Annotated in this window: 43 protein-coding genes and 2 rRNA genes; 17 read left to right on the top strand and 28 right to left on the bottom strand. The window is 71.1% G+C overall.

Translation table 11 applies throughout. The features are described from left to right. Positions 1-90: ribosomal RNA gene (gene rrf, locus HF519_RS14195) — 5S ribosomal RNA — on the top strand; the annotation flags it as partial. Between the two features lie 325 nt (positions 91-415). Here rrf and HF519_RS14190 read toward each other — a convergent pair. The 5 genes from HF519_RS14190 to HF519_RS14170 all read right to left on the bottom strand — a co-directional run bounded on the left by HF519_RS14190 (position 416) and on the right by HF519_RS14170 (position 5,411). Further along, positions 416-1,228, bottom strand: coding sequence for a DUF2267 domain-containing protein (locus HF519_RS14190; RefSeq protein ID WP_169413405.1), 813 nt, complete (start codon positions 1,226-1,228; stop codon positions 416-418). A 254-nt stretch (positions 1,229-1,482) separates the two neighbouring features. Next, positions 1,483-1,806, bottom strand: a complete 324-nt coding sequence (locus tag HF519_RS14185; protein WP_169413404.1) for a hypothetical protein — start codon at positions 1,804-1,806, stop codon at positions 1,483-1,485. A gap of 125 nt (positions 1,807-1,931) precedes the next feature. Then, positions 1,932-2,126, bottom strand: a complete 195-nt coding sequence (locus HF519_RS14180) for a hypothetical protein (protein WP_169413403.1) — start codon at positions 2,124-2,126, stop codon at positions 1,932-1,934. Between the two features lie 637 nt (positions 2,127-2,763). Next, on the bottom strand, positions 2,764-4,050 hold the full coding sequence (locus HF519_RS14175) for an MFS transporter (RefSeq protein ID WP_169413402.1): 1,287 nt from the start codon (positions 4,048-4,050) through the stop codon (positions 2,764-2,766). After that, positions 4,047-5,411 carry an MBL fold metallo-hydrolase gene (locus HF519_RS14170; protein WP_211170011.1) on the bottom strand — a complete coding sequence of 455 codons (1,365 nt, stop codon included), beginning with the start codon at positions 5,409-5,411 and terminating at the stop codon, positions 4,047-4,049. Before HF519_RS14170 ends, HF519_RS14175 begins: the two co-directional genes overlap by 4 nt. Before the next feature lie 78 nt (positions 5,412-5,489). Between HF519_RS14170 and HF519_RS14165 the strand changes: the two genes are divergently transcribed. Then, a complete protein-coding gene (locus HF519_RS14165; protein WP_169413400.1) occupies positions 5,490-6,155 on the top strand; it encodes an ArsR/SmtB family transcription factor in 666 nt (221 codons plus the stop codon). 205 nt (positions 6,156-6,360) lie between these two features. Here the strand turns inward: HF519_RS14165 and HF519_RS14160 are convergent, their stop codons facing one another. Both HF519_RS14160 and HF519_RS14155 read right to left on the bottom strand, forming a co-directional pair. After that, positions 6,361-6,843 (bottom strand): SRPBCC family protein, encoded by a 483-nt coding sequence (locus HF519_RS14160; protein WP_169413399.1) that lies wholly within the window; start codon positions 6,841-6,843, stop codon positions 6,361-6,363. Further along, positions 6,840-7,169, bottom strand: a complete 330-nt coding sequence (locus HF519_RS14155) for an ArsR/SmtB family transcription factor (RefSeq protein WP_169413398.1) — start codon at positions 7,167-7,169, stop codon at positions 6,840-6,842. Before HF519_RS14155 ends, HF519_RS14160 begins: the two co-directional genes overlap by 4 nt. 735 nt (positions 7,170-7,904) lie before the next feature. Here HF519_RS14155 and HF519_RS14150 point away from each other — a divergent pair. Continuing rightward, entirely contained in the window at positions 7,905-8,060 is a 156-nt protein-coding gene (locus tag HF519_RS14150; RefSeq protein ID WP_169413397.1) for a DUF6131 family protein, read from the top strand. Positions 8,061-8,344: 284 nt separating this feature from the next. Here the strand turns inward: HF519_RS14150 and HF519_RS14145 are convergent, their stop codons facing one another. The 4 genes from HF519_RS14145 to HF519_RS32375 all read right to left on the bottom strand — a co-directional run bounded on the left by HF519_RS14145 (position 8,345) and on the right by HF519_RS32375 (position 11,325). Then, entirely contained in the window at positions 8,345-8,734 is a 390-nt protein-coding gene (locus HF519_RS14145) for an RNA polymerase sigma factor (protein ID WP_169413396.1), read from the bottom strand. Between the two features lie 192 nt (positions 8,735-8,926). After that, complete coding sequence (locus HF519_RS14140) at positions 8,927-9,223, bottom strand: hypothetical protein (RefSeq protein WP_169413395.1); 297 nt, start codon at positions 9,221-9,223, stop codon at positions 8,927-8,929. A 935-nt stretch (positions 9,224-10,158) separates the two neighbouring features. Continuing rightward, positions 10,159-10,710, bottom strand: a complete 552-nt coding sequence (locus tag HF519_RS14135; protein ID WP_312860105.1) for a TetR/AcrR family transcriptional regulator — start codon at positions 10,708-10,710, stop codon at positions 10,159-10,161. Positions 10,711-10,968: 258 nt separating this feature from the next. Next, positions 10,969-11,325: an MmoB/DmpM family protein gene (locus HF519_RS32375; protein ID WP_211170010.1), complete on the bottom strand. Its 357-nt coding sequence runs from the start codon at positions 11,323-11,325 to the stop codon at positions 10,969-10,971. 1,297 nt (positions 11,326-12,622) lie between these two features. Between HF519_RS32375 and HF519_RS14125 the strand changes: the two genes are divergently transcribed. The 6 genes from HF519_RS14125 to HF519_RS14100 all read left to right on the top strand — a co-directional run bounded on the left by HF519_RS14125 (position 12,623) and on the right by HF519_RS14100 (position 17,720). Beyond that, positions 12,623-15,172 (top strand): erythromycin esterase family protein, encoded by a 2,550-nt coding sequence (locus tag HF519_RS14125; RefSeq protein ID WP_312860104.1) that lies wholly within the window; start codon positions 12,623-12,625, stop codon positions 15,170-15,172. A gap of 67 nt (positions 15,173-15,239) precedes the next feature. Further along, positions 15,240-15,926, top strand: a complete 687-nt coding sequence (locus tag HF519_RS14120; RefSeq protein WP_169413392.1) for a dienelactone hydrolase family protein — start codon at positions 15,240-15,242, stop codon at positions 15,924-15,926. Continuing rightward, positions 15,923-16,282 carry a hypothetical protein gene (locus tag HF519_RS14115; RefSeq protein ID WP_169413391.1) on the top strand — a complete coding sequence of 120 codons (360 nt, stop codon included), beginning with the start codon at positions 15,923-15,925 and terminating at the stop codon, positions 16,280-16,282. The genes HF519_RS14120 and HF519_RS14115 overlap by 4 nt, the downstream gene beginning before the upstream one ends. Positions 16,283-16,484: 202 nt before the next feature. Next, the gene (locus tag HF519_RS14110) at positions 16,485-16,781 is read left to right on the top strand and encodes a hypothetical protein (protein WP_169413390.1); all 297 of its coding nucleotides are present in this window, start codon (positions 16,485-16,487) and stop codon (positions 16,779-16,781) included. Positions 16,782-17,036: 255 nt separating this feature from the next. Next, positions 17,037-17,261, top strand: a complete 225-nt coding sequence (locus tag HF519_RS14105; protein ID WP_169413389.1) for a DUF2905 domain-containing protein — start codon at positions 17,037-17,039, stop codon at positions 17,259-17,261. A 300-nt stretch (positions 17,262-17,561) separates the two neighbouring features. Continuing rightward, positions 17,562-17,720 (top strand): hypothetical protein, encoded by a 159-nt coding sequence (locus HF519_RS14100; RefSeq protein ID WP_169413388.1) that lies wholly within the window; start codon positions 17,562-17,564, stop codon positions 17,718-17,720. Between the two features lie 92 nt (positions 17,721-17,812). Here HF519_RS14100 and HF519_RS32865 read toward each other — a convergent pair whose 3' ends face one another. Beyond that, positions 17,813-18,751: a LysR family transcriptional regulator gene (locus tag HF519_RS32865; protein ID WP_169413387.1), complete on the bottom strand. Its 939-nt coding sequence runs from the start codon at positions 18,749-18,751 to the stop codon at positions 17,813-17,815. 412 nt (positions 18,752-19,163) lie between these two features. On the opposite strand from HF519_RS32865, the gene HF519_RS32860 reads away from it, so the two are divergent. Beyond that, positions 19,164-19,457, top strand: a complete 294-nt coding sequence (locus HF519_RS32860) for a hypothetical protein (protein ID WP_169413386.1) — start codon at positions 19,164-19,166, stop codon at positions 19,455-19,457. A gap of 635 nt (positions 19,458-20,092) precedes the next feature. Here the strand turns inward: HF519_RS32860 and HF519_RS14085 are convergent. From HF519_RS14085 to HF519_RS14070, 5 genes are all read right to left on the bottom strand, one after another. After that, a complete protein-coding gene (locus HF519_RS14085) occupies positions 20,093-20,680 on the bottom strand; it encodes a TetR/AcrR family transcriptional regulator (RefSeq protein WP_169413385.1) in 588 nt (195 codons plus the stop codon). 360 nt (positions 20,681-21,040) lie between these two features. Continuing rightward, positions 21,041-21,163, bottom strand: a complete 123-nt coding sequence (locus HF519_RS32370) for a hypothetical protein (RefSeq protein ID WP_281358524.1) — start codon at positions 21,161-21,163, stop codon at positions 21,041-21,043. Positions 21,164-21,505: 342 nt separating this feature from the next. Beyond that, positions 21,506-22,813 (bottom strand): alpha/beta fold hydrolase, encoded by a 1,308-nt coding sequence (locus HF519_RS14080; RefSeq protein WP_169413384.1) that lies wholly within the window; start codon positions 22,811-22,813, stop codon positions 21,506-21,508. Next, a complete protein-coding gene (locus HF519_RS14075) occupies positions 22,810-23,952 on the bottom strand; it encodes a homogentisate 1,2-dioxygenase (protein ID WP_169413383.1) in 1,143 nt (380 codons plus the stop codon). The genes HF519_RS14080 and HF519_RS14075 overlap by 4 nt, the downstream gene beginning before the upstream one ends. Before the next feature lie 154 nt (positions 23,953-24,106). Next, positions 24,107-25,078 carry an LLM class flavin-dependent oxidoreductase gene (locus HF519_RS14070; RefSeq protein ID WP_211170008.1) on the bottom strand — a complete coding sequence of 324 codons (972 nt, stop codon included), beginning with the start codon at positions 25,076-25,078 and terminating at the stop codon, positions 24,107-24,109. A gap of 571 nt (positions 25,079-25,649) precedes the next feature. Here HF519_RS14070 and HF519_RS14065 point away from each other — a divergent pair. Next, entirely contained in the window at positions 25,650-26,159 is a 510-nt protein-coding gene (locus tag HF519_RS14065) for a mycothiol transferase (protein WP_169413382.1), read from the top strand. Between the two features lie 96 nt (positions 26,160-26,255). Here HF519_RS14065 and HF519_RS14060 read toward each other — a convergent pair whose 3' ends face one another. Next, positions 26,256-26,714, bottom strand: coding sequence for an RDD family protein (locus HF519_RS14060; RefSeq protein ID WP_169413381.1), 459 nt, complete (start codon positions 26,712-26,714; stop codon positions 26,256-26,258). Between the two features lie 495 nt (positions 26,715-27,209). Here HF519_RS14060 and HF519_RS14055 point away from each other — a divergent pair, with 495 nt between their 5' ends. Both HF519_RS14055 and HF519_RS14050 read left to right on the top strand, forming a co-directional pair. Then, positions 27,210-27,461: a helix-turn-helix domain-containing protein gene (locus HF519_RS14055; RefSeq protein WP_211170006.1), complete on the top strand. Its 252-nt coding sequence runs from the start codon at positions 27,210-27,212 to the stop codon at positions 27,459-27,461. A gap of 132 nt (positions 27,462-27,593) precedes the next feature. Beyond that, positions 27,594-28,694 (top strand): VIT1/CCC1 transporter family protein, encoded by a 1,101-nt coding sequence (locus tag HF519_RS14050; protein ID WP_169413379.1) that lies wholly within the window; start codon positions 27,594-27,596, stop codon positions 28,692-28,694. Positions 28,695-28,797: 103 nt separating this feature from the next. Here the strand turns inward: HF519_RS14050 and HF519_RS14045 are convergent, their stop codons facing one another. From HF519_RS14045 to HF519_RS14030, 5 genes are all read right to left on the bottom strand, one after another. After that, positions 28,798-29,016, bottom strand: coding sequence for a hypothetical protein (locus HF519_RS14045; protein ID WP_169413378.1), 219 nt, complete (start codon positions 29,014-29,016; stop codon positions 28,798-28,800). Between the two features lie 416 nt (positions 29,017-29,432). Next, a complete protein-coding gene (locus HF519_RS14040) occupies positions 29,433-29,933 on the bottom strand; it encodes a Dps family protein (RefSeq protein ID WP_169413377.1) in 501 nt (166 codons plus the stop codon). Positions 29,934-30,056: 123 nt separating this feature from the next. Continuing rightward, positions 30,057-30,569: a serine hydrolase gene (locus HF519_RS14035; RefSeq protein ID WP_246243537.1), complete on the bottom strand. Its 513-nt coding sequence runs from the start codon at positions 30,567-30,569 to the stop codon at positions 30,057-30,059. After that, entirely contained in the window at positions 30,569-30,745 is a 177-nt protein-coding gene (locus HF519_RS31320; RefSeq protein ID WP_246243534.1) for a serine hydrolase, read from the bottom strand. The genes HF519_RS14035 and HF519_RS31320 overlap by 1 nt, the downstream gene beginning before the upstream one ends. 231 nt (positions 30,746-30,976) lie before the next feature. Continuing rightward, a complete protein-coding gene (locus HF519_RS14030; protein ID WP_169413376.1) occupies positions 30,977-31,231 on the bottom strand; it encodes a hypothetical protein in 255 nt (84 codons plus the stop codon). A gap of 511 nt (positions 31,232-31,742) precedes the next feature. Between HF519_RS14030 and HF519_RS14025 the strand changes: the two genes are divergently transcribed. Further along, positions 31,743-33,020, top strand: a complete 1,278-nt coding sequence (locus HF519_RS14025; protein WP_169413375.1) for an MFS transporter — start codon at positions 31,743-31,745, stop codon at positions 33,018-33,020. Continuing rightward, complete coding sequence (locus tag HF519_RS14020) at positions 33,017-34,150, top strand: M20 family metallopeptidase (RefSeq protein WP_312860103.1); 1,134 nt, start codon at positions 33,017-33,019, stop codon at positions 34,148-34,150. Before HF519_RS14025 ends, HF519_RS14020 begins: the two co-directional genes overlap by 4 nt. 13 nt (positions 34,151-34,163) lie before the next feature. Here the strand turns inward: HF519_RS14020 and HF519_RS14015 are convergent, their stop codons facing one another. The 5 genes from HF519_RS14015 to HF519_RS13995 form a co-directional block, all read right to left on the bottom strand. Then, the gene (locus HF519_RS14015; RefSeq protein WP_169413374.1) at positions 34,164-34,388 is read right to left on the bottom strand and encodes a hypothetical protein; all 225 of its coding nucleotides are present in this window, start codon (positions 34,386-34,388) and stop codon (positions 34,164-34,166) included. 27 nt (positions 34,389-34,415) lie between these two features. Further along, a complete protein-coding gene (locus tag HF519_RS14010) occupies positions 34,416-34,841 on the bottom strand; it encodes an SseB family protein (RefSeq protein ID WP_169413373.1) in 426 nt (141 codons plus the stop codon). Positions 34,842-34,927: 86 nt separating this feature from the next. Continuing rightward, positions 34,928-36,481 carry a GMC family oxidoreductase gene (locus tag HF519_RS14005; RefSeq protein ID WP_169413372.1) on the bottom strand — a complete coding sequence of 518 codons (1,554 nt, stop codon included), beginning with the start codon at positions 36,479-36,481 and terminating at the stop codon, positions 34,928-34,930. Further along, the gene (locus HF519_RS14000; protein WP_169413371.1) at positions 36,478-38,004 is read right to left on the bottom strand and encodes an APC family permease; all 1,527 of its coding nucleotides are present in this window, start codon (positions 38,002-38,004) and stop codon (positions 36,478-36,480) included. Before HF519_RS14000 ends, HF519_RS14005 begins: the two co-directional genes overlap by 4 nt. A 34-nt stretch (positions 38,005-38,038) precedes the next feature. Beyond that, positions 38,039-39,511: an aldehyde dehydrogenase family protein gene (locus HF519_RS13995; protein ID WP_169413370.1), complete on the bottom strand. Its 1,473-nt coding sequence runs from the start codon at positions 39,509-39,511 to the stop codon at positions 38,039-38,041. A 589-nt stretch (positions 39,512-40,100) separates the two neighbouring features. On the opposite strand from HF519_RS13995, the gene HF519_RS13990 reads away from it, so the two are divergent. Continuing rightward, positions 40,101-40,703 (top strand): MDR/zinc-dependent alcohol dehydrogenase-like family protein, encoded by a 603-nt coding sequence (locus HF519_RS13990; protein WP_169413369.1) that lies wholly within the window; start codon positions 40,101-40,103, stop codon positions 40,701-40,703. Positions 40,704-41,397: 694 nt separating this feature from the next. Next, a 16S ribosomal RNA gene (locus tag HF519_RS13985) occupies positions 41,398-41,718 on the top strand; the annotation flags it as partial.

Here is a 41,718-nt window from a genome sequence, read left to right as displayed (position 1 = left end):
CCCGGTCCCATCCCGAACCCGGAAGCTAAGCCCGCCCGCGCCGATGGTACTGCACTCGCCAGGGTGTGGGAGAGTAGGTCACCGCCGACATTCAACGGTGAAAAGAAATGGGTGTGGCCCTCCGCGGGATCCCGCGGAGGGCCACACCCATTTTTTGTTGTATGTCGACAAGACGTGCGGCATCAGCGGGGTCTAGGACCCGGTCGCCGGGTCGGACGGGCCGTGCCCGAAGGCCGGCCGGGAGCTGGCTGAGGCTGCCCGCCGAGTGCGTCGTCCGAGTTGGCGACACGGTGAACGGTCCTACGCCGCCGCGGGCCTCCCGTCGCCCGTCGCAGCGGGGAGAAGCCCCGCCTCAGCACCGCTCATCACCTGCGACAGTCATCGGAGGCTGCGCTCCAGGTGGAAGGCAGGACTACTAGGCGTACTCCGGGATCAGCGCGTCGCGGTACGCGGCCGGCAGTTGCGCCACCATGTCGGAGAACTCCTTGTCGCCGACCGCGTCGTGGAGCGCTGCGACCACGGCCTGGGCGTACCGGTGCGCCAAGTCCATGTCGCCGTCGGTCCGCTCGGCGATCTCGGACAGGAAGTCCTCCAGCGGCATCCGCATGCCTGCGCCCCGGCTGCGGTCGATGCCGCGTCGCAGCGCCGGGCGCAGTTCGCGAGGCACAAGCGGAATCAGGTCCATCACCTGTCCGCCGGTGATCCGTGCGGCGAGGATCTCCAGCACCGCTTCGGCGACCGGCAACGCGAGGTCGCGATCGACGCCGCGTTCGGCGATGCGGTCGAGGAACTCCTCGAGCGACAACCTCGCGGGCGGGTGCTCGTCCGCCACCGGCGGCGCCGGCGCGGCGGCCACCGCCTCGTCCAGCCACCGGCGGAACTCCTTCGGCAGCTGCGACCGCATGTCGTTGAACTCCTTGCTGCCCACCGCCCGCCACAGCGTGGCGAACACGGCCCGGGCCACCCGCTGAGTGGTCGGCCGGTCAACGCCGACCTGCTGTGCGATGCGCCGAAGGAACTCGTCGAGGCCGAACTTCTCCACCGGCCCCTCGTGCTCCAGGCACGGGCGCAACCGGCCCGGAAGGCGCGCGACGAGGTCCTCGGCCTCACCCCGCGAGATGCGCCGCGCCAGCATCTGCAGCGTGGCACAGGTCATGCGCTCGGCGTCCTGAGGTGAGACGTCCCCCAGCTGCTGAACCGACTCGATGAAGTCCGGGTAATACAGCATGACCGTTCCTCGGCAGTCGCTCTTCTGAACGCAGAGGGGTTCCCGCGTAGGGGCGAGTGATGCCGCGATCCGGATTCGCAAGCGCAGCCGAGAGCGTCTTTGGGTCTCGGGCGCGCAGGCGCCGCTTCCGGCTCCTCCCGGGCGAGGCCAGGGCGCACGACGACGCCCGAGATGCGCGGAACAGCCCGACAGGCAGTCGGCACAACCGGCACGGACCGACTAGCTGAGAGCGCCCACCGCCGGACCCGCTCCGCTCAGCGCGCACTCTCGGCCACGGACACCGTCGGGGCCGGCTCCGTGGCTGAGCCGGGGTCGCCGACAAGGTCCACGACAAGGTAGTGACCGCATTGCACGGCCCGTGCTGCGGTGGGCAGGTCCTGCTCCACCACCCGCCCACCGGTGACCTTCCCGAGGCGTTCGGCCAATGCGGTTTCGATCACCGGTTGGCTCTGTCTGATGTAGCCGGCGCGGAGCCGGGACAGCTCCGCGGTAGCAACGGCCTGCAACCGCTTCCGGACCTCCTGCTCGGCTTTGACGAGGTTCGGGCGATGTACACGCAGCGTGACCACGGGGGACATACCCGAGCATGGTAGCTCGGATCACCGACACCGCGGATGCGTCCGACCAGGCAGAACCGGCCCCGCACTTTCTGTCCTGCCAGGTTGACGACATCTGCGGTCCGGCGAGGACCGGAGGACGCCCGTCACCGAGAGTTGCCGAGCGGACGCGCAGCGCGGTGCGCTCGCGAGCCGCCGAGCCGGGCCCCGAGGAACTGGCAGGGCACCGCTGTAGTGGCGACGAGCTCGATGGTCGAGTCCAGCCCGAACCCGATCGACGCGGTCCCGGCCAGCAACGTGGCCGGTCGAAGTGCGATCTGTCCGTGTCCTCCCGCGATCACGACTCGTACGTCGTCGAGGAGCCGATAGGCCCGGCTGCAGACGCGATCAGTGACGCCCTCGGCCCCATCTCGGTGTCTCCGTGACCGGGCGGTTGGCGGGCTCGGGGTGCTCACGGCCCCTCTTCCACCGTGGCACGGCCTGGGGTTGGACAGGGTGTGACGGCGCTTCCGGTCGCGGCGAGCACGTCGATGAGGTCGGGCTGCTCGAGGGTGGACAGCCGGGCGCCCCCGGTGGGGTGGAGGACTCGGGCCGCAGCCGAGTAAGGCCAGGTGCTCGGAGACGGGCTGGGCCAGGCTCTCGACCAGGTCCCCACACGCTCCGGGCCGTCGCCCGAGATCCGGCGCAGGATGGCCGAGCAGGTGGGATCCCGAGGGACGGAACAGCGCGGCCGCGGGCGCGAGCTCGACCCGCACGAGTTCCGTTTCCGGTGATACCGCCATTCGGCGACGTCATTGCCTCCAGGGAGGAGCACCGACCCGGCCGATCTGATCGCCGCCGCCGGGTTCGAGATCATCACGTTCCGGCGGCTGCGCTCCCCGGAGAACCGCGAGCCCCAGCCCTCCGGCCCGATGTGCCGGGTTCGGCCTGCGTACCCGAGTCGGGTGGTGGCGTCGGCGCGGACGACCCTGGACTCGATCAGCCGGCTCGAGCCCGAGGGTGGGTCTCATACATCCGCACCGCCACGACCAGCCCGGAGGCGGCGGTGAGCGCAGCGACGACCCAGACCGCGGCCCGGATGCCGAACCCGTCGGCGAGCAGCCCGGCCGCCAGTGCGCCGACCGCGAACCCGCCGTCGCGCCAGAGCCGGTAGACCCCGACCGAGCGGGCCCGCCACGCCGGATGGGCGACGTCGCCGATCGCGGCGAGCAGGGTGGGATAGACCATCGCGGTGCCGGCACCGAGCAGCACCGCAGCCACCGCCCAGACCGCGAAGGAGTCGCCGAGCGCGACCAGGGCGAGCGCGCCGGCCTGCAGGAGCATCCCGCCGGTGATCAACGGTTTGCGCCCGGCCCGGTCCGACAGCGCCCCGGTGACCAGCTGGCCGGCGCCCCACACCGCGGGGTAGAGCGCGGCCAGCACCCCGATCTGCGCGACCGGCAGGCCGGCGGCGGCGAACAGCACCGGGAACAGTCCCCAGGCCAGCCCGTCGTTGAGGTTGTTGACCATGCCGGCCTGGCTGGCCGCCGACAGGGCGGGTTCGCGGAAGCTGGTCTGGACCAGTACCTGCCGATCGGTCAGCCGGGCGTGCAGGTGGTCGTGGCGCCCGTCCGGGCGGGCGGTGTGGGCGGCGGCTTCGACCCGGGCGTACTCGCGGGTCTCGCGCACGACGAGGGTGGACAGCCCGAGCCCGAGGGCGGCGTAGGCGACGCCGAGGTAGAACGGTTCGGGTCGTAGCCCGTACCGGGCGGCGATGTAGCCGGTGGCCAGCGCGGTGGCGGCGACGGCCAGGTAGCCGGCGGCCTCGTTGAGCCCCATGGCCAGCCCGCGCCGGTCCGGGCCGACGAGGTCGATCTTCATGATGACGGTGGTGGACCAGGTCAGGCCCTGGCTGATCCCGAGCAGCACGTTGGCCGCGACCACCCACCCCCAGCCAGGCGCCCAGATGAGCAGCAGCGGCACCGGCAGCGCGATCAGCCAGCCGAGGACGAGGACGGGCTTGCGGCCGAACCGGTCCGACCAGGCGCCGGCGACGTAGTTGGTGGCGGCCTTGGTGGCGCCGAAGGCGAGGATGAAGGTCAGCGCGCTGGTGTAGGCGGTCAGCCCGAACTCCCGCTCGGCCAGCAGCGGCAGCACAGTGCGCTCCTGCCCGAGCATCCCGCCGACCAGCGCGTTGACCGCGACGAGCAGGCAGAACTGGGCCAGGTTGGCCCGCAGCCCCAGCCGCGGCACCTTGGTGGGCCGGTTGGCGGCGGGAGGGGTCATGGGCCGGTCGCCAGATCGCGGCCGGTGGCCTGCGCCCAGTCGTCCGGGCCGCCGACGAGCACCGCGAGGTCGCGGTGTCCGGCGCGTTCGAGCAGGCTGGCCGCGCCGGCGGCGCGTTCCCCGTGCCCGCACATCACCACCGTCGGGGTGGGCGGTTGCCGGTGGGCGGCCGCGGCGACCGCGCCGAGTTCGATGTGCCGGGCGCCGGGCAGGTGCCCGCCGGTGAACTCCGGGCGCTGGCGGACGTCGAGCACGTGGCGCTCCCCGATCCGGTCGGGGGTGACCAGCTCGGTACTCGCCGTCGGCTGCCCGGCCGCGGTCCAGGCGTTCATGCCGTCGGCCAGTTCACCGGCGAGCCGCTCATAGCCGATCTTGGCGGCTTGCCAGACGATCTCCTCGGCGTCCTGGTCGCCGTTGCGGACCACGACCAGCGACGCATCGGCGGGCACGAGCCACCCCAGCCACGTTGCGAACTGGGACCGCAGCGGGATCGACACCGCCGCGGGTATGTGCGCGCGGGTGTAGTCGACGACGGGGCGCACGTCGACCACGATCGCCCCGCGTTCGCGGAGCCGGCGAACCGCGGACACCGGCAGCGGGGCGAGTCCTCCGGTGGCCGGAGTGCCGAGGATGGCCGGACCGTGGCGGTTGATCTCCCCGAGCCGCAGGAAGTACGGCGGGTAGCTGCCCAGCGAGCCCAGCAGCTCCCCGACGAACCGGTGCTCGTCCTCGATGCCCAGCAGCGGGTTGGTGGCCTTCTCCCGGCCGATGGTGGAGGTGCGCTGCGCACCGGATGGGGCCGAGCAGAACGATCCGGCGCCATGGGTCGGCCAGAGCGCGGTGTCGTCGGGCAGCGCGGCCAGCCGTCGCAGCGAGGCGTACTGCGCGCGGGCCAACTCCTCGGCCCGGTCCTCGCCGAGTAGGTCGGTACGTGCGGCCGACCCGACGATCAGCGAGCCGCCGGTGAACACCCCGAGCGGGGTGCCGCCGTCGGTCAGCAGGAACGACAGGTGCTCCTCGGTGTGCCCCGGGGTCGCCAGCGCCCGCAGCGACAGCCCCCCAAGATCGACCTCCTCGCCATCGACCAGGCCGCGGTGGGCGAACTCGCGCCGCCCGGCCGCCGACGCCAGGACCATCGCCCCGTCGTCGTGGGCGAGCTGGGCGGCACCGGAGAGGAAGTCGGCGTGCAGATGGGTCTCCGCGGCGAACCCGATCCGCAATCGGAGACGCCCGGCCTCCGCACGGACCGAGCGCAGGTCCCGGGGCGGATCCACCACCAGCGCCCGCCCATCGCCGAGGTCGAGCAGGTAACAGGAGTTGCCCAGACCCTCGTCGACCACCGCTACGAGCTCGATCCCCATGACCGCCTCCTGGGTTCTGCGAGCGTGACAGCCCTCACACACCCTCATACAATGTTCCACAGATTATTGGAGGAATCCATGGGGGATCCGGGCCGCAAGGCTGCTCTGTTCGACCACCTGGCCAGGGTGGGCAAGGCTCTGGGCAGCGGCAAACGCCTGCAGTTGCTCGATCTGCTGGCCCAGGGGGAGCGCACCGTCGATGCGCTCGCGCAGACGTGCGGGCTGGGCACGACGACCACTTCGGCCCACCTGCAGACCCTCAAGCGTGCCGGGCTCGTCGCCACTCGCCGGGAGGGAACCCGGATTCACTACCGGCTCGCGGGCATGGACGTGGCCGAGGCCTGTGTCCGGCTCCGGGATCTCGCAGCGGCTCACCTGCCCGACGTCGCCGCCGCGCGGGATGCCTACCTGGGCCCGGACGGCGCCGAGGCGGTCACCCGCGACGAACTGCTGCGCCGAGTCGCTTCCGGCGCGGTCACGGTGGTCGATGTCCGGCCCGCTGAGGAGTACGCCGCAGGCCATATCCCGGCCGCGATCTCCATCCCCCTCGCCGAGCTGGCCGACCGGCTCGGCGAGCTGTCCGCCGACGTCGAGGTGGTCGCCTACTGCCGCGGCGCCTACTGCGTGTTCTCCCACGACGCGGTCCGGCTGCTCGCCGCCCATGGCCGGCGCGCCCGACGCCTGGCCGATGGGATGCTCGAGTGGCGCCTCGCCGACCTGCCCGTGGAGACCGTGGCCGGATAGCCGCCCGCCGGCCGGAGACGTCCCGGTACGAGGAAGGGATCCGACGGCGCACGATCGCCGCCGACCCGGATCTGCTCCGGAAACAGGTGCGGGAACATCGCGGGGCCGGCGCGAACCGGACCGGGACCGTAGCGTCCACACCGGGCGGTCGTCCGCGCGCCGCCTGGGCCGTCCCGAGGCTGTCGTGACGCGGACAGGCCGAGACTCAGGTCGCCGTGCGGGCCTGCGCGGCGAAGCTCACCAGGATGCCGCCCCAGCCGCCCTCGGAGCCGACCACCGCGCGCATCTGCTCGCCGCCGTCGCCGTGCCGCTCGAAATGCCGGTGCTCCAACTCCACCCGCGTGTGGGAGTCGCCGACCGCGGTGAAGCGCACCTCGACCTCGCTGGCCCGGGCCGGGTCGGGCTCCGCCTCGAACTGCGGGCTGATCGCCCACGACAGCACCAGACGATGCGGCGGCTCCCAGGCCAGCACCCGGCCCCAGTCGCACTCCCGGCCCTCGGCGTCGCGCTCGTACCAGCGGCCCCCGGCCCGCGGCTCGATCACCGCGTCGACGTAGGGCTGAGGAGCGATGTGGTGCGAGGTCGGCCACCACGACGCGAATCTCGCGGTGAACACCTCGAACGCGACCGGCAGGGGCGCGGCGACCTCGACGCTGTGACGGACAGGGGCAACGGTCTGAATGCTCACGTGCTCTCCTCTTCCTCCGTGGATGCCGCCTCCGCGACATCGGCGTACGAGCTCAGGGCGGTCGTCCACAACCGCTCGACGTAGCGGCGCAACGCCTCCACCCCCTCGGGCGCCACCGCGTAGTAGCGGCGCGTGCCGCGGGCCTCGTCGCGGACCAGCCCTGCGTCCTTGAGCACCCGCAGGTGCTGCGACACCGCCGGGCGACTGATCGGCATCGCTGCGGCCAGCTCGCCGACCGCACACGGCGAGACGGCGAGCCGTTCCAGCATCAACCGCCGAGTCGGATCGCCGAGCGCCTCCAGCACCGCAGAAGCGTTAGTGGCCACGAACGGTAAGTTCTCACTTACCAATGTTGGCGTCAAGGGGTTGCAGGGGCCCGGCCGCCCTCGCGGCGCTCGACGATGACGGGTCCTGTCCGGTGCGGTGGCCGGTCTGGCGGCGGCGTCCGGAGCGGCAGGAGGCGACGACACGGTCGGCGGCCCAGGAGATGTCGGAAGTCCGAGATCGGGCGGCCGCTGAAACCCGGCGTCGACATGCAATCGGTCCCGGAGCTATCGATCCTGGCCGGTGCGCACAATGCAGAAAGCCATCGACCCGTTTCATGCGGAGGCACGGCGTGCGGCCGGCGCGGCGGCAGGCCGTGGTAGGGGGCGGGCTCGACAGCGCGGATCCGGTAAGTGAAGGCCGCCGTCCCGAACGGGTCTCGATCGCATAACGGAGCCGAGGTGATGGTTGGCACACGAGAGCTTTCGCCGAGCACGTTTGGCGAGATTGAAACATGGCGTTCGTCACCGACCGATCGGAACTGCATTCCGGTCGGCTGGGGTCGTCCGACTCGATATCGTCGCAGGTCAGTTCCTGTATCTGGGCTCGGCGAGTCCGCCGGTCCCCGCGATCCGAGGCGGTCGTATCGCGACCGGTGATCGGCCTGGCGAACCGATTCTTCTGAATCGTTCGGATCCGACCCGGGACGGTGTGCGTACGGGCGCACGTTCTCCATCCGGCGCTCGGCAGATCGAGCATTTACTGTGTGCTCGACGTTCTCGCAGAAAGGGTTTCTGATGATCATTCTTGGGATTGTTCTGCTGGTTCTCGGATTTCTGCTGAAGATCTCTCTGCTGTCGACGTTGGGCATCATTCTGCTCGTTGTCGGTGCTGTCCTCGCCATCGCCGGCGGGATCGGCCGCGCGATCGGTCCTCGACGCCACTACTGGTGAATCTCGGGTGGGGCCCACGGCGGCGCTGTGGGCCCCCGCACCGCCCGTCGTGGGCCGGCGTGGCGCCTGTCTGCGGCCCGGATCGCCGCCGGCGTCGGACCGTTGCTCCGGCTCACCGGTGTGGAGCACAGCGGCGTCGGGCCGCGGCGACCTTCGGGCCACCGTTCCGGGCGATGGACCGGGGCGAGGCGGAGGACGCGGTGTCGATCGGGGCGCCGACCGACACCCCGGGTGCGCCGTTGTCCGTGTCGAGTCTGCGGTGGGGAGCGCGACGGCTGTCCGCGCTACTCTTCGCCCAGCCAGCCGTACACGGTCTGCGGAGAGACCCCGAGTGCCCGCGCCATCGCCCGGATCTCCACCCCTCGTGCCTTCCCGGCCCGCGCCAGCTCGCGCTGTCGCCCCCGCAGCTCGTCGATCCGAGCGGCGACCTCGGCCATCTCCTCGAGCAGCACCACGGCGTCGGGGCCGGCACCGGTCCGGGCCTTCCCTGCGCCAGGTCGTGGGAAGGCGCGAACCGCCTCGGCGTCCCACCGGCGTCGGCGCTTCTCGTCGTAGCCGGGCAACGGCTGGGGCGCCTGCCCGCGGGCCACGTACCCGAGCCACGTGGGCGTCTTCACCCCCCAGGCCTCGGCGCATTCGTGACTGGTCCAGGTCTCGCTACCGGTGATGGCCATCGGCCTTCCTCGAACGTGACACCCGGGCCGTCCGCGCGGTCGCGCAGGCGGTGTGCGGTGTCGAGCCCGGGGAACATTCTGGCGCTCGGCATGAGCCGTCGCCCCGTCGCCCGGCAAGCCTCACGGACAACTTCACCGTGAGGACCCCACGATCGCCGAGCCGATCCGCGCTCCGGCGCGTTGACGACCTGCTCAGACCCCGGGTGGCGGTCCGGCTCCTCGGCCACGCCGCTGCCGCGCATCCCGCCGGGGCCGGACCCCGGCCCTGCAGCGGGGACACACCCGCCGGACCTCGTCGGCGTGCCGGCCGGACTCCGGCAGGATGTCGTCCCAGTCCACGTGCGGGTACCGCCCGAGCCGGGACCGGCTGAGCGCGAGTCCGCACAGGGTCTGGTTGGTACCGGGTGTCCAAGCGTGCACCTCACCGCCGGGGCGGCGCACCCCGTCCGGGTCGACCCACTCGCTGGACGCCGCGACCGCGTACTTCATCCCGCCACTATCCGCCGCTCCGCCCGCTGCGGCGCCCCCTGCGCGTCGTCGTGGAGCGGCCCCCTGGCGGGGGTTCGACGGTGAACTACCGGCCATTTCGCCCGCACTCGCCGGGAGAGCGGGCCGAGCGATGACACGATGGGGTGGCTCGCTCTGCGAGAACCCGAGACGATTCGTACCGTGCTCCCCGATGCCGTTCCGTCGTGCCTACAGCAACCTCAGGGGGCCGTGTACATGGTGTGGGCAGCCGTGAGTCGTCCGCGGGAGTGCTCGCAGTCCGGGACACGGAGAACGCTTCGGCCGGTGGCCGAGGGCCGCATGCCGACGGCCGCAGGTGCGGTGGCTAGGAGTGTGACCTGAACCCGTCGTCACGACGAGAGTGGGCACCTGGAGTCAGGCCATCCGGAGCGCAATGGCGTGGGCGTCGAGTAGCCGGGGATCCGTCCCGATCGGGATCGGGCCGGTTTCCGGGCATCCGTGGAAATGACGGCACATCTCTCGTGGGATAACGCGAGATCGTTGTTCGGAGGAGGGCCTACTCGTCCAATCGGCGAGCCGAGGACATGTCCAGATTGACGGGTATGTGAGCGTGTACCGTCCGTAGCGGGTTCGGCACTCCCACGAGGGATTGCCTCGGCCTCGTATCTTCGATACGGTTCGTATCGAAAGATCACGTTGCCGCCGACGACGACGGACCCGTCCACAACTAATCCATGCCGCTGCATTGTGGGCGACTGCGTGACCTGTCGGACGGAACGTAATGCAGATCCGAACGAAATCGTTGATCAACCAATGCGAACCCTCCCTGCATTTACTCCTGGATGCAGGATCACTGCCTCGGGGTCGCTGGACGCGAGACCGGGGACCCTTGGTCCAGCGGCCCCGAGGCCTTCTATTCCGGCCGGGCCTTGCTTCCGACGAGCGCCCGAAGGTCGTCAGACCTTCTGCTGGTTCTCCGGCACGGTGCGCGGCACCTGCCCGTCGAGAAACAGGTCGACGAGCTTCTCGACGACGCCGTCGGTCGGTCTACGGCTCACGAGCAGGCGATAGAGGAGTGTGCCGACGAGGATGTCCTGCAGGAGGAGGGCATCGGTGTCGGGGGGCAGGTCGCCGCGGTTCGCTGCCTCCTCGAGGATCGCGCCCAAGGAGCCGCGGCGGGGTTGCAGCAGGGCTTCGAACGACTCCGCGCCATCAGGATCACACATCAGGTCGACGGCGAGGCCCGGAACGGCTGCCCCGAGCGGGGAACGGCCGTAGCCGTCCAGGGCGGCCTGGACGATCCCGTGGATGTCTGCTCGAGAATCCCCTGTCAACTCGATCGGCGAGTCATCCCACTGGGTGCCGAGGGCTTCGATGACCAGGGCGCTCTTGGATGGCCACCAGCGGTAGACGGTCGACTTCCCCACGCCGGCTCGAGCTGCGACGCCTTCGACGGTCAGCCTCGTGTAGCCGACCTCCGCGAGGAGGTGGAGGGTGGCATCGAGGATCGCAGCGTGTGACTGCCGGCTGCGGGGACGGCCGCCGCCACGGTGGTCGTCGGCGTGGGTGGGAATAGTGCTCCCCTGTCGTCAAGCCGCGCGGTTCACGGTGCCCGCGATGCCGCCGCACTGTCTAGCACGAGTGCAGTCCAAGATCAACCTGTGCTGCGGGCGGATCGGTCGATGACCCAAAATCCGTAATGAGGACGCTCCGCGGCGACGAGATCGGCCAGCGCGGGTCGGGACGTGGATGGGCAACGATGCGGCTCACGGTGCCAGCCCGTTACCGGATGTCGGCGCCGTCAGTTCCGCCCTCGATGACGACCCCGCCTCCCAGGTGATCTCCTCGGATGTCCTGCGCATACAGCCCGCGGACGTCACGATCATCGATTCGAGTGAGTCCAGTTCGAACCTGGGCCCGAGGTGCCATTGCAGGCTCATTCTGGTGACCCGGAGAAAATAGGGGGCCAGCACACGTACCTGGCGATCGCCCTCGACCACCTGAAGTGCAATCTCCGGATTATCGTCACGAATCGCGGAAACGACGAGATCTACCCGGCCGCCGCAGATCATGAGCACCGGGCCGACCGCGTTCTCCACGTCTTTCCTCTCTTGCTCCCGCACGGTGGACTCGTCCGGGCCGGGCCCAGAGCTGCCGCCGCTTCTCGTGGTCGGAGTGGCTACTCCCGGACGGTGTATGCACCGCCGTAGAGATGAACAGGATCGCACGGGGCGCTCCCCGGCTCCGTTCGCACGCCTGCGTTTCACTCGATCGGGTATGCCTTCCGGCTCTGTTCGACCAATATGCGACATCACGTGCGGCGTATCGCCGAAAACCTGTCGACTCAGCATCGGTCGGAAAAGGTCTCACCGTTCGGGCCTCCTCGTGCATTCATTCGTGACAGCTGCGACGATGTGGGTCGCAATCGCCTCGGGATCCGGCTGCATCGTGGCGGCGCGGAGGCTGAACCGGGCGAGTTGCGCGATACGGGACCCCGGGCATCTGCTCTGGGAGGTCGACGATGCGCAGGATTCTGGCACTGGGAGGTTGAGGCCGGCGCCCCGGTGGTCCGGCACAGTCGCGGCAGTGCCCCGTTCGGAGACAGGGGCAGGGTATACGTCCAGGGTGATCGCCCGGCGCATGAGGACGACCGCACGCGCCGGGTGCCACCCGGGCCCGGTGCGCCGGCGGTCGGCGACAGACGTCGCCGCGATCCGCGTTCACCTGCAGTCGACAGTGAAGGGGGCCGACCCGACGGGTGCGTTCGTCGATCCGCTCTGCGTGGCTGTGGCCGGCGGAAACGGTGTGGTGCCGAGCTTCCTGCCCGCTCGATGGCCGGACGACGGCGTCCCTGGGTGGCACCCGCCGTGCCCGCGCCGGCGGGGAAGCTCCCCGCGGCGGCGGCCGGGGTGTCGCTGGATGGTCCTGACCGGCAGGAGCCCGTGACCGGAGAGTGAACCATGGTTGCTGGCAGAACACCGGTGGAGGCCGCAGCGGGGCGTCCGCGGGTGGTGGGCGTGGGAACGGGATTCGCCGAGGCGGTCTTCCTGCGCGACCACATCCTGCGTCAACAGGAGCTGGCCGAGCAGGCCGACGACCGCGCCGGCCGCGCCGCCCGGACGACGTTCGTCGTGGTCGGAGCCGGCTGCACCGGCACCGAGGTCGTAGGGCAGGGCGAACCGTTCACCCGCGACGCGCTGCGCCATTCTCCCGGGCTCCGGCCCGATGAGCTGCACTGGCCGCTGCTCGATCTGGCCTTCAGGGTGCTGCCCGGGCTCAACCCCCGCCTGTCCGCGCGGCGCTGCGCGTCCTGCGCCGGCGCGGGGTCGACGTCCGGCTGCAGACCACGGGCAGCGAGGTGCGCGCCACCTGCGCCCGCCTCAGCGGCGGCACCGAGATCCCCACCCGCACCGTCGTCTGGTGCTGGGGGTCCGCCCCGACCCGCTCGTGGACGCCCTCGTCCTCCCGACCCGGGACGGCCGCCTGGTCATGGACGACCATCTCGCGGTACCAGGCCAGGCCGGCGTGTTCGCCGCAGGCGGCGCGTCGGTGGTGCCGGATCCGGGCCGCCCCGGGGACATCGTCCCGATGACAGCGCAGCACGCCCGGCGTCAGGGCCGGCCGGCGGGCATCAATGTCGCCGCTTCGCCGGGGCACAGCCGGCGTCGGCGTTACCGGCACAAGGACCTGGGCCTCGCGGTCGACCTGGGCGGCGCCGCAGCGGTCGCCGACCCGCTGCAGGTTCCCGTGACCGGTCCGCTCGCCAAGGCCATCACCCGCGGCCACCACCTGCTGGCGCTGTCGGCCGGGCGGCCACGGGTGGCACTCGACGGGCTGGCCGACGCGCTGGCCGGTCGCCCCATCGTGCAGTTCGGGCTGGTCTTGCGAAACCGCGGTCCGCCTCGCCGAGGCCGATCGCATCGCCTGAACCCCGATGACCCAACCACCTCAGGAGGAACGATGTCGGAACGACTTTTCCGTGACCGCAGGGACGCCGGGCACGTCCTGGCCGGGCTGCTCGACCACTACCGAGGTCGGGAGGACGTGGTGGTCCTGGGGTTACCGCGGGGCGGGGTGCCGGTGGCCTACGAGGTCGCCCGCGCACTGGACGCCCCGTTGGACGTCTTCGTGGTCCGCAAGCTGGGCGTGCCCGGCCGCGAGGAGCTGGCCATGGGCGCGATCGCCAGCGGCGGAGTAGTGATCATCAACGACGACGTCGTGCGCGGCCTGGGCATCGCCCCGGAGGTGATCCAGCGGGTGGCCGAGCAGGAGGGGCGCGAGCTTCTCCGCCGGGAGCAGGCCTACCGGGACGGCCGGCCGATGCCCGAGCTCGAGGGGAGGACCGTCATCCTCGTCGACGACGGGCTGGCCACGGGCTCGAGCATGCGAGCTGCCGTCGCTGCGCTGCGCCGGCATCGGCCGGCCCGGATCGTCGTCGCGGTACCGGCGGCCCCGAAGTCGACCTGCGAGGAGCTCTCCACCGTGGTCGACGAGGTCGTCTGCGCGACGACCCCGTCGCCGTTCCTCGCCGTCGGCGCCTCGTACTGGGACTTCACCCAGACCACCGACGAGGAGGTCCGTGACCTGCTGCGCGCCGCCGCGACCTCGGCCCCGGCGGGAGCCGGGGAGCGCGCACCCACCGAGACCGACGTGATCCGTTCGGCCGCGATCCCGACCGAGGACGGCGTGCCGCCTGCCGAGGTGCTGTTCGACCTGGTCGGCAACGCGTCCCTGGTGCTGATCGGTGAGGCCTCGCACGGCACCCACGACTTCTACGCCGCCCGGGCCGCGATGACCCGCCAGCTCATCGAGGAGATGGGGTTCTGCGCGGTCGCGGTCGAGGCGGACTGGCCGGACGCCTACCGGGTGAACCGGTACGTCCGCGGTCGCAGCGTCGACACCACCGCCGAGGAGTCGTTGCGCGGTTTCGAACGCTTCCCGACCTGGATGTGGCGCAACGCCGACGTGCTGGACTTCGTCGGCTGGTTGCGTGAGCGCAACGACCGGATCGACGACGAGCGCAACCGAGCCGGGTTCTACGGCCTGGACCTCTACAGCCTCCGCCGTTCCATGCGAGAGGTCATCGCCTACCTGGCCCAGGTCGATCCGGAAGCGGCCGAGCGGGCCCGCGAACGCTATTCCTGCTTCGACCACTACGGCACCGACGACGGCCAGACCTACGGCCTGGCCGCGGCCCTCGGAGCCGGTGACACCTGCGAACAGCAGGTGGTCGAGCAGCTCACCGAACTGCAACGCCGTGGGTCGGAGTACGCCCGGCGCGACGGTCTGCTCGCCGAGGACGAGCAGTTCTACGCCGAGATGAACGCCCGAACGGTCAAGAACTCGGCTGAGTACTACCGCTCGATGTTCAGCGGACGGGCCTCGTCGTGGAACCTGCGCGACCGCCACATGGTCGAGACCCTCGAAGCCGTGCAGAGCCATCTGACCGGTCTGCGCGGGGAACCGGCGAAGATCGTGGTGTGGGAGCACAACTCCCACCTCGGCGATGCGCGGGCGACCGAGATGGCCGCGCGCGGGGAGCTGAACGTCGGCCAGCTCGTGCGGGAGCGCCACGGCGACGACTCGCGGAACATCGGTTTCACCACCTACACCGGAACGGTGACGGCCGCCGACGACTGGGGCGGTGCGGCGGAGCGCAAGTGGGTCCGCCCGGGGCTGTCCGGCAGCGTCGAGGAGCTGTTCCACCAGGTCGGCCAGAAGGAGTTCATGCTCTCCTTCGCGACAGCCACGCGAGCGGCCGAGATCCTCCGTACGGCCCGCCTGGAGCGGGCCATCGGGGTCATCTACCGCCCCGACACCGAGCGGGCGAGCCACTACTTCCGCTCCAGGGTGGCCGACCAGTTCAATGCCGTGATCCACATCGATGACACCCGGGCCCTCGAGCCACTGGAGCGGACCGCCCAGTGGGAGAAGGGCGAGGTGCCCGAGACCTACCCGTTCGCGGTCTGATGCAGCCGCGAACAGATCGGTCTTCACACATCCCGGCGGGCTTCGCCGCCCGCTGGAGGAGGGCCCCATGAGCACGATCCACCAAAGCCTGCAGATCCCCGTCGACGGCGTCGTACTCGAGGCCGACCTCGGGATGCCCGAGACCGCGCGGGGAGCGGTGCTGTTCGCCCACGGCAGTGGCAGCGGGCGGCACAGTCCGCGTAACCGCTACGTCGCCGATGAGCTCAACCGCACCGGCCTGGTCACCGTGCTGGCCGACCTGCTCACCCAGGAGGAGGAGCAGGTCGACCTGCGGACCGCGGCTCTGCGGTTCGACATCGAGTTGCTCGCCGTGCGGGTCACCGCCGTGACCGACTGGGTCGCCCACAACCCGTCCACCGCGGGCCTCGGTGTCGGCCTGTTCGGGGCCAGCACCGGCGCCGCGGCCGCGCTCATCGCCGCGGCGAGCCGGCCGACCATCGTGCAGGCCGTCGTCTCCCGCGGCGGACGACCCGACCTCGCCGACGCGCACCTGCACAGGGTGCACCAGCCCACGCTGCTGATCGTCGGAGAACGCGACCCGGTCGTCATCGAACTCAATCGCCAGGCGATGCGGAAGCTGGGCGGTGAGACCCGTCTCGAGATCGTTCCGGGCGCGACGCACCTGTTCGAGGAACCCGGGACCTTGGAACAGGTGGCCCGCCTGGCACGGGACTGGTTCCTCAGCCATCTCCAGCCGATCCGCACCGCCGCCACAACGGACGGACGATCATGACGGTCAAACTGAACCAGAGGGCGTTCAACCACGCACAGGACCTGATCGTGGCGGGCAAGTACGTCATCGACGACCGCGACGCATGGAGCGAGCACCAGCCCTCGGCGCAGCAGGAGAACGACTTCATCGAACAGCACGGAATCGGCGAGTACGCCAAGTGGCACCTCGGGATCGACGATCAGGAGGACGAGGAGAGGAAGGGTCGCTACAAGTTCCCGTACGGCGACTTCGAGAAGGTTCACCGCTGCGGGCTGCTGGCCGCCGAGTCACGTGCCGGGCAGCGCAAGTACTTCGACATCGAACTGGCGGTGGCCCACCTGCACGGCATGTTGGAGGCGTTCCGGCGCACCGCGTAGCCGGCAGGGGCCGGGGACGCGCTCGGTGAGCTGGTTCGCGCGGACGGGTTTTCCACAGGTTCCGTGGGGTACGTGGGCGCGACCGGCGAGACCGCACCCGACAGGAAGGGGATCTCGGACCTCCTCCGGCACGCCACGGGCTGACGCCTTCCCAGAGACACCGATCCACGCGCACGATGCGCCCCGCATCCGGGAGTACCCGATGACCACCGCTCAGCAGACCCATGCCGACCACGGACACGACCACGGCGACGGCTGTGGACACGTCTCGTTCCAGCACGGCGACCACGTCGACTACGCCCATGACGGTCACGTGCACCACCAGGAGGAGGGGCAGTGGCGCGAGTGCGAGGTCTCCACGCACACGCCTGTGGAGAGCCACGAACACCAGCACGGTCACGGCTGCGAACACACCTCGGTGCCGCACGGCGACCACGTCGACTACCTGCACGACGGGCAGCGGCACGCCGCCCACGAGGGCCACTACGACCAGCACTGAGCCGCGGCCGCCCGCGCCGCTCTCTCCGGCCGGGGCCCCTCCGGCTGCCGACCAGGACGTCGGCTGACCGGTGGTGGGTGCGAGCCCGCGCACACGCTCCGGGTCTACGTGGTCGCGCGGGATCTGCGGACCTGCCGCCGGAGGTACCCGCCCGCCGCGCCGCCTCACGCCGGCCACCGCCGTGCCGTGAGCCGGTCCGGTTCGGTCCGCCCGGCTCGGCCAGGTCATGACGTGGCCGGAGAGGATACTGGTGGGATGGCCAAGGAGCTGGGACCGTGGCTGGTCGGCGGTGGGATCGTGCTGCTCCTCGCGGGGCTCCTCGCCTGGTCCGGAGTGCTGTCCTGGTTGGGGAACCTCCCCGGCGACATCCGGATCACCACCGAGAACGCCAGGATCTACATCCCGATCACGTCGATGCTGCTCATCTCGCTCGGCCTGAACGTGTTGATCTGGCTCCTGCTCTGGCTCTTCCACCGCTGAGCGGTGGCCAACGGGGGCCGGTGTCGTGCGGGGCCGGTGTCGTGGTCCCGCCGCGTGGACAGCCGGCATCGTCGCGACACAGGCGGCCGACGTCCCTGGTCACGCGCGCCTTCCGCGTCCCCGGGCGCGGCCGCGAGCAGCGCCGGACAGGTCCCGTTTAGGGTTGACACCACCTCGGGCACGGTGGAGTTCCCGTCTCCTCGGGGGAGCACCCCATCGTCCCGGAGATGCCAGCGAGGGCATCGTGTGCACACAGGCACAGCATCGTCTCAAAGTCGGAATCTCCGGGTGGGATCAGCAGTGAAGACACACGCACAGAGCCGTAGCAACGAGGAACTCCGTGAGCAGCTCTACGCCGAGCGCATCGCCATCGGTCGCGAGCAGTACCGGCAGGCGCTGCGCCTCAAGGAGATCCGGCTGTTGTTGCAGGAGCTCGAGGAGACGGCCCGGAACGGGTGATGCGCCCGACCTCGTGATCGGCTCCCACACCGCCCGCGGCCGGGCCCCGGCGTCCACCGGGCTGCACCGGCCGCGGGCCGTGTGGAGGGGTGTCAGTGCTCGAGCCATCCGTGCCGGGCGCCGGTGCGGGCGACGAGTTGGGCGAAGGACCGGACAGCACTGCTGTCGGCGGTGGACGACCACATCGAGGCGAGCCGGAACGGCGGCAGCCCGGTGAGGGGGACGAGGGTCAGCTCCGGATGCGGGATCGCGGACGCCGAGAAGTGGGAGATCGTGATGTGGGCGAGACCGGCGTCGAGGACCACCCGTATCGCCTCCTCCATGTAGGTGCCCGTCAGGGCGTGGATCCGGCGGAGGGGGCGCCCGGCCGGGGTGGCCGGCGGGGTCCACGCGTCGGCGAACTGCTGGGTGAGTGCCGGCGGGTGGAGGAGGTCGTGATCGGCGAGCTCCTCGATGTCGACGTGGTCCCGGTCCGCCAGTGGGTGGTCGCGACCGACGAGTACCGACCGCGGCTCGTACGCGATGGGCGGTCCGAAGCGGACCCGTTCCAGTCCCAGCGTGCGCGGTTCGGCGGGGAACCAGGAGACGTAGACGTCGTCGCGCTGCTGGTCGCACCAGCGGCGGTGCTGCATGCCCGGATACACGTAGCGCACCAGCGTGACGCCCGGGAGCTCGGCCATGCACGCGGCGATCAGCGGGAAGACGGTCGACTCGGGTAGGGAGTTGGCGAAGGCGACCCGCAGCATCACCTGCGGCTGTTCACCGGCCGCGCGCTGCGCATCCACCAGCACCTCGTGAAGGCGTTGGTAGGCCGGCTGCAGTTCGACGAGAAGCTGGTCGCCGAGGGGGGTCAGGCGCACCCGCCGGCTGGACCGCTCGAACAGCGGCGCCCCGATCCGGCGTTCCAGCGCCCGCACCGTCTGGCTGAGCCGGGTGGGCGACAGGTGCAGCCGCGCGGCGGCCCGTCCGAAGTGCAGCTCGTCGGCCACCGCGAGGAAGGCCTCGATCTCCCGGGCCTCGATCGTCGCCACTCCGCCCACTTCCTCACCGTGAAGTGTGCCAACACGATAGTGCCGTTTCGGGCCGTTGATGCCGGATGCGGCCTCGACGACAGTTTCACACGGTGATCGGATCCGGGGGGAGGGGACCGTGATCGGATCGCCGGGCCGGGCCCGGCCGGTCAGCTCCGGGGGGCCCGGCCACGCAACTGGAGTTCCGCCGCCTGCAGATCGCAGCGTCGCGCTCCTGGCCGAGGAGGACCTGATGAGATGCACCGGCAACGGACGCCCACCGGCGCCACCACCACCGCCACCACCACCGCGGCCCGACGAGGCTCGCTGACCCGCCGGGTCCGGTAGGCGCGCTGGCCCCGTGCGGTACGGATGAGTCCGGGCGGGTGCCAGGGGCCCCGGAACCCGAAGCGGCGCGACCGGCCCACAGGCCGTGGCGGGATGGCCCAACCTCGACGAGGCGGGGCGGCTCCCGCAGACCGAGCGGGACGGCGCTGCTCCGCCCGGCGACGTCGTGGCGGCGGCCGACCGGGTGCGCCCGACGGTGCCGCAGGTGCAGCACGCGCACGGCCTCATGGCACTGGCCCGTTCGGAACTGTCCCGCCGGCTGCCGGACGTGCTCGACGTACTGCTGGCTCACGGGGCCACGGAGCTCCCGCTCCGGAACCGGTTCCCCCGACCGCGGCGGGCGCTGCCGCGATCGACCCGGCCCGCACCGACGAGCTGATCGCGCTGGAGCGCTGGACGGCCGAGACCGGAGCCGGATACAGGCGCTGGGACGAGGGCTGCGGCCTGGCCGCCTACACCCGTTCTACCGGGTCCTCGACCCGAGCGTGATGCCCCGCGCATGCCGCGCGGCAACGCCACCGTCCTGGCGCTCGACGGGTGCGGTGCCTACGCCTTCCTGGCCGACAACGACACGGTCGCGGTCGTGCTCGCCCGCCTCCCGCAGGATTTCGACCTGGCCGATCTCCGGTGCCCCGCAGCCTTCGAGGCGGCCGCCACCGCGGTGCCGCCGCCGGCCCCGTGGGTCGACCCGGCACGGACCGAACCGATCTCGCCGGTGGCGGTGATGGGCGGGCTGCGGGCCACGATGCGGTTCCCGCTGCATCAGGGGCCCCGTGCCTGCTCGGCATGCACGCCATCGGCGACGCGCTCGCCACCACGAACCCGGCCTACGGTCGCGGGGCCTCGCTCGCCATGGGTGCCGGGCGGCCATCCTCGCCGCGATCGGTGCCCGGCCGGCTCTCCGAACCGCCTGAGCGGCTCGTGCGAGTCCGGTGTCGGTGAACGCAAGCGGAACCGGCCGGCTCCGGGCCGTGCGTGCGCAGCGGTCATGCCGCACGGACGCAGCGGACGTCGTCATCGAGGGTCGGACCGGATACCGTCGAGCAGCGCGTCCATGAACTCGTCGGCCAGTTCGTCGGAACTGAGCTCACCGTCGGGCTCGAACCACAGGTAGGTGTAGTTGAGCATGCCCAGGATGCCCTTGACGAGCAGCCGCGGCGTCGGGCGCAGCACCTCGGCCTCCACGCCCCGATCCAGGGCCTGGCGCCAATAACCCTCGTACCGCTCCCTCGCGGCGATCACCTTGTCCCGCCGCTCGCCGGTGAGGGCGGAGTAGTCACGGAAGAACACCGCCCACTCGGCCTGATGGGTGGCGATGTTGTGCAGCAGTCTGCGGGCCATCTCGCGCAGGAGGGCCTCGGGTGGCAATCCGGATCGCAACGCCTGTTCGGCCTGCGCATTCATGGAGTCGACCTGCGTCTTGCTGATGTAGTAGAGCAGCGCCTCCTTGCTCTCGATGTAGTGGTACAGCGCTCCCCGGCCGAGCCCGACGGCCTTACCCAGCTCCGCGATTCCGGTTCCGTGGTACCCGTTGCGGGCAAACAGATCGGCGGCGACGGCGATGACCCGTTCCCGGTTCCTCGAATACGTGCTGGAGTTCATGAAACCGCTTCCGCCGGGGGGTGTGCCAATGGCCGTCCGACAGATTATCGACCCGGCGGGCGGCCCGTGCCCCGTCCGGGCGGCCCGCGGGGGTGTGGCCCGTCCCGCCGGACGCCGGCCCGTCACCTCGTCCCGGGAGTGAGATCTGCGCCGTAGCGGGGTCGAGTCCGCACATGACCCGCCCGTACAGTTCCAGGGCCGTTCCTGGATGACCCATGGCGTGCACGCTCAGGATGTCCACCGCCTCCGCGGACAGCGTGGTGATGTACCCGCCGACCCCGCGGATCCGCGCCCGTTCCTCCATGGTCAGTGGTTCGCGGGCGGCGGCCCTGTTGTCGACCGTCTCGGTGAGCTCGACGGTCAGCAGTTCGGCACCGCGATCTTCAACTCGACCTCGGCGAGCTGCAGATGGGTGGCCGCCGGTGCGCCCCTTCTGGACGCGTACGACGTATCGGTGATGGGCTTGTCCAGGAGCTGTTCCATGAATTAGCTCAGCGCGGCCTTGACCAGTCCGAGGGCTGCCGGAAAGATGCTGGTGTTCCTGAAATGAATGGGGCTGAGCCGGGAAATCGGATCGGTTCGGGTGTTGATGTCGTCCGGAATCGACCCGCCCAGGATCGAGCTCGTTCGCAGGACCTTGTTCGATGGGACGAAGACGTCGACGCCGCGTCGTGTTGCTCTCGCTGCCGCGGAGTCCGGACGTGTGCCGGTCGTCCTCGGTGATGCAGGACGAGCAACGCCGTGCGTGAGGGGTCGAGCTGGACGGACATGGTGAGTGCCCTTCTCGGGTCACGGGATCGTCGGCCGGTCGTCACCGAGCGGCCGTCACACCGGGAACCGCTCCCGCATCCACTTCTGCACGTGGTCGGCCGACTCGGCGCGGGTGTCCTTCCCGGTGCCGCGCCTGCCCGAGGGCAGCAGGTAGTGATCGGCCCCCTCGACCAGGATCAAGGTCTTGTCGGCGTGCGGTACGGCGTCGTGGACCGCCTGACAGTCGGAGGGGTAGATGTCGCGGTCGGCGGTGCCGGCGGTGACCAGGCACGGGATGTCCAGCGCCGCCGCGTTGTCGACCAGGCTGGCTCGCGAGGAGATCGCCGACCACGTGCTCAGCCAGGCCCGCGGCGTGACGAGGCGGGCCAGCCCCCACTCGCCGAAGTTGTCGACCTCGGGCCGGGTGGACCAGATGCCGCCCTGCACCCGGTCGCTGGCGTCGATGCGCAGGTCCAGGTAGGCCGGGTTGGCGGTCGTGCGGTAGACGACCATGTACTTCGCGGCCACCGCGCGGCGCGTGATCTCCGCGCGGGCCCGCCCGCTCAGCCGCTCGACCCCGGGCTCGGTGAGCATGGCCTGGTAGCGGCGCTGTTCCGCGACGGCCGCCCGGGCGAGCACGTCGAGCCGGCGCACCCGCTCGTGCTGGGCGGCCCGGTAGGCCTGGAGGAACTCCGCGGGGTAGCGGCTCTCCTCCGGGCGTTCGCGGAAGCCGTTGGCCGGGTCGAACATATCCAGCGCCGGGTCCACGGTGATCGGGTCGCCCTCGTCGACCACCGACGGGTCGATGATCCGGCCCAGGAGCTTGCCCTGCCCGGTGTGCGCCGCGGACAGGATGATCCCGTCGGCTCCGGGCATGTCCTCCCCGGGCAGGTCGATCGACTCGCCGGAGGGCAGGTCGCGCAGCCGCTGCTCGGGGGGTGTGGCGGCCTGCGCCTGGTAGAAGCCGTAGAGCGAGCCGCCGCCGCTGGTGCCCAGGAGCACCACGTGGTCGAAGCCCCGCTCGTCGCGCAGGTGCCGCATCGCTGCGGCGATGTCGAGCAGCAGGTGCTCGTGCGTCGTGGCGACGTCGTTGCCCAGCCACCGGCTGTTGTGCGCGAACACCGCGTAGCCGGCGTCGAGGAAGTGGCGGATCTGGAAATGCCGTTGCACGTCGACCCGGGGGTGGGAGAAGCAGACCACGGTCCGCGAGGCGCCCGCCGGGATGTAGAGCATGCCCCGGGTCTCCGCACCGTCGGAGGCGAACAGGCTGACCATCTCCGCCGAACAGTCCGACGGCAGCGACGAGAACGTCGTGTACCGGGTGCGCTTGAGATACGTGTCGGTCTGGTTGTCCTCGGGTCTGGCCCCGCCCACCACGCTCATGCCTGCCCGCCGTCGACGCGCACCGGCTGGTCGGAGAACGTCGCCCAGTAGCCGGGATCCTCCGCGTCGGTGAACGCCTGCGTCCAGGCCAGCGGCTGCTCCGAGTCGATGTTGACCAGGTAGGCCTCCATCCGGTCCAGCTTCTTGGCGGCCTCGAACGCCCGCGGGTTCGGGCCGTGGTGGATGCCGGCCGGGTGCAGTGTGAGCGTGGCGGCGCCCTGGTCCGCAGCGCGCGACATCAGCCGGCCGGAGTGGGTGAATACGACCTCGTCGTAGTCGACGTTGCGGTGGTAGCTGGGCACCCGCACCGCGTCCGGAGCGGTCTCGAACGGCTTGGGCTGGAACGTGACCACCCAGAACCCGGGACACTGGAACGTCGCGTAGCTGATGGGCGGCAGGTGGGTGCGCTCCGAGGACGGACCGCGCAGGTCGCGCACGTTGAGCTTGTAGACGGACAGGTTGCCGGTCCAGCCGACGACGTCGAGCGGGCAGAAGTCGTGGTACACGCGCGTCCACCGGTCGGCGCGCTTGATCCGCAGTTCGTACTCACGGGGCTCGGTCTCATCCGGAGCCGGCTGCGGGTCCGGGGTCTGCAAGAGCGCGAAGTCGAACGGCAGGTGCTGGCCGAACAGGCCCCGGTCAGGGAACGTGACCGGGCCCTTGCGGGACTCGACGATGAGGAAGAAGTTGTCCGGCACGTCGGGGACGATCCGGTAGTTCGTGCCCTTGGGGACGACGACGTAGTCGCCGGTCTCGTAGGGGAGCGGTCCGTAGTCGCTCTCCACGGTGCCGCGGCCGGTGTGCACGAAGTAGATCTCGTCGCCGTCGGCGTTGCGCATGTAGTACGACATGGCCTCGCGACGCCGGGAGACGTACACGTGCACGTCGGAGTTGTGCAGGATCCGCTCCGGGATCCCGGCGGGGTCCAGCTGGTCGGTGGGCTGCACCGCGAGGCTGTCGATGGCCCGCGGCTTGAGGTCGCCCTCGATGCGGGTCCAGCGGGTCGGCGGGTGCGCCCGGTAGAGCATGGACACCTCACCGGAGAAGCCATTGCGCCCGTGCTCGTCCTCGTAGGTGCCCTCCGGCCACCCGGTGCGGGCCTGCCGCGACGTCACTCCCTTGGCGTGTCTGATCTCCATCGCCGTGCAGTCCTTCCATGCCGGGATCGGTCATGTCTGCGGCAGCGTGCGAAAGCCGATGCCGTAGGTCCTCAGTGCGCACTCGCGCCGCGGCGTGGGCGATGCCGGAGTCCGACAGCGCCCGCAACGGTTGTCGCGGAACGAGATCCCCCGCTCAGCCCTGCGCCGCCTTGGCGAAGGCCTCCAGCTCGCGGGGAACGTCCGGACCCGAGGCCTGATGGGCGATCTCGGTGACGCCCGCGCTCTCCAACTGTGCGAGCTTCTCCCGGAGCTGGGCCGGAGTCATCGCCATGCCGGTCGTCGTCAACACGTCCCCGTCGATGAACGGCCGGTCCATCTCGGTCACCGCGATCAGGTGCCGGTCGTGCATGGCCAGGTGCCTCGTGTCCGGATCGAGTGCGTCGTAGGCGGCAGCCCAGGCTTCGCCACCCGGCATGCGGTCGAGCAGGCCGTGCTCGTACATGAAGTGGAAGACCATCGTCGCGCCGGAGCCGGCGGCGGCGATCACCCGCTCGGAGTTCGGATCCTCACCCTCGTCCAGCACGGTTCCGTGGTGGGACAGGATCGTCCAGTCGAACCCCGCGACGGGCGCCGGCGCGCAGATCACCCCGTCGGCCACCCCGCGCGCCATCTCGGCGCCCTTGGGACCACCGACGGCGAGCAGGATGGGCACCTCGATGGGCCGCGGTGCGCCGAAGCCCTGAGGGTGGAGCATCTGAATCGTGCGGCCTTCCCACTCCGTCTGTTCCCCGCGCAGCAGCACCCGGACCGTCCGCACGTACTCCCGGACGTCGGCCCACTTCATCGGACGTTGGCCCAACAGCAGCCGTCCGCTGAAGCCGGACCCGAAGGCGACGCACACCCGGTCGGCGCCCGCGATGGAGACCAGCGTCGCGATCGAGGCGGCGTTGACGGCCGGGTGCCGCAGGGACGGGACGAGAGCGCCCGGCCCGAGAACGATGCGCTCGGTGAGGTCCGCGGCCCGGCAGGCCTGGACCCACGGATCGGAGTAGAGCGCCGGGGAGTCGTACAAGAACGCGCGGGCGTAACCGAGTCCCTCGGCGATACGTACGTGCTCGTGGGTCTCATCCGACGTGGCAAAGGCACAGGAAAGCGTGATGGGCATGCTCGGCCTCCGGCTCTGCGCGCTGAACTCCTGGTATGCGAATCGTTGTCGCGGTCTTTTCGGCTGCTCGCTGCGTGGGCTGAAACGGGGACGAGTGGCCGAGGACCGCCGCCGGACCGGCAGGCGAGAACAGCCTTCCGGAAATGCTTGTCCCGCTCTGCGAAAGAGCGACGCAGGGCGGTGTGGCCGCTGCTTTCCTCTCCTGCTCCGGCACGGTCCGGCCCCGATGCGCCCAACTCCTCTCGCGTGGCGCGCTCGCCGGTCCGACGTGTCCACCGTGGCTGGCACCAATACCTAGCCACGACCGACGGCGCTCGTCAAGATGCAATGGACTGACCGGTCTACTCATGCGGAGAATGCTGTGGTGCGCGATGGCGTCGGGCGGGGGACGGAAGCCGGTCTTGCTCCCGCAGCTTCAGCCAGTTTATGGTTCAACTGCTGATCTTCCCGGCAGAGTCGTCGGCCCCGTCGTCGCTCGGGAGTGTCGAGGGTGGCGGTGCGTGTGGCGGTGCGTGTGGCCGGGCGTGCGTAGTGTTCCGGGGGTATGGCTCTCGACGCTCCGGAGGCATCCGTGACCCCCGCCGAACTCCTCGCCGATGCGTTCACCCGGATCCGCGACGGCGTGCACGGCGCCGTCGAGGGCCTGACCCCCGATCAGCTCGTCCAACGCATCGACGATCGGGCGAACACGATCGCCTGGCTCGTATGGCACCTGACCCGGGTGCAGGACGACCACATCGCGGCTGTGGCCGGCACCGAGCAGGTGTGGACCTCGCAGGGTTGGGCGCGGCGCTTCGGGCTGCCTTTCGACGACAGCGCCACCGGCTACGGGCAGAGTCCCGACGAGGTGGCGGCGGTCCGTGTGGAGCGGCCGGACCTGCTGACCGGCTATCACGACGCGGTCGCCGAGCAGACCCTGCGTTACGTGCGCGGGCTCGCCGACGCCGACCTCGACCGCGTCGTCGACGAGGCGTGGGACCCGCCGGTCACCCTCGGGGTGCGCCTGGTCAGCGTGGTGTCCGACGACCTGCAGCACGTGGGCCAGGCCGGGTTCGTGCGCGGGATCGTGCATCGGCGCTGAGCGGCGAAGGCGCCGCTCCACCGTGGTGGGCGCCCGCGCCCTGCCTCGCGACGCTCGTCCGATTCACCCGCTCCGCAGCCCAGCGCGTGGAGGTCCTCAGGTGCGCACGACGAGCGTGTGGGCCGCCATGTCGCCGAGCCGCTGCCGGCGGGGTGAGGCCAGCACCACGATGAAGGCCACCAGGTAGCCGAAGAGGCCGTCCACGACCCGGAACACGGTGCGTACGGTGGCCGCGGCCGCCCCGGGTGGCCTGCCACTCCGCTCTCCGACGACCCTGATCCCGGCCAGCATCTTTCCGCCGGTCTGTCCCAGGTAGCCCTCCATGAGGATGTAGTAGAGGGCGGAGACGGCGACGAGGATCACCGTCATCTCCGTCGTCAGCGTGGGGATGGCCCAGCGCGGGGTGCCCCCGAGTTCGATGATCGAGCCGAAGGCCAGGGCGATGAGCACGTAGAGCCCGCCCAGCAGTGCATTGTCGATCAATGTCGCGACGACCCTCCGGCCGGTGACGTGAACGTCGGCGGTCCTCTCCACGGGCGTCTGCGTCGAGCTCATACCGCACTTCCCTCCTTCCATCCGGGGCGTCCGCCCGCAGGCCCTCGTCCTCGAGGCCGGTCTCGCCGCTCCCCGGGGCCAGAAGGACCTGGCATGGCGAGCGGGGCGCGACACCCGATCCCGGTAGCGGTGACGGATTCCACCCAGAAGCGCAGGTAACCCTCCGCACGCTCCTCGGGCCCTGGCCGGACGAAGGCGCGGGCGGGGCCCCGCTCGGCCTGCACCGGCTGCTCGGCCGGCGGTTCCCCCGCGGTCCCTCCGAGCAGCCGGTGCTGCGGTCCGGCACCGTCGACGTCGATGTGACCGACCTCGACAAGCGGACCGGCCTCACCGATCGACGCCGCGCCCGACATGGAGGTGGTCGCGACCGCTGCCGACGATGCGAGGGAGTGGAGGTGACCGTGCGCGAGCAGCCCGACGTCGTGCTGATGGACATGTCGATGCCGGGCATGTCCGCGCGCTGTGGTTCGCGGGGAGTCGCCGCTGGACGGGAAGGTGGCGCGCACGTTGTTGTCCTCGCCGGACCTCCGGACGCCGCTGGTCGATCTGACCGATCGTGAGCACCAGGTGCTGGACCTGGTCGCGCGGGGGCTGTCCGACAGAGAGATCGGGCGCAGACTCGGCATCGCCGAGCGGACCGTGAAGAGCCACCTCACGAGCGCGTACCAGCGCCTGGGCGTGATCGACCGGGTGCAGGCGGCCCTGACCTACAGCGGGATGCACTACCCGGGGCGGGCCGGTACCTGATCGGCTGCCGGTCGGCGACCTACCGGTGGAAGCACCCCGCGCCGTCGACGAGCATGGGGATGTGCGAGTTCCGGCAGCGCAGCAGCGGACGGATGGATGCCAGGCGGGCTCTCCCGGCCCCGGGGTGGCGACATGAGCGGCAACGGCTCTCCCGCCGGCCGGCGCGGCGGCGCCGGGACGGCGGTTCGCCGTAGGCGACGGCGGCTGGCCGACGAACGGGAGGAGGCCAGGGTCTACCGCGATCTCGCGGCTCGCCGCAGCGGGGAGGATCGCGAGATCCTGCTGGCCCTGGCGGAGGCCGAGGAGCGGCACGCGGCGCACTGGGAGCGCCTGCTCGGTGACGACGCCGGCCCACCGCGCCGTGGGGACATCCGGAGCCGCCTGCTGGCGTTCCTGGCGCGGCGGTTCGGATCGGTGTTCGTGCTCGCCCTCGCGCAGCGTGCGGAGCGGCGGTCGCCCTATGACACCGACTACGAGGCCACCCGGGCGATGGCGGCTGACGAGCGTGTCCACGAGGAGGTGGTACGTGGGCTCGCAGCCCGGGGACGGGCCCGGGTCTCCGGCACCTTCCGGGCGGCGGTCTTCGGCGCCAACGACGGCCTCGTGAGCAACCTCGCCCTCGTACTGGGTGTCGCCGGGGGTGGCGCGGGGACCTCCACGGTGCTTCTCACGGGGCTGGCCGGGCTGCTGTCCGGTGCCTTGTCCATGGGCGCGGGGGAGTACATCTCGGTGCGCTCACAGCGGGAACTTCTCGCTGCGTCCGCCCCCGACACGGCGGACGCACCGCACGTCATCCCGCACCTCGACGTCGACAGCAACGAGCTCGCGCTGGTCTACCGGGCCAGGGGGATTCCCGCCGAGGAGGCGCAACGCCGGGCGGACGAGCTGTTGGAGGGCTATGCCCGGGGGCGCCCGGTGCCCATCGGTGGCGCCGAGCAGAGCGGCGATGAGGTCGTGGGCACCGGGTGGGGCGCGGCGATCTCGAGCTTCGTGTTCTTCGCCAGCGGGGCCGCGGTGCCCGTGCTGCCGTTCCTGTTCGGCCTCGAGGGCCCGACGACGTTGGTGGCGGCCGCCGTGCTCGTCGGTCTGGCGCTCCTGCTCACCGGTGCCACCGTCGGGGTGCTGTCGGGTGGGCCGCCGCTTCGCCGAGCCCTGCGCCAGCTCGCCATCGGCGCGGGTGCCGCCGCCACGACGTACGCGCTGGGGTCGGTCTTCGGAGCGGTCGTGAGCTGACGCGGCGGTTCCTGCGCCGGGGCGCCGCTGCAGCCGCCGGAACGGGCGTCCCGCTCACCAGCGCGGCGTCAGGGCGACGTCCGGTCGTAGGTCGAGTTCCCGATCACCGGGCCCCGTCGAGGGCGACGACCGTGTGCGGCGCGGCGCCGGCCGCGAGGGCGCACCCCGGGACGGCCGCGATCGCGGCGAGCGGGGCGGATCGCGGCTCCGGCCACGGGCCGGCGATCCGCACCTGTGTGATGTCGCGGGGGCCGGCAGGGTGGTGGACGGGTTGCGCGCGGTCCGGCCGCGCGGCGTCGGGGCGTCCACCGAAGGAGATCACCGCAGGGAACGGCTCGTGGGCGCCGTACCAGCCAGGGCGATGTCCATCCCGGCCGGCAGGTACGGCGGGCGGAACGGCCGGGTCGGGACCGGCGGCATCGTCCCCGGCCGGACGGGACGCAGCACCACACCGAGGGGCAGGCACCCGCGAACCGCGCCGGCAGACCGGTGCCGGTGATCACCGGGGAGGCGAGGTCGTCGCGGTCGACGGGGGAACAGGAACTCCAGGAAGGCACCGGCGAGGAACACGCTGCGGTTGGCCGTTCCCTGACCGGGATGGGTATTGCGTGACCCTTCCCGGAACGGGCGGTGCGCCCCGAGCGGGACGCTCCCCCGGAACGGATCGTGGCGATGGCCTGCCGCTCGGGTGCGGCGGACCGCGCCGTCGGACCGGTCGGGTCCGGGCGCCGGTGAAGATCAGCCGGCGGAGCCGTCCGACGCGTAGCCGGCGGCCTGGGCCTGCCACATCCAGCGGGCCTCCTCGAGCTGCCCGGTGATCTCGATGAACAGATCCTGCGTCACCAGATCGCTCTTCTCGGTCTCCTGGATCCGCGGGCGGATGCGCCGCACGGCCACGTCGAGCGATTCGGCGATCTGCCCGATGACGTCGCGATCCTTCACCCAACCCTCGTCCATCCGCGGGATGCCGCTCTGCTCGGCGATGGTGGTGGGCCGTCCATCCGGGGGGACCCCGATCGCCGCTGCTCGCTCGGCCACCTGGTCGGAGTACTGGCGAGCGACGCCGACGAGTTCGTCGAGGTGCTGGTGCACATCGTGGAACTGCCGGCCGACCAGGTTCCAGTGGGCCTGCTTGGCCTCCAGTGAGAGATCCAGAAGGTCGACCAGGGTGGCCTGCAGCGCCGCCCCGGTGGTGTTGCGTGCCTCGTTGTCGAGGGTGCTCGAGATGGGCTCCACCATGACTGCGTCACTCCTTGGGTATCGCCGGATCCGGCGGCCTCGCCGTGGACCGGCCGGCCGGATCCGCTTGAGATACCCGACGCCCAGGCGATGAACCCACCGCCGTGACCAGCGCCCAGCGCCTCAGTCGTCGATGGCCGGACAGACCGACGTCCAGAAGTCCTCGTACATCCGGCCGGACTCCTCGGTGACCAGGCGTTGGGTCATCAGGATCCCGACCAGGTCCTCGGTGGGGTCGGAATACCAGGACGTGCCGAGGCCGCCGTCCCAGCGAAAACGCCCGGAAACCGACGCAAGCGTGTCGCGCCGGGTGACCACGGAGACCCCGAACCCCCAGCCGGTGCTGTCCCGGAAGCCGGGGAAGAACTTCGACACCGCCGTCTGCCCGGGCGTGATGTGGTCGGTCGTCACGAGCTCGACCGAGGGCCGGCCGTCGTCCGGACCGTCGTAGACCTCGAGCGCGCCGGTTCCGGCACCTGTCGGGCAGCAGGTCGACGGCCGGTCGAGCTTCGCCGCCGGAACGCTGAAACCGGTGTCCGCCATGCCGAGCGGGTCGAAGATCCGTTCCCGGAGGAACGTCTCCAGCGGCTGGCCCGACGCGCGGGCGATGAGCACGCTGAACGCCGTCTCGTACATCACCTCTCGCCCGGCTGCCGGCTCGCGGGCACGGTGTCGTCGAGCGGCCCGTCGATCCGCCTCAGGACCCGCCGGTCGGCCAGTTCCGGCAGCAGCCGATCCACCGGATCGTCCAGTCTCAGCCTGCACTCCTCGACCAGGATCAGCGTGGCCGTGGCCGCCACCGGCTTCGTCATCGACGCGATGCGGAAGATCGTGTCGCGCCGGAGCCGGCCATCACGTCGTGCATGCGGCCGAGCCGCGTCGCGGGCAGCGCTGCCTTGCCACCTTCAGCCGTGTCGTCACTCCCTCGATCCGTCGTCGGCGGTGCCACCGATCCACCGCTCACGGAGCGGGTGAAGCCCGCCTGCCGTGACCGGGCGATCGCAGCGCGCCCCGGTCGAGACCGTCGTCGGGCGGGAAACTCATCACGCGACCGTGAGAGCCTGCCGGCCGATGTCGGTGATGTCGGCGGCGACGCGCCGGCCGATCGGGCCGGGCTCCGCGGTGATGATGAGACCGGCGTGGAACAGCTCGTGCGTCGCGAGGTGGTCGCAGAAGCGGCCGTCGATGAGCAGGTCGGGTTCGCAACCGCACAGCGCCTCGCCGCGACCGGCGGCGACGGCACGCAGCATCGCGAGGTGCCGGGGGGTGAGCAGTGGCTGGTTCGTGCTGGGGGACATCGGTCAGGCTCCTGTCGTGAGATGACATCCCGGTGGGCCGGCGCTGCGGCCACCCACGGCGGCGACCGGACGAGCACCGGCCCGATTCCATGACCACCACCACGGCCCGGGCGCCGTGACGCCGGGGCGGCGGGCTCACCCGGGTGAGGGGGAGGGAGCACTGGGCGGAGCACCTCGGCGGGGTGCGCCGCGACCGCGGGTGGGAGGTCGTCCACGGTCCGGGCCTGCACAGTGATCGGCGAGGTCATGGCCCGCACGGTAGGACCGAGGACCGACAGTTTCGAACGGATGTTCGCGGGGCGCCGGCCCGTCGACCGGGTGGGACCGTGCGCGTCGCTCCCGGCGATGCGGTCACCGTGGGCGATCGGGTGCCCGCCGAGGGTCACCTCAGCGTGTGCACGCCGCGCCGGTCTGCGGCTAGCCTGCCGACAGCCTGCAAGTCGACCGTTCGGGGGAAGCCGTGTCGGACCGACCCAACACCTCCTCAGCCACCACGACTTCCAGTGCACCCGTGGCGCCCGTGGCGCCGCCGCATCGGTTGCCCGTCCGGACACTGGTCGCGGCGTCGATCGGCAACGCCGTCGAGTGGTACGACTGGACGATCTACGCCACCTTCAGCATCTACTTCGCCACCCAGATCTTCCCGGCGGAGAACGAGGCGCTGGCCCTGCTGAGCACGCTGGCCACCTACGCGCTCGCATTCTTCTTCCGGCCGCTCGGCGGCTGGTTGCTGGGCCGCTTCGCGGACCTGCGCGGGCGGCGGACCGCGATGTTGCTGACGATCGTGCTCATGGCCGGCGGCTCGCTGGCCATCGCGCTGCTGCCGACCTTCGAGATGGTCGGCTGGCTGGCGCCGATCCTGCTGCTGCTCGCCCGCGTCGCGCAGGGCATGTCCCTGGGCGGTGAGGTGTCCAACGCCTCGGCCTACCTGGCCGAGATCGCACCACCGGCCCGGCGGGGCCGCTACTCGTCGTTCTTCTACATCTCCACCGGCAGCGCCGTGCTCATCGCGTCGCTGCTCGGCGCGCTGCTGGCCACCACGATGAGCGAGGACCAGCTGGCCTCCTACGGCTGGCGGATCCCGTTCCTCATCGGTGGCGTGCTCGGTTTCGTCGGGCTCTGGCTGCGGCGCAGCATGCCCGAGACCGACCAGTTCGAGGAGAACAAGAGCAAGGCGCAGGCGCTCAAGCACCCGCTGTTGACGACGCTGCGCGAGCATCCCAGGGCGGTCGTCCAGCTCGTCGGCTTCACCCTGCTCTCCACGCTCTGCTACTACACGTTCTTCTCCGCGCTCACCCCGTTCGCGGTCAAGTCCCGCGGCGCCGACGCCGGCGAGGTGTTCGTGGCGCTGTCCATCGCGACGGCGCTGTTCGTCGCGTTGCAGTACCCGATGGGGGCGCTCTCGGACCGCTTCGGCCGCAGGCCGCAGCTGCTGGTGTGGTCCGCGGGGACGGCGCTGCTGATCGTCCCGCTGTCGGCGCTGATCGGCCCCGGGATCGGCAACCTGCTCGTCGTGTTCTGCGTCGGCCTCGGCCTGTACACGATGATGACCTCGATCGCGCCGGCGATCATGAGCGAGCTGTTCCCGACCGAGTTGCGCGGGCTGGGCATCGGCGCCTGGTACAACCTCACGGTCGCGACGTTCGGCGGCACCGCCCCGCTGGTCATCCAGTCGCTGTCCCAGGCTGGCCTGGCCGACGCGTTCTTCGCCTACGTCGCGGTGGGCGCCGCGATCGCGTTCGTGGTGATCCTGACGCTGCGGGAGACGAAGGGCGAGGTGCTGCGGTGAGTGAGGGTCCGAACGAGATCGTGCTGCTCACCGAACTGATCCGGCTGCGGTCGGTGGGGTCCGGGGAGGGCGCGCCGGCCCGCCACTGCGCGACGGCGCTCGACCGAGCCGGCCTGGGCACCCGGCTGCTCGACTGGGCGGACGGGCGTGAGCAACTCGTCGCGCGGACACCGGGGGGCGACGGCCCGCCGCTGACCCTCACCGGGCATCTCGACACGGTGCCCGCCGACCCGGCGGGGTGGCGGGCCGATCCGTGGGCGGCCGAGCGCGACGGAGACCGGATCGTGGGCCGCGGGGCCAGCGACATGAAGTCCGGGGTCGCCGCCGCTGTCGTCGCGGTGGCCGAACACGCCCGTCGGCCGCACCGCTGCCGGGGCGTCCAGGTGGTGCTGACCGCGGGAGAGGAGACCGGCTGCACCGGAGCGCTGCGCATCGACGCCGCCGCGCTGTCCGGTGGCGGGCCGCTGCTGGTCGCCGAGCCGACCGGGAACACGCTGGTTCCGGCGCACAAGGGCGCGCACTGGATGCGGCTCGGTGCGGTCGGCCGGGCGGCGCACGGCTCGGCGCCCGAGCTCGGCGACAACGCCGTGGTCCGGCTGGCCCGGGCGGCGGTCGCCCTGCACGACCACACCGGCTGGCCGCACGACGAGCGGTTCGGTCCGGTGACCGCGAACGTCGGCGTGCTGCGCGGCGGCGTGGCGCCCAACGTCGTGCCCGACACGGCGGAGCTGTTGCTGGACGTCCGCACCGTGCCCGGACCTGACGCCGGCCGGCTGCGCTCGCTGGTCGGCGAGCTGGCCGGGGACGGCGTGCGGGTCGAGGACGAGGTGGTGCTCCCGCCGGTGGACACCGCGCCGGACGACCCGTTCGTCGACCTCGTCCGGTCCTCGCTGAAGGCGGTCGGTCTCGACGACGCCCCGGCCCCGCCGGCCCGCTACTTCACCGACGCGTCCGTGCTCGCCGGCCTGCTCGGCAACGGGCCCGGCGCCGCGGCCCCGACGGTGATCCTCGGGCCGGGCGAGACCGCACAATGCCACGTCGTGGACGAGTGGTGCCTGGCCGGCAAGGTGGAGCAGGCCACCGAGCTCTACCAGGACCTGCTCGACCGCTGGTGCGGTTCCCCGCGCTGACTCCGGCCCCACGTCACCGGGTCCCGACCTCGACGCGGGGGTGTTCCGGGCGCCACATGGCCTGGTGGACCTGCTGGATCGGATCGTCGACGGAGACCTGGGCCAGGCCCTCCTCGGCGGCGGCGAGGGCGACGGCCACCGCGACCGGCCACAGGCCCTCCACGGGCGGGAGCAGCGGTGCGCCCGGGGGCCGGGCATCGCAGAGCTGAGCGACCGCGTCGGCAGCGGCGACGATCATGCGGTCGCCGTAGGGCGCGCACGGTGGTCAGCCGGGCGTGCTCTCGCCTGCTCCGTTCCCGCCGCCGGCGAACACGGGCAGCGTCCGTACCACGTCGGGAGGAAGGCCGAGACCTTCCTCGCTGGCGGGATTCACCGCCAGCCACACGTCGTCCGACGGCCAGTTGGCGGCCAGCTGAGCGATCGGGATGCGCAGAGCGCTGCCGACGTCCGCGCCGGCCGCCCGCAGCGAGTCCTCGCTGGTGAAGACGGGGATGTACCGCTGGCCGTCGTGTTCGATGACGGGCAGCGCGATCGCCCCCTCGGGCTGTTCCTCGCCCTCGGCCGGCGGGACCTGCGGCAGCAAGCCGATGCTGGTCGCAAGGTCGTGCAGAACGGCCGCGGTGTCGCCCTGATCGGTACCGGGTGGCGCATCAGCCGCGGGCGCGGAATCGTCGGACGCCGACGTTGTCATGGCTGGTCCTTTCCTAAGAAGACGTCTTCAGCTTCGTGCGGGCGTGGGTGCGGGCAGTCGTCGCTGCGTGGGGGAGGCGCGAGGGGCTACCGCCCGCGGATCAGGTCGGCGCATTTCTCCCCGATCATCATGACGGTGATGTTCGGGTTGATCGCCGGGAGGAACGGCATGATCGACGCGTCGGCGACCCGCAGCCCGTCGACCCCGCGCACCCGCAACCAGGGGTCGACCACGGCGTCCGGGTCGGAGTCCGGGCCCATCCGGGCGGTGCAGGCCGGGTGATAGACGGTGTTGTGGGTCTTGGCGATGTAGTCGACGAGCTCGTCGTCGGTCACCGCGTCCGGGCCGGGTGCGAGCTCGCGGGCGATCCACTCGGCGAGGGCGGGCTGCTGGGCGATCTGCCGGGCCAGCTTGACCCCGGTGAGCATGACGTGCATGTCGTGGTCCTCGGCGTCGGTGAAGTACCGGGGATCGACGCGTGCCCGGTCGCGGAAGTCCCGGGTGCGCAACCGGACGGTCCCGCGGGACCGGCCCCGGGTCACGTTGGGGGTGAGGCAGAACCCGTTCTCCGTGGTGGGGTAGCCCCAGCGCAGCGTGTTCAGGTCGAACGGGACCGAGCCGTAGTGCATCATCAGGTCCGGTCGGTCGAGCCCGGGCTCGGTCCGGTGGAACAGCCCGGCCTCCCACCACTGCGTGGAGCGGGTGACCATGGGCTTCGCGGCCTCCCACATCACCAGGCCCTCGACGTGGTCGTCGAGATTGGCCCCGACACCGGGGCTGTCGACGAGCACGTCCAGGCCGAAGTCCCGGAGATGCTCGCCAGGCCCGATTCCCGAGAGCATGAGCAGCTTGGGCGTGTCGATCGCCCCGGAGGACGCGATGATCTCGCGGCGGGCGGTCACCGACTCGTAGTGGAAGGTGGCCGAGTCGAGGTAGTCGACGGCGGTGGCGCGCCGGTCGTCGTCGAACCGGATCTGCTTGGCCCAGGCGCTGACCCGGACCTCGAGATTCGACCGCTCTTCCAGGATCGGGTGCAGGTACGCGTGCGAGGACGACATGCGGTGGTTGTCCTCGTCGGCGTTGATCTGGAAGAAGCCCGCGCCCTCGAGAACCGTGACACCCTCGTTGAACCGCACGGTCGGCATCCCGACCGCCGCCGCGGCCTCCAGCACGGCCGCCCCGCACGGATCGTCCGGCGGGACCTGGCGGATCTTCACCGGCCCGGAGCGGCCGTGGCCCTCCCACGGCCCGTCGTTGCTCTCCAGCCGGGCCACCAGGGGCCAGCACTCGTCGGCACTCCATCCGGTGCAGCCCTTCGCGGCCCACTCGTCGAGGTCCTCACGGGGCGGCCAGAACGCGATGCACGAGTTGTGCGACGAGCAGCCCCCGAGCACCTTCGCCCGGGCGTGGCGCAGGAAGCTGTTGCCGCGTTGCTGCGGCTCGACCGGGTAGTCCCAGTCGTAGCCGGAGTCGAGCAGGTGCATCCACTCCCCGAGTTCCAGGATGTTCGGGTCGTCGACGTCGGACGGCCCGGCCTCGAGCAGGCAGACGGTCGTGTCGGGGTCCTCGGAGAGCCTGGCCGCCAGGGCGCAGCCCGCCGAACCGCCACCCACCACGACGTAGTCGAAGGTCGCCGTCACGGTGCCTCCTCGAGGTTGTCCGCCATGTGCTCGGGGAGCGTGCCCAGCTTGTGGCGCCCCCGCAGCCGGAACCACACCAACCCGCTGAGGGCTACGAACCCGATGAAGATGAACGCGACCCACCGCAGGTACCAGCGTTCGCCGTACACCTCCACCCGTGGCCAGGCCAGGTTCAGCGCCATGAGCGAGCCCCACAGCACGGCCAGGATGTTGATCGGCAGGCCGAGCCGCCCGAGCGAGAAGGACTGCCGGTCCTCCGGATCGTGCACCGGCCACTCCCCGCGCAGCCGCTGGATCAGCATGGGCGTGGTGACCAGCAGGTACGCGATGTAGATCATGATGATCGCGACGCTGGTGACCGCCGTGAAGATCTCCGGCGTGCGGATGTTGACCACCAGGATGCCGACCGCGATCGCGCCGATCAGGACCGCGGGCACGATCGGCGTCTTGTGCCTCGGATCGACCCTGGCCAGTTTCGCGGCGGCGGGCAGGGCGTTGTCCCGGGCCATCGCGAACATCATGCGGATCGCTGCCGTGTGCACGGCCAGGACGCAGACCGTGATGGCGATCGCGATCGAGATCAGGATGATCTTGCCGAGGGTTCCGCCCAGCACCAGCAGGACGATGTACTGCAGGCCTCCCGCCACGTCACCGATCAACGGATCGGTGAGATCCGGTGCGGCGAGGATCCCGAAGAGCAGGATCAGCCCGCCGAGCACGAACGAGGCGGTGACGGCCCGCAGGATGGCTGCCGGGGCCGTGTTCCGCGGGTCGACCGTCTCCTCGCCGAGGGAGCTGGCGGTGTCGAAGCCGTACATGACGTAGGCCGATGCGAGCGAGGCGATGAGGAAAGCGCCGAAATACCCGAGCGGCATCCCCGCGCCCCGGCCCTGGGTGTCGAACAGGACGGTGGGCGGGTTGTGGATGTGGATCGCCAGCAGCACGATGATCACCACCGCGGCGACCAGCTCGATGAACACGCCAGTGCTGTTGATCCGGGACATCAGCTTCACGCCGAGCGCGTTGATCAGCGTGGTGAATGCGATGAGGACGGTCCCGAGGATGACCGCGTTGATCGCGAAGTCGTACTCGCCGCCGCCGTCGCCGACGATCTGGAATCCCGACCAGATCTTCGGCAGCGTGATCTGGTAGGCCAGTGCGGTGGCCGAGAGGGTCACGATCGAGGCGGTCAGCATCATCCAGCCCGCCATCCAGGACGTGGTGGGGCCGGCCAGTTGTTTCGACCAGTTGTAGACCGAGCCGGCCACCGGGTAGTGCCCGGCCAGCTCGGCGAAGCACAGCGCGACCATGAGCTGGCCGGTGAAGACCATCGGCCAGGACCACCAGTAGGCCGGCCCGCCCCAGTGGTAGCCGAAGTAGAAGAGCTGGAAGGTCCCGGTGAGGACGGAGATGTAGCTGACGCCGGCGGCGAAGCTGGCGAACTTGCCGATGCTGCGCTCGAGCGACTGGCTGTAGCCGAACTCGGCGAGGCCGTTGTCGGTCCGGTGCTCGGTCCCACCCATGGCTGTCCCTTCAGGTGCCTGAGGACCCCGCGCGTCAGCCCTTGAACCAGCGTGACGGCTCGGGCGCGGTGTTCAGCCAGATGTGCTTGGCCTCCCGGTACTCCGCCAGTCCGGTCGGGCCCAGTTCGCGGCCGTTGCCCGAACGCTTGAACCCGCCCCACTCCGCGCCGGGGACATACGGGTGGAAGTCGTTGATCCAGATCGTGCCGTGACGCAGCGCCCCGGCCACCCGGTGCGCGCGGCCGATGTCCTTCGTCCAGACCGCCCCGGCCAGCCCGTACTCGGTGCCGTTCGCCAGGGCGATCGCCTCGTCGTCGGTGCTGAACCGTTCGACGGTGAGGATCGGCCCGAACGTCTCCTCGCGAACCACCCGCATGTCGGGGCGGCAGTCGTCGAGCACGGTGGGGCGGTAGAAGAACCCCTTGCGCAGCTCGGGCTCGTCGGGGCGGTGGCCACCCGCCACGAGCCGTGCCCCCTCCTCGAGCGCCGAGGCCACGAACTCCTCGATCTTGGCCAGTTGCTGCTCGGAGACCAACGGCCCGGACTCCGACCCCGGCTCGAGACCGTTGCCCAGCCGGATCCGTTCGGCTCGCCGCCCCAGCTCCTCCACCAGGGCGTCGTGCAGCGGATCCTCGACGAGGAGCCGGGCGCCGGCCGAGCAGACCTGCCCGGAGTGCAGGAACACCGCGAGGAGCGCGTAGTCGACGACGGTCTCGAAGTCGGTGTCGGCGAAGACGATGTTCGCGTTCTTGCCGCCGAGCTCGACGGCGACCTTCTTCACCGTCTCCGCGCTCGCCCGGATGATGGCTTGACCGGTGCGCACGCTCCCGGTGAACGAGACCATCTCGACGTCGGGGTGCTCGGTCAGCGGCGCGCCGACCGTCGGGCCGTCGCCGAGGACGAGGTTCACCACGCCGCGCGGGATACCCGCCTCCTCCAGCAGCCCCACCAACTTGACGGTGGTCAGCGGTGTGACCTCGCTGGGCTTGATGATCGCCGTGTCGCCGGCCGCCAGCGCCGGGGCGATCTTCCAGGACAGCTGCAGCAGCGGGTAGTTCCACGGCGTGATGAGCGCACACACACCGACGGGCTCGTACACGACGCGGCTGACGACGTGTTGGTGGCCGGTGTCGACGATCCGCCCGGCGTCCTTGTCGGCCAGGTCCGCGTAGTAGCGGAAGACCGCGACGACGTCGTCGACGTCGATGCGGCTCTCGACCAGCGTCTTGCCGGTGTCGAGGGTCTCGATGCGCGCGATGTCCTCCTTGTCGCGCACCAGCAGGTCGGCTGTCCGGCGCAGCAGCGCGGCGCGCTCCCCGGTCGCGGTGCCGGGCCACCACCCGCCTCCGGAGAACGCGGCCTTCGCGGCGGCGACCGCTCGCTCCACGTCCTGCCGGGAGGCCTGGTCGACCTCCTGGATGACGGAACCGTCGGCGGGATTGATGACAGGCGCCGTCACGCCCTCCGATCCGGCGGTCCAGGAACCGTCGATGTAGAGATCCGGCACGGGTTCCTCCTCGGTCGATACGGGCTGTGGGTCGACGTGGCGGTGCGCGGGGACCGGCGGGGAGGCGCCTCCTCTCGAGGCCTCGCGGGATCGTGGGCGTCCGGCGGCGCACCCCAGGCGGATGCGGCCGCACCCGCACAACGCTGCACCCCCGGAGCTCAGTCGTCCCCGGCCCCGCAGCACGAGACGGACCCCGCTCAGGCGACCCGGAAGGCGGAACCGCCGGTGCCGACGGCGGCGTGTGGCGAAGCGGGCACACGAGCGTCGTCCTCGGGGGTGGAGGCCGCACCGGGTCGTGGGCCGGCGCCTGCCGGCAGGGTCCCCCGCGCGGACCGATTCGCCACCGGAGGTCGGTGCGGCGGCCCGGCGCCGGGGTACCCCCGTCGACGAGATCCGACGGTGCTGCACGGTGGGCGGCCACGAGATCGCCGGGACGATGCCGGTAGGGGCCGCGACGACGTATCGGACCTCGTCGGAGGCCTGCCCCGGTGCCGCTCACCGCCGCCGGAACGTGGTGCGGGACAGGATGAGGAGTGGGAAGCGGCGTGTGCCCGGAGTCGACGACCGGTCCGGAAGGGCTTGGGCGGGCGTGAACCTGGACAGCTGCCGCCGCTGCCTGGCGTCCTACGTGATCGTCCCCTATCCGGACTGGATCACCTCCGGTGACCGGGCCCGAAGCCACCTGCCGGCGAAGGTGCTCGACGTCTTCCCCATCGGCCGGCCCGGTGGTGTCCCCGCTGGGGTCGGCGCGGGGTCGACGGTCTACATCGCGGGGGCCGGGCCGATCGGGCTCGCCGCCGCCGAGGCGGCGTTCTCGCTCGGGGCCAGTGCCGTGATCGTCGGCGATGCCGACCCCGACCGGCGTGCACGAGCCCGCAGGATCGGCTGCCGGACCCTCGACCTCACCGCCTGGCCGTCACCCGACCCGACCGGACCGCCCGCGGTGCTCGACGCGGCCTGCACGGTCACGCGGCGCACGAGCGCGAGCCCGACCGGTTGCACGGGCATGACCGAGGACCTGGACGGGTGGGGGCACGACCGACGCCGGCTCGACGAGCTCCCGTTGCCCGAATGCGCGCCCGCCCGGGTCGGGAACACGGCGTGTGAGCTCGGCCTCCGCCACCTCGGACGTCGTCGGCAGCGGGGCCACCGCCCCCGTCCCCCTCACCGACAACGCTCAGGACATGAATGACGCCGCCTCGCCCTCGCCGGTCGAGGATGGCAGGGGTTCTTCCACTTGCCGGGTGGAAGCGGCCGGGCCGTCGCGGCCGCACACTCATGTGTGATCGAGGGTGCGCAAGCTCCCACCGATCACGGGCGATGCCCCGGTGACCACGACCAGAGGCACGGGCCGCCCCGGACCGAAGGGATCGTGCCGGCATGGTGAGTTCGACGCGCACGGCCCGCTGGGGAGCCGAGATACGGAGGTTCATCGGCAGCACTGGCCGCCACTCGTATGGACCATTGATGAGGTGAAACCAGTTCCCTAGACTGGTGAGCTATCGTCAGCCGGGTTCAATCCGGCTCGGGTCACGCGCGGTGAAGCACCGCCTGGCCATCGCCACCGCGGCGACAGGCCAGTCCGAGCACCGAGTCGAGAGCAGGCGCCCTGCACCCGGGTCCGTTCGAAGCCTGGGCGCCACCACATACCAAGGCCACCGGATCATTCCGTGGGCCTGACGTCGACCTCACGGTGAGGTCGACCGACGAGAATGACGATACAAGACAATACGGCCCTGGCTCCTCCTTAAGGGGAGGTGGGTGCTCAGCTGTCCTTTGAGAACTCAACAGTGTGTCGAGTTTTGTTGATGAATTGGTTTTTGTGCCAGTTCGTGTTCGCGCCACGACGGCCCCGTCCGTCGTCGGCGCAGTATGAGAGCCAGATTTCGTTGGAGAGTTTGATCCTGGCTCAGGACGAACGCTGGCGGCGTGCTTAACACATGCAAGTCGAGCGGTAAGGCCCCTTCGGGGGTACACGAGCGGCGAACGGGTGAGTAACACGTGGGTGACCTGCCCTCAGCTCCGGGATAAGCCTGGGAAACCGGGTCTAATACCGGATAGGACCTTGCCTCGCATGGGGGGGGTGGAAAGTTTTTTCGGCTGGGGATGGGCCCGCGGCCTATCAGCTTGTTGGTGGGGTGATGGCCTACCAAGGCGACGACGGGTAGCCGGCCTGAGAGGGCGACCGGCCACACTGGGACTGAGAC

Source organism: Pseudonocardia bannensis, from assembly GCF_012911875.1.
Lineage (GTDB): Bacteria > Actinomycetota > Actinomycetes > Mycobacteriales > Pseudonocardiaceae > Pseudonocardia > Pseudonocardia bannensis.
Note: the sequence above shows the minus strand (reverse complement) of the source record. Positions and strands in the feature narration are given on the sequence as shown.

Excerpts from the sequence above, each read along its gene's own strand:
- HF519_RS14190 (WP_169413405.1), bottom strand. The coding sequence starts at position 1,228 with ATGCTGTATTACCCGGACTTCATCGAGTCGGTTCAGCAGCTGGGGGAC.
- HF519_RS14185 (WP_169413404.1), bottom strand. The coding sequence starts at position 1,806 with ATGTCCCCCGTGGTCACGCTGCGTGTACATCGCCCGAACCTCGTCAAA.
- HF519_RS14175 (WP_169413402.1), bottom strand. The coding sequence starts at position 4,050 with ATGACCCCTCCCGCCGCCAACCGGCCCACCAAGGTGCCGCGGCTGGGG.
- HF519_RS14170 (WP_211170011.1), bottom strand. The coding sequence starts at position 5,411 with ATGGGGATCGAGCTCGTAGCGGTGGTCGACGAGGGTCTGGGCAACTCC.
- HF519_RS14165 (WP_169413400.1), top strand. The coding sequence starts at position 5,490 with ATGGGGGATCCGGGCCGCAAGGCTGCTCTGTTCGACCACCTGGCCAGG.
- HF519_RS14150 (WP_169413397.1), top strand. The coding sequence starts at position 7,905 with ATGATCATTCTTGGGATTGTTCTGCTGGTTCTCGGATTTCTGCTGAAG.
- HF519_RS14145 (WP_169413396.1), bottom strand. The coding sequence starts at position 8,734 with ATGGCCATCACCGGTAGCGAGACCTGGACCAGTCACGAATGCGCCGAG.
- HF519_RS14140 (WP_169413395.1), bottom strand. The coding sequence starts at position 9,223 with ATGAAGTACGCGGTCGCGGCGTCCAGCGAGTGGGTCGACCCGGACGGG.
- HF519_RS14120 (WP_169413392.1), top strand. The coding sequence starts at position 15,240 with ATGAGCACGATCCACCAAAGCCTGCAGATCCCCGTCGACGGCGTCGTA.
- HF519_RS14115 (WP_169413391.1), top strand. The coding sequence starts at position 15,923 with ATGACGGTCAAACTGAACCAGAGGGCGTTCAACCACGCACAGGACCTG.
- HF519_RS14110 (WP_169413390.1), top strand. The coding sequence starts at position 16,485 with ATGACCACCGCTCAGCAGACCCATGCCGACCACGGACACGACCACGGC.
- HF519_RS14105 (WP_169413389.1), top strand. The coding sequence starts at position 17,037 with ATGGCCAAGGAGCTGGGACCGTGGCTGGTCGGCGGTGGGATCGTGCTG.
- HF519_RS14085 (WP_169413385.1), bottom strand. The coding sequence starts at position 20,680 with ATGAACTCCAGCACGTATTCGAGGAACCGGGAACGGGTCATCGCCGTC.
- HF519_RS32370 (WP_281358524.1), bottom strand. The coding sequence starts at position 21,163 with ATGGAACAGCTCCTGGACAAGCCCATCACCGATACGTCGTACGCGTCC.
- HF519_RS14080 (WP_169413384.1), bottom strand. The coding sequence starts at position 22,813 with ATGAGCGTGGTGGGCGGGGCCAGACCCGAGGACAACCAGACCGACACG.
- HF519_RS14075 (WP_169413383.1), bottom strand. The coding sequence starts at position 23,952 with ATGGAGATCAGACACGCCAAGGGAGTGACGTCGCGGCAGGCCCGCACC.
- HF519_RS14070 (WP_211170008.1), bottom strand. The coding sequence starts at position 25,078 with ATGCCCATCACGCTTTCCTGTGCCTTTGCCACGTCGGATGAGACCCAC.
- HF519_RS14060 (WP_169413381.1), bottom strand. The coding sequence starts at position 26,714 with ATGAGCTCGACGCAGACGCCCGTGGAGAGGACCGCCGACGTTCACGTC.
- HF519_RS14050 (WP_169413379.1), top strand. The coding sequence starts at position 27,594 with ATGAGCGGCAACGGCTCTCCCGCCGGCCGGCGCGGCGGCGCCGGGACG.
- HF519_RS14040 (WP_169413377.1), bottom strand. The coding sequence starts at position 29,933 with ATGGTGGAGCCCATCTCGAGCACCCTCGACAACGAGGCACGCAACACC.
- HF519_RS14035 (WP_246243537.1), bottom strand. The coding sequence starts at position 30,569 with ATGTACGAGACGGCGTTCAGCGTGCTCATCGCCCGCGCGTCGGGCCAG.
- HF519_RS31320 (WP_246243534.1), bottom strand. The coding sequence starts at position 30,745 with ATGACGAAGCCGGTGGCGGCCACGGCCACGCTGATCCTGGTCGAGGAG.
- HF519_RS14030 (WP_169413376.1), bottom strand. The coding sequence starts at position 31,231 with ATGTCCCCCAGCACGAACCAGCCACTGCTCACCCCCCGGCACCTCGCG.
- HF519_RS14015 (WP_169413374.1), bottom strand. The coding sequence starts at position 34,388 with ATGATCGTCGCCGCTGCCGACGCGGTCGCTCAGCTCTGCGATGCCCGG.
- HF519_RS14010 (WP_169413373.1), bottom strand. The coding sequence starts at position 34,841 with ATGACAACGTCGGCGTCCGACGATTCCGCGCCCGCGGCTGATGCGCCA.
- HF519_RS14000 (WP_169413371.1), bottom strand. The coding sequence starts at position 38,004 with ATGGGTGGGACCGAGCACCGGACCGACAACGGCCTCGCCGAGTTCGGC.